The 47,079-nt window shown below is 57.9% G+C and carries 35 protein-coding genes and 7 pseudogenes (1 of these 42 running past the window's edge); 19 read left to right on the top strand and 23 right to left on the bottom strand.

Features of this window, described 5'->3' with window-relative positions; all coding sequences use genetic code 11:
- Positions 1-868: 868 nt before the first annotated feature.
- The 5 genes and pseudogenes from virB11 to I8E17_RS34705 all read right to left on the bottom strand — a co-directional run bounded on the left by virB11 (position 869) and on the right by I8E17_RS34705 (position 5,556).
- Positions 869-1,921 carry a P-type DNA transfer ATPase VirB11 gene (gene virB11, locus I8E17_RS34725; RefSeq protein WP_113367309.1) on the bottom strand — a complete coding sequence of 351 codons (1,053 nt, stop codon included), beginning with the start codon at positions 1,919-1,921 and terminating at the stop codon, positions 869-871.
- 176 nt (positions 1,922-2,097) lie between these two features.
- Positions 2,098-2,757 (bottom strand): annotated as a pseudogene (gene istB, locus I8E17_RS34720) (IS21-like element helper ATPase IstB); the annotation flags it as partial.
- Between the two features lie 338 nt (positions 2,758-3,095).
- Positions 3,096-4,694 carry an IS66 family transposase gene (locus I8E17_RS34715; RefSeq protein WP_113367574.1) on the bottom strand — a complete coding sequence of 533 codons (1,599 nt, stop codon included), beginning with the start codon at positions 4,692-4,694 and terminating at the stop codon, positions 3,096-3,098.
- Between the two features lie 69 nt (positions 4,695-4,763).
- A complete protein-coding gene (gene tnpB, locus I8E17_RS34710; protein ID WP_113367575.1) occupies positions 4,764-5,117 on the bottom strand; it encodes an IS66 family insertion sequence element accessory protein TnpB in 354 nt (117 codons plus the stop codon).
- Complete coding sequence (locus I8E17_RS34705; protein ID WP_162750996.1) at positions 5,110-5,556, bottom strand: transposase; 447 nt, start codon at positions 5,554-5,556, stop codon at positions 5,110-5,112. Before I8E17_RS34705 ends, tnpB begins: the two co-directional genes overlap by 8 nt.
- Before the next feature lie 117 nt (positions 5,557-5,673).
- Here I8E17_RS34705 and istA point away from each other — a divergent pair.
- Positions 5,674-6,846: pseudogene (gene istA, locus I8E17_RS34700) on the top strand (IS21 family transposase); the annotation flags it as partial.
- Entirely contained in the window at positions 6,843-7,724 is an 882-nt protein-coding gene (istB, locus tag I8E17_RS34695; protein ID WP_113396553.1) for an IS21-like element ISRel3 family helper ATPase IstB, read from the top strand. The pseudogene istA and the gene istB (I8E17_RS34695), both read left to right, overlap by 4 nt.
- Positions 7,725-7,802: 78 nt before the next feature.
- Here the strand turns inward: istB (I8E17_RS34695) and I8E17_RS34690 are convergent.
- Together I8E17_RS34690 and I8E17_RS34685 are read right to left on the bottom strand one after the other, a co-directional pair.
- Positions 7,803-8,477, bottom strand: a pseudogene (locus I8E17_RS34690) (type IV secretion system protein VirB1); the annotation flags it as partial.
- A 2-nt stretch (positions 8,478-8,479) separates the two neighbouring features.
- Positions 8,480-8,995 (bottom strand): hypothetical protein, encoded by a 516-nt coding sequence (locus tag I8E17_RS34685; protein WP_229002344.1) that lies wholly within the window; start codon positions 8,993-8,995, stop codon positions 8,480-8,482.
- Between the two features lie 114 nt (positions 8,996-9,109).
- On the opposite strand from I8E17_RS34685, the gene I8E17_RS34680 reads away from it, so the two are divergent.
- From I8E17_RS34680 to repC, 4 genes are all read left to right on the top strand, one after another.
- The gene (locus tag I8E17_RS34680) at positions 9,110-9,463 is read left to right on the top strand and encodes a transcriptional regulator (protein WP_113367311.1); all 354 of its coding nucleotides are present in this window, start codon (positions 9,110-9,112) and stop codon (positions 9,461-9,463) included.
- Between the two features lie 2,079 nt (positions 9,464-11,542).
- Positions 11,543-12,760, top strand: a complete 1,218-nt coding sequence (repA, locus tag I8E17_RS34675) for a plasmid partitioning protein RepA (RefSeq protein WP_113367312.1) — start codon at positions 11,543-11,545, stop codon at positions 12,758-12,760.
- Positions 12,757-13,782, top strand: coding sequence for a plasmid partitioning protein RepB (gene repB, locus I8E17_RS34670; RefSeq protein WP_113367313.1), 1,026 nt, complete (start codon positions 12,757-12,759; stop codon positions 13,780-13,782). Before repA ends, repB begins: the two co-directional genes overlap by 4 nt.
- Before the next feature lie 156 nt (positions 13,783-13,938).
- Positions 13,939-15,153: a plasmid replication protein RepC gene (gene repC / locus I8E17_RS34665; protein ID WP_113367314.1), complete on the top strand. Its 1,215-nt coding sequence runs from the start codon at positions 13,939-13,941 to the stop codon at positions 15,151-15,153.
- A gap of 318 nt (positions 15,154-15,471) precedes the next feature.
- Here the strand turns inward: repC and I8E17_RS34660 are convergent.
- The 3 genes and pseudogenes from I8E17_RS34660 to I8E17_RS34650 all read right to left on the bottom strand — a co-directional run.
- Positions 15,472-15,759, bottom strand: a pseudogene (locus I8E17_RS34660) (recombinase family protein); the annotation flags it as partial.
- A 106-nt stretch (positions 15,760-15,865) separates the two neighbouring features.
- Complete coding sequence (locus I8E17_RS34655) at positions 15,866-16,258, bottom strand: hypothetical protein (protein ID WP_113367315.1); 393 nt, start codon at positions 16,256-16,258, stop codon at positions 15,866-15,868.
- 227 nt (positions 16,259-16,485) lie between these two features.
- Entirely contained in the window at positions 16,486-17,415 is a 930-nt protein-coding gene (locus I8E17_RS34650; RefSeq protein WP_162750972.1) for a recombinase family protein, read from the bottom strand.
- A 257-nt stretch (positions 17,416-17,672) separates the two neighbouring features.
- Between I8E17_RS34650 and I8E17_RS34645 the strand changes: the two genes are divergently transcribed.
- Together I8E17_RS34645 and I8E17_RS34640 are read left to right on the top strand one after the other, a co-directional pair.
- The gene (locus tag I8E17_RS34645) at positions 17,673-18,038 is read left to right on the top strand and encodes a type II toxin-antitoxin system RelE/ParE family toxin (RefSeq protein WP_160787929.1); all 366 of its coding nucleotides are present in this window, start codon (positions 17,673-17,675) and stop codon (positions 18,036-18,038) included.
- Positions 18,031-18,357, top strand: a complete 327-nt coding sequence (locus tag I8E17_RS34640; protein WP_160787904.1) for a helix-turn-helix transcriptional regulator — start codon at positions 18,031-18,033, stop codon at positions 18,355-18,357. Before I8E17_RS34645 ends, I8E17_RS34640 begins: the two co-directional genes overlap by 8 nt.
- Before the next feature lie 27 nt (positions 18,358-18,384).
- Here I8E17_RS34640 and I8E17_RS34635 read toward each other — a convergent pair.
- A pseudogene (locus tag I8E17_RS34635) lies at positions 18,385-18,906 on the bottom strand (tyrosine-type recombinase/integrase); the annotation flags it as partial.
- 88 nt (positions 18,907-18,994) lie between these two features.
- Here I8E17_RS34635 and I8E17_RS34630 point away from each other — a divergent pair.
- A complete protein-coding gene (locus I8E17_RS34630; protein ID WP_160872167.1) occupies positions 18,995-20,548 on the top strand; it encodes an ISL3 family transposase in 1,554 nt (517 codons plus the stop codon).
- Positions 20,549-20,594: 46 nt separating this feature from the next.
- Here the strand turns inward: I8E17_RS34630 and I8E17_RS34625 are convergent.
- A pseudogene (locus I8E17_RS34625) lies at positions 20,595-21,212 on the bottom strand (integrase); the annotation flags it as partial.
- Positions 21,213-21,336: 124 nt separating this feature from the next.
- Here I8E17_RS34625 and I8E17_RS34620 point away from each other — a divergent pair.
- From I8E17_RS34620 to I8E17_RS34595, 6 genes are all read left to right on the top strand, one after another.
- Positions 21,337-22,290 carry a DUF1403 family protein gene (locus tag I8E17_RS34620; RefSeq protein WP_219511880.1) on the top strand — a complete coding sequence of 318 codons (954 nt, stop codon included), beginning with the start codon at positions 21,337-21,339 and terminating at the stop codon, positions 22,288-22,290.
- A 2-nt stretch (positions 22,291-22,292) separates the two neighbouring features.
- Positions 22,293-22,979, top strand: coding sequence for an SMC-Scp complex subunit ScpB (locus tag I8E17_RS34615; protein ID WP_219511878.1), 687 nt, complete (start codon positions 22,293-22,295; stop codon positions 22,977-22,979).
- Between the two features lie 251 nt (positions 22,980-23,230).
- Positions 23,231-24,450 (top strand): IS3 family transposase gene (locus I8E17_RS34610; protein ID WP_219510925.1). Its coding sequence is split into 2 segments (ribosomal slippage): positions 23,231-23,567 and positions 23,567-24,450, totalling 1,221 coding nucleotides; the frame shifts between segments, so codons are not numbered across the junction.
- A 254-nt stretch (positions 24,451-24,704) separates the two neighbouring features.
- A complete protein-coding gene (locus I8E17_RS34605; protein WP_083265178.1) occupies positions 24,705-25,280 on the top strand; it encodes an ATP-binding protein in 576 nt (191 codons plus the stop codon).
- Positions 25,281-25,292: 12 nt separating this feature from the next.
- On the top strand, positions 25,293-26,129 hold the full coding sequence (locus I8E17_RS34600) for a bis-aminopropyl spermidine synthase family protein (protein WP_069456589.1): 837 nt from the start codon (positions 25,293-25,295) through the stop codon (positions 26,127-26,129).
- Entirely contained in the window at positions 26,122-26,706 is a 585-nt protein-coding gene (locus tag I8E17_RS34595) for a hypothetical protein (RefSeq protein WP_069456590.1), read from the top strand. Before I8E17_RS34600 ends, I8E17_RS34595 begins: the two co-directional genes overlap by 8 nt.
- On the opposite strand, the gene I8E17_RS34590 is transcribed toward I8E17_RS34595, so the two are convergent.
- The 3 genes from I8E17_RS34590 to I8E17_RS34580 are packed head-to-tail and all read right to left on the bottom strand — an operon-like array spanning position 26,689 to position 29,120.
- Entirely contained in the window at positions 26,689-27,357 is a 669-nt protein-coding gene (locus I8E17_RS34590) for a hypothetical protein (protein WP_219511876.1), read from the bottom strand. The genes I8E17_RS34595 and I8E17_RS34590 overlap by 18 nt on opposite strands.
- Positions 27,332-28,342, bottom strand: coding sequence for an ImmA/IrrE family metallo-endopeptidase (locus I8E17_RS34585; protein WP_229002332.1), 1,011 nt, complete (start codon positions 28,340-28,342; stop codon positions 27,332-27,334). Before I8E17_RS34585 ends, I8E17_RS34590 begins: the two co-directional genes overlap by 26 nt.
- Positions 28,343-28,388: 46 nt before the next feature.
- Positions 28,389-29,120, bottom strand: coding sequence for a hypothetical protein (locus I8E17_RS34580; RefSeq protein ID WP_219511874.1), 732 nt, complete (start codon positions 29,118-29,120; stop codon positions 28,389-28,391).
- Between the two features lie 402 nt (positions 29,121-29,522).
- Here I8E17_RS34580 and I8E17_RS34575 point away from each other — a divergent pair, with 402 nt between their 5' ends.
- Both I8E17_RS34575 and I8E17_RS34570 read left to right on the top strand, forming a co-directional pair.
- A complete protein-coding gene (locus I8E17_RS34575; RefSeq protein WP_069456593.1) occupies positions 29,523-29,732 on the top strand; it encodes a hypothetical protein in 210 nt (69 codons plus the stop codon).
- Positions 29,729-32,185, top strand: coding sequence for an AAA family ATPase (locus I8E17_RS34570; protein WP_219511872.1), 2,457 nt, complete (start codon positions 29,729-29,731; stop codon positions 32,183-32,185). The genes I8E17_RS34575 and I8E17_RS34570 overlap by 4 nt, the downstream gene beginning before the upstream one ends.
- A gap of 59 nt (positions 32,186-32,244) precedes the next feature.
- Here the strand turns inward: I8E17_RS34570 and I8E17_RS34565 are convergent, their stop codons facing one another.
- The 5 genes and pseudogenes from I8E17_RS34565 to I8E17_RS34545 form a co-directional block, all read right to left on the bottom strand.
- Positions 32,245-33,336: a hypothetical protein gene (locus I8E17_RS34565; protein ID WP_219511870.1), complete on the bottom strand. Its 1,092-nt coding sequence runs from the start codon at positions 33,334-33,336 to the stop codon at positions 32,245-32,247.
- 45 nt (positions 33,337-33,381) lie between these two features.
- On the bottom strand, positions 33,382-34,182 hold the full coding sequence (locus I8E17_RS34560; protein ID WP_207544006.1) for an abortive infection family protein: 801 nt from the start codon (positions 34,180-34,182) through the stop codon (positions 33,382-33,384).
- Positions 34,183-34,207: 25 nt separating this feature from the next.
- A complete protein-coding gene (locus tag I8E17_RS34555) occupies positions 34,208-35,125 on the bottom strand; it encodes a nucleotidyl transferase AbiEii/AbiGii toxin family protein (protein WP_219511868.1) in 918 nt (305 codons plus the stop codon).
- Complete coding sequence (locus I8E17_RS34550) at positions 35,115-35,960, bottom strand: type IV toxin-antitoxin system AbiEi family antitoxin domain-containing protein (RefSeq protein ID WP_219511866.1); 846 nt, start codon at positions 35,958-35,960, stop codon at positions 35,115-35,117. Before I8E17_RS34550 ends, I8E17_RS34555 begins: the two co-directional genes overlap by 11 nt.
- 338 nt (positions 35,961-36,298) lie before the next feature.
- Positions 36,299-38,637, bottom strand: a pseudogene (locus tag I8E17_RS34545) (hypothetical protein).
- A 193-nt stretch (positions 38,638-38,830) separates the two neighbouring features.
- Here I8E17_RS34545 and I8E17_RS34540 point away from each other — a divergent pair.
- Entirely contained in the window at positions 38,831-39,742 is a 912-nt protein-coding gene (locus tag I8E17_RS34540; RefSeq protein WP_085421475.1) for an HNH endonuclease, read from the top strand.
- A gap of 510 nt (positions 39,743-40,252) precedes the next feature.
- On the opposite strand, the gene I8E17_RS34535 is transcribed toward I8E17_RS34540, so the two are convergent.
- The 3 genes from I8E17_RS34535 to I8E17_RS34525 form a co-directional block, all read right to left on the bottom strand.
- The gene (locus I8E17_RS34535; protein WP_085421376.1) at positions 40,253-41,410 is read right to left on the bottom strand and encodes a restriction endonuclease subunit S; all 1,158 of its coding nucleotides are present in this window, start codon (positions 41,408-41,410) and stop codon (positions 40,253-40,255) included.
- The gene (locus tag I8E17_RS34530) at positions 41,410-42,885 is read right to left on the bottom strand and encodes a class I SAM-dependent DNA methyltransferase (protein WP_229002343.1); all 1,476 of its coding nucleotides are present in this window, start codon (positions 42,883-42,885) and stop codon (positions 41,410-41,412) included. Before I8E17_RS34530 ends, I8E17_RS34535 begins: the two co-directional genes overlap by 1 nt.
- Positions 42,886-42,992: 107 nt before the next feature.
- A complete protein-coding gene (locus tag I8E17_RS34525) occupies positions 42,993-45,371 on the bottom strand; it encodes a DEAD/DEAH box helicase family protein (protein WP_219511864.1) in 2,379 nt (792 codons plus the stop codon).
- Positions 45,372-45,550: 179 nt separating this feature from the next.
- Here I8E17_RS34525 and I8E17_RS34520 point away from each other — a divergent pair, with 179 nt between their 5' ends.
- Positions 45,551-47,079, top strand: the 5' portion of a protein-coding gene (locus I8E17_RS34520) for a TIGR04141 family sporadically distributed protein (protein WP_085421374.1). The gene runs 454 nt beyond the window's last position; the window shows 1,529 of its 1,983 coding nt (coding positions 1-1,529); the start codon lies at positions 45,551-45,553; its stop codon lies beyond the right edge, outside the window.

Genomic DNA, 47,079 nt, shown 5'->3' with positions numbered 1-47,079 from the left:
TTCGAAACGGGCCACATCGCACACAACGGACTAAAGAGTGAGACAGGGAGGGCACGGCGGAGCTTTGCGTCCTTCACAACTTCCGGCCTGACCGGGTAAGCGTGAGCGTGGCCTTTTTCTAGCGAACTTCGCGGGGCCGCAGTTGTCGAGAGGTGCACAGCGAATGGCTCGGTGTCCATTTCGCCCATTTTGGTTGATATCATACCGCCTCGCCGTCGGTGCCAAACGCGCTTTCTATAAAGCAAATCAACCTTGGAAAATAGCTTTCCTTCACTACGAGGCATATCTGCCTGTTGACTCTTTCTTCGACGGAGCTCCCCACAGAATGGCGTCACAACGTCGGGATTGCTTGTCGGCATTCAAGAGGATGTTCGGGAGATTTTGCCCTCTTCATCCTTGAAATGAACAGCGAAAGCTACCGTCTTGCCCACAGCCGAGCCCGAAAAGCCGGCTGAAATCCAACAAAAAAATCGCCGTGGCCTACTTTTACTCCGCTGATGACGAAAGCACTGCTCGCAGATGGCGTAAAGATCTTCTTTGTCACCCATATGTTCGAGCTTGCGCAGAGCCTTCGGAAAAAGTCTGATGAACCGTAAATCTTCCTACGGGCAGAGCGTGATGATCAGGGTAAACGCAGCTTCAGGCTGGTTGAAGGCGACCCGCTTGCCACGAGTTTGGTGAAGATCTCTATCAGAGAATTTTCGTCGCGCAGAGTAATCGGGACTCCCCTAAACGAAGCCTTTTGAACGTGATTACGGTCGCTAACGGTTCTGATCGAGGCGTCGAACAATCAGGTTAGAGAGCGTTCGGAATACGTGGTGGACGCAGAACGACCTCCAATCAGAGCGCGAGAGTTCCGAGATTAGTCCTATCGTAACGGCTTTCTGGTTGGCACTGTGCCGGGGGGCGCCGGTCCTCGCGCCTTGGGGGCCGATTCAGCAAAGTAGACTTCTGATAGGCGGAACAGTCCATTGTCGCGGCTGCATTGAGCGACCACATCGATGCCGGTGCGAAGCATGGTAAGAATATCTGTTCGATCAAGACCTTTGCCCCCATCAGATTCCTTGACGAGGATCGCCAACTGCTCGAAAGCGAGTTCGGCCGAGTTCGCGTGGACGGTCGTGATTGAGCCAGGATGGCCCGAGTTGACATTTCGGATATAGTAAAACGCGGTTCCGTCGCGAAGCTCCTGAAGCAAGATCCGATCTGGCCGCATACGAAGGCAGGACTCCAACAGTTCCTTTGGGCCTGCCTTGGAAAGCCCCTGTTCTCCCTTTGAATAAAACAAACGCACATGATTTGGTTGGGGGATGACAAGTTCCGGCGTGTCTTCGATCGAGATGACTCTCTCGTGATCTGAAATGTGTTTGATCAGTGCTTTGGAAAGGGTCGTTTTTGCCGAGCCTGTGGCGCCAGAGATGATGATGTTCTTGCGGGCGATAACAGCCTGTCGAAGGAAGTCCTTAAAACGCCCGGCACGGTAAATTTCGCTGAGTTCCTCATCCTGCGATGACAAGGCATTAGTTGAAGCACGCGCTTTTGCGAAAAATCCCTTCTCCTCAAGGTCATCGAGGCTGAAATCTACCGAGGACGGCTTTCGGATCGTAATGCTGACAGTATCTTTCAACGTGGCTGGAGGGATGACGATCTGGATTCTTTCATCATTGGGAAGGGTCGCTGATAAGATAGGGCGCGTCTCATCGATCGACTGATGAGAGAAGCTGGCTACAGCCCGAGCAAGCCGCATAAGTTTTTCAAAGGTGAGCTCCGGCGCTTCATAGGTCCGCCAACCACCGGGACCTTCCGTAAGCACCTGCCCGGGCCGATTGACAATCACCTCGTATAGACTCGCATCTTGGAGATACACGATAAACGGCTTCAAGAGCTCGCTGACAACGGCTGCATCCTGCCTCTCTGTCATGCTGTTGCCCCTACTTCGTCACCAAAGTGTGCGTATTCCAATGAAACCGGACAGGAATTCCGATCTTTAACCGGACGCTTATTCCAGCGTTATACCGGACGCGGTTCCGAGGCTAAGCCGGACGGCCGCAATGTCTCTGGGTCGTGGTTTATCAATGTCGGCGTATATCGGCTCGGTCAAGCCTGAGTTGCATCCTCGGCTGACAGGATTCGATGTTTGCGCAGGCTCTCGCCGGAAAGTTCGATGCGATAGGCGTTGTGAACAAGGCGATCCAACACGGCATCAGCGATCGTGGGATTGCCGATCATATCGTACCAGTGGTCCACGGGGATCTGGCTGGTAACGATGGTCGAGCGCTGCTCGTAGCGATCTTCGACAATCTCCAGGAGATCGCGTCGTTGCTCGTCGCTGAGCTTCTCCGGTCCCCAATCGTCCAGGATCAGAAGGTCGGTCTTGGCCAGGCTCTTGAGCAGCTTCGCATAGCGGCCGTCGCCTCGTGCCAGGGCGAGTGAGGCGAATAGCCGGGGGACGCGGTGGTAGGCGACGGAAAGGTCCTCGCGGCATGCCTTATGGCCAAGGGCGCAGGCCAGCCAACTTTTGCCGACGCCGGCCGGCCCGATCAATAGCAAGGAGTGCCGCTGCCTGATCCAGTCGCAGGTGGAAAGCTTGAGGAAGAGGTTGCGATCGAGACCGCGCGCTGCTCGGAAATCGGTATTCTCGATTTGGGCGTCATGGCGCAGCCTGGCGGCACGGGCTCTAGCTTCGAAGCGCTTCTGGCGACGTGAGGTCTGTTCCCGTTCGAGCAGGATCGCGAGCCATTCGCCGTGCTGGAGGCTTCTGTCATTACCGGAGCAATACTCCCCAATAGTGCCGTTTGAATCTTCCCCAGGTGCTGCGGCCGCCGGTCTTCCGGGGCGCGCCCCGGAAGACCGGCGGCGCGTCATCACCGATACTCCTTCCGATGGTCGGAAGGGGAATGTTGGTGATCAAGCTGAGGGAGACAATCATGATCCTGGATCTGCATCAGCAGGGGCTGACGGTGTCGGCTATTTCCAGAGAAACTGGCATCGATCGCAAGTAAGCGCTAATTTCGGGGGTTATTAAGAGGCGATTTTGCGGTCTTCGGCCTGGGGATTGCCGATTACTTTATGATTTGAGGTTGGATCGTCGCGAATCAGACGGCGGCTTCAACACTCGAGCGCTTGGGGAAGTTGAAGGGGAGCAGGTCGTCAATATTGTCGTCGGGACGCCGCTGGGGCAGTTCCGCGAGGACGTGTCGCAGCCACGCAAGGGGTTCGATGCGGCATGCGCGGCAGGTCAACATCAGACTATAGATGACGGCACTGGCCTTTGCTCCGTCTACGGTATCGCTAAAGAGCCAGGATTTTCTTCCCGTTGCAAAGATTCTGATGTCTCGTTCCAAAAGGTTGTTGTCGATCGGCATGTTGCCATCTTGGGTGTAGCGGATCAGGTATTCCCACTGGTTCCGCGTATACGAGACCGCATCCTCAAGCTTGCTTTCCGGCAAAACCTTCGGGGCAATCTTGTCGAGCCATTCCTTGAGGGCATTCAGGACGGGAATGCTGTGCTGTTGACGAAAGCGACGAATACAGTCAGCCTGCGTTTCACCATCATTTGGCTTTTCCTCGCGAGCCTGTTTTTCAATCCGGTAAAGTTGCTCGAAGAATTTCAGCGCCTGTTCCGGTGGTCCCCCGCCTTTCTTTCTGGCTCGCAGCGCCTCGACAAAGCGCCGCCGTGAATGAGCCATGCACCCGATATGGGTGGCACCTTTCAAGGTGCGCCAGGCCGCATAACCGTCGCTCACCAATATACCGCGATAATCTCCAAGGAAGGCTTGCGGATATTGCTGCCCTCGACCGGGCTGATAATCGAGCAGCACGATCGGTTCGTCACTATCCTGGCTGCTGCGATACGCCCACATGTAGGATATGCTGGTGGGAGTCTTGTCCTTTTCCTTCAGCACCTGAACCGTGGTCTCGTCGCCGTGGATGAGGGAATGGGATCTGAGCCGCAGTTTTAGCGCGTCATAGATCCGATGCAGATGCTTCTCGCTGGAACCGATCACCCAATGTCCGAGAGCCCCACGACTAACGGGAACGCCAGCCCGTTCGAAGGCCTTGCTCAACCGATAGAGCGGTGTGCCGTCAACAAACTTGTGAACGAGCGCGAAGGCCAGCGTCGAAGCCGTGGCGATGCTGCCCGGCAAAGGTTGCGCAGGCATCGGGGCAATAACGATCGGTGTTTTGATGCCGGTACGGTCGCAGTTTCGGCACGCATATTTGGCACGCGCATTCTGCAAGACCTTGGCCTTCACCTCGATGTGAAGCTGCTCGGTGACCAGTTCACCCATGCGATGCAGCCGGCGACTGCAACATGGACAAATCTTCTGATCGTCGGGGAGGTCGTATTCGACACGTTCGCGTGGCAGGTTTGAAGGAAGCGGTTTACGTCCGCGCTTTTTGCCTTGCCCCGCCTCGGTGTCCGGCAATCCCGTCTCTGGCAATTCAGCGGTGTCCACATCATCGGTATCGGCGAGGTCTTCGTCCGCATCTGCCTCAAGGGCAGCCTGTTCGGCTTCGTTGAAGACGCGATCAACACCCTTCTCACTACGCGGAGCAAAACGGTGCAGTCGCGCCAGGGCCAATTCTTCCTCAAGTTTGAAGACACGTTCGGAGAGCTTCTGGTTCTCCGCTTGCAGCGCAGCTATCTGCGCCATCAGTTCTTCAACAGTGGGGTTGTCGGTTCGATTCATCCCAATGCTTGAATCGAACGCGACCAACGGCGTCAATAAATGAATTCAGATTTTGTTACGATATTCGCATCAACCAGCAATTCTATATTGCCGTACCGGATGGCGAACCATCGCATCGATATCGATACCGTCAAGTAACCAGTGTAATTGTTCCGTCGTAAGCTGCACTATTGTTTCCTGACGCTGTGGCCAGCGGAATTTGTCGTCGGTCAATCGCTTCAATATGAGCACAAAGCCGGATCGATCGAAGAACAAAATCTTCATTCGGTCCCGACGCCGGTTGCAAAATGCAAAGATCGCTGGCGTGAACGGGTCGAGTTCCATCTCCTCCTGGACAAGGACTGCAAGGCTGTTGATCCCGCCCCGGAAGTCGATGGGATCACGGTGCAGATAGACCTGAACGTCAGAGGCAAACTTAAACATCCCTAACCGCTCCGATGACGGCTGTTAATGTCCGTACATCATCGCATTCCAGCGATAACGTCACACCGTTGGGCAAAGTCACATTCAGCTTGGTGACAGAAGAGAGTGACGCCACCTTCGCAGATGCCAGCTGCATCGCGCCAGGATTGCTCGCAGCCAAATCCAGCGCGTGAGCACTATTATGTCCAGGTATGACGCCACTTGTAGCAGGCTCGATGCGAACCGGAATAAAAGCCGACGCCAAAGGTGGCGATGGTGACAAGGCTTCCATTTCCGCTGCCTTGTGCTTACGCACCCATTTGCGCACAAGGTTCGTATTTATCCCGTGATCAATGGCAACGCGCGACAGCGATGCGCCGGGCTCAAGGGCGCAAGCAACAACCTGCTTCTTCCATGCACGATCGTAGTGATGGTTGCCTTGCCGGTCGACAAACAGCACGTGCGGTTTGTCTCCATTCGCTCCCATAGTTCCCATCGGTGTCCACCCTTTCAGTCGGTGGACACCCTTTGCACCACTCCATTCAACCAATGAAGGTGCTTAGAAATGAGCGTTTACGATCGCAAGACGGTGCGCAAATACATAGAGCGAGGCCTCGAGGCTCCGGCCTATGGTCCAAGAAAGCCTCGGGCGACGGTCATCGACCCGTTCACTTCTTACCTGCGGGAGCGGGTCAAATCCTACCCCGGTCTGACCGGCAGCCGATTGTTTCGAGAACTGCGTGAGCGAGGCTATACCGGCGGCTATACGGCTGTGACGGATTTTCTTCGTGATGTTCGCCCCGCTGCAAGTCAGGGCTTTGAAGTTCGTTTCGAGACGCCGCCCGGTGAACAGGCTCAGGTGGATTTCGCCCAGTTTCATGTCGTCTTCACTGACGAACCGATGACGCCGAGGATCGTCTGGCTGTTCTCGATGGTGCTGGGTCACAGCCGTCTCATCTGGGCACGCTTCGTCATGCATCAGAACCTGCCGACCGTCCTGCGTTGCCATATAGCGGCCTTCGAGGCTCTCGGCGGCGCTCCGCGGGAAGTGCTTTACGACCGGATGAAGACTGCCGTCATCGGCGAAGGCCAGACAGAAGGCATCGTCTATAACCGCGCCCTCATAGACCTGGCTCGTCACTATGGCTTCCATCCCAAGGCATGCAAACCCTATCGTGCCAAAACGAAGGGCAAGGTCGAGCGGCCGTTTCGCTATATCCGCGAAGACTTCTTCCTGGCCCGCTCGTTCCGCAATCTTGACGACCTGAATGTTCAGCTTCGGCACTGGCTGGATACCGTCGCCAATCCAAGGAAGCACGCCACGACCCTGCGCATCGTCAATGAGGCCTTTGCCGAGGAGCGCAAGCACCTGCGACCGTTGCCGCTGGCCCCGTTCAAATCCGTTCTGAAGCTGGAGCGCCGGGTGTCGCGGGAAGGCATGGTCAGCGTCGGCGGCAACACCTATAGCGTTCCGGATGCTACGCGAAGCCGAATGGTGGAAGTCCATTCTCTCGCCGACGAGGTCCGCATCTTCGAGAACGGCATGCTGATCGCAGCCCATCCCGTCCTGGAGGGCCGTAAACAGCGCCGGGTTCATCCTGACCATCGACGAGCATTCTCGTCGCAACATCGGCCCAGGACACGCGAGGACGCCATTGTCGTCAAACCCGCTGGTGACACCGTGCTGCAGCGATCTCTCGCCTTCTACGACGCCGTCGGCAAAGTCCTGGCACAGGAGAACCGCCCATGAGCGCGGCCCTCGATGCCATTCCGTCCATGATCGATCGTATCCGTCATGATCTCGTCGGCCTGAAGATGCCACGTGCACTCGAAGCTCTCGACCATGTCGTACGCCGCCTTGAGCACGGTGAGCTTTCCGCGCTGGAAGCCATTGATATCCTACTCTCCGAGGAGCTCACATTACGCGAGAACAGCCGGATCAAGACCGCGCTGCGAATGGGCAGGCTTGCGACGATCAAGACGCTCGCCGGCTTCGACTTCACCTTCCAGCCTTCGCTCGATCGGGACCGCATCCTCACTCTGGCGCAACTCGGCTTCGTCGATCGTCACGAGGCCGTTCATTTCCTTGGTCCGCCGGGAACAGGCAAAAGCCATCTCGCCACAGCGCTCGGTGTCGAAGCTGTGAAGGCCGGAAAGAGTGTATATTTTACGACGCTCGCCGACCTCATTGGTTCGCTTGCCCGTTCCGAACGAGAAGGCAGGCTTCAGGAGCGCATTCGCTTCTTCTGCAGGCCAAGCCTGCTGATTGTCGACGAGATCGGCTACCTGCCGGTTGTCCAGGGCGGCGGCAATCTTTTCTTCCAGCTCGTCAATGCGCGATATGAACGTGGCGCGATGATCCTGACGTCAAACCGCGGCTTTGCAGAATGGGGCGACGTCTTCGGAGATCCCGTCGTCGCAACGGCGCTGCTCGACAGATTGCTTCATCATGCCGTCGTCGTGCAGATCGAAGGATCAAGCTATCGGTTGCGGCAGCATGCCGAGCTTATGCCGGAGCATGTCCGATCCAAGGCCCTCATCGCACCCCCGGCGTTCACTCCACCTCAAAAGCCACGCGGTCGGCCACCGAAAAATCCTCAAATCTCCTTGGCGTCCACGTCGGCATAATTGGGGAATTTTACTTCGGCACTTCTGGGGAAAATTCACGCGGCATTGACAGCTTCTCGCTTCCGGTTGCATCTCCAGTTCTCCTTGAGAGCTTTGAAAGACCAAAACGGATGAACGGCGCCGGGTTTGGAAAACATCCCACGTCGGGGCCACCGAAACCGTGGCGGGTTCTTTCGATGAGTTTTCCGCCACCACTTCAGCGACGACATCGGCTGGAGGAAGTCCGGTTGGACTGTCGTCCCCCCTCCCCTCCCCGTCGTCGCTGATCGTCAGCCGGGCTATGGTCGGTCCCAGTCGTTTGATCTCGCGGCGCACCTGTTCATCGTAGTTGACCATCGCCCCGACGGAGGGATCATCTCGGCCGTAGTAGGATTGCAACATGATCTGCTCCGCTCTCGCTGGCGCGGCTCCCTCTTTCGTCGCGAGGCGGTAGTAACCATCGAGCAACGTCGCTGTAGCCTTCAGATTGAGACAGGGGTCGAAAGCGTCTGAAATGGATAGGTTCAATCGCCGCAACTCGTCCAATCCGATCCCCCCAAGCCCCAACTGGACGTCCTGGCGCTCGGCCGCCAACGCGGTGGCGAGCTCGATCGCCTCGGCCTTCGTAGCAAGCTGGCTCTTGGGAGAAGCGCCGCTGTTGATCCGGATATTGAAGGGGGCGAACCGGCTCTCGAGGCTGACAACGCCTGCAAGGGTTTCGGACGCAACGAAGGGTGCGCAGGTCTGCGCAAGATCGATAAAACTTATAGGCATGACTAGAACCACACCCTCTGCTTGCCGACACCGTCGATGGTCACATCTATGTATCGTGGTTTATCGCGCACCAAAGGACGTTCAACGGTATACGCCATGCACTGTGTGCGGCCATTGTCGCGTTGCCATCGAGGTGACATCACAGAAACGTTTGAGCCACCGCTGTCCCGATCCCAGGAGCAGAAGGTGGCACTAACCACCTGCAGCGACGTTGAAATGCATGTGGCCTCACTTCCTCGCGGGCCGTAGCCGGTTGAAAGACGGTGGTCGGCGTTGCAGAAGTATGGTTCATACTTGGGCCGAGAGCTTTGGAATCCGACGCCGCTGCAAGTGGGGAAAGAATGCCCCTTGGCGAGGGACTGCCAAAGTTTCTCGATGGGGGGCCTGCACTCGGCGTATTGCGTTGGGCCACCCGGGTTCGATAGGCACAGGATAACTTGGCATCCCCAGTCATCCGCGCGAGCGCTTCGGTCCGAAATAGTGTAGAGTGAAGCGAACCCCAACGCGGCGATGATCATTCGAAAGAAAAGGCCCTTCATGCCCCCTACCCTCCGGTTTCTCCAATGTCAGCTAGGCTTGAAAAGCGACTCGCTTCAACGCCTTTACCATGCAAATAATAGATAGTTAAACCGATGGCAAGCAATTTGAGCGAGCGATGGCAAAGCCAAGCATTATCAGTCTTTGCAGTGCGTGAAATTCTGGAGAAGCCGATCGAGGATGAATCGGCGCAGTCCCGTATCAAGCAGATCGGGATGGTGAATATTCTTTACCTAATGCACCAGTCTCATGAGAAGCTAACCCTATCAAATATAATAGAAATTACCGGAATGACCCGCGGGGGTGTGATCGAGACCATGGACCTCCTTGTGCAGCGTGGGATTCTTCTTGAGACCCTCGGACGGAACTCTATGGGCCGTGGGACAGCCCGACAATTCCAATTCGCTCCTGGGGTGTTCGAGAGCTTGCGCGCCGTAATCGGAGATTGACGAACTTTTAAGTTAACAAACAATTGTAAGTCATTTTCCCTGTTGCGCGAGATGGGAGTTCCGTCGGCGGGTCTTGATCTTTGACTGAAGGCCTTACATTCGGGTCGTTAATCTCGGGCCTGGCGGTTGGAAGCGGGATATCGAGCGTCCGCGCTTTCTTCGAAGGAGCTGTATGCCGAAGCAAGGTAGCCCTTTTATAAAAACTGCTTTCCGTATACCTGAATGCCGGTATCACCTGGAGCAAGAGCCACGTAGTGGCTTGCAAACATCAGCTCGCAAATAACGATCTCTTTCATGAAAGAGGTCCTTAACCGAAACGGGCGGTTTCAGAACTCGCAGGGTACCCTGGCTTTCAACGCGGCCACTGTATGGAAGACCAGAGCGGTACGAAGAATGTCTCTAAGGCGCCAACGGTTGCCGAATCCCTCGCCACTAAGGCTCGTGTGAGATCTCAGCTTCCAACCGGCCGTAACCCTTGTATGCGTAGGAACTTCTCGTCGCCGCTCCCGCGTTTTGCCGCCGTGTCTTCGAGGTAGCTCTTTCGTCCCCAGTCCTACCGACCGTATCGGGGCTGCCAGGCTCGAAGGAACAAGACGAGCGGGCCGCCTGGTCAGCGTCGCCTCGCGATCTTCTTCTCGACTCCGGTTCCCCTCCCCCTGACAGCGTATCGTTCTGACGCGGTAACGGAATGAGCGGTATACGGGTTTCCACAGAAAGGCCCTGCATCAGCCTCTCATCCGCACCAGCATCGCCTCTCGATTTTTCTGCAGGAATGTGAAGTTCTCAGCTGAGAACTTCTCCTCTACAGGATACCCAGCCACCACGCGAGCAGAGGTGATCTTTACATTCAGATTAAATGTCGGTGCTTGGTGTTCAAAGTGAGCGGGGAGACAGCGAGGGGATGCATTGTTGTTCACTGCCGAAATGCCGGCGGCCTACATCTCAAACTCCCAAGCACCTATGTTTAAAGGCGTTCTCGCAGGGGGGGATCCCTAGCTTACGATCGCGGACCGGTATCGTTCCTCGTGCAGCAACATACGTTAGCAACGCGGCGAGCTAAATCCATCTTCGTAGAGTTGACAACCCACATTCGTAGTTCTATTCCGCCTCGGCGGACTAAGCTACCTGCGTGGGTCGTGGACTTTTTCGCTAGTCATGTTCGGCGCCTTAGGTAGGATTCAGCCTCCCCAAGAGCGCCGCTTTCGCGAATTCGCCATCACTTCGTCGAGTTTGAGTCCGTTGAGACGCCACCTTAACGATGGGCGGTTCGGCGTGCGGGACCAGTCCCCTTCGAACGAACAATAGAGGCAAGTTCGCTTCGTCCGAGGTGCCAACGGAATTTGTAATATCGCAACTGCGGGGCAAGTGGCGCCCTGATATCAAAGTTCTCAGCTGAGAACCTTGAATCGGCGCCAGCGAACGAGCTCAGCGGCAATCATTTCTTCTAAGATCTACCGCATGCCGCCCAATCGACGGCCAATGCGCGCCGCGCCGCCGGGTCGGCGTATTCTGCGGCCTTTACCCATTCATACTTTCGACGCCAATTAGCGAAAGCCAAGAGAGCAGCGGGTTAGGGCCGATCCATAGAAGGTTTTCTTTCCTTTTCCACGGGGGCTAAGTCAGATGGGATTTTGATTGTCCGCATAAGCGAGTCTGTCGCGAGCCGATTGGCTGGGAGTTGAACGTCTGTCGACTCGACCGAGTGAGCTCGGATCCAAAGCATTTGTGTAATTAAAGATAGGGCAGCAGTTATACGAGAGCGCCACGAGCCAACATTTGCGCTAATAATCCTGTCCCGAACGCGCTACCGATCGTCTTCGACGAATACCGTGCTAATGGTTGCCAAGGCCCTCGAAATTCAGCGATGATATGATCGAACTGATGAAGGCGAGGGCCAGGCCAACTCGCCCACATCCGTGAAGTACAGGCATGGCGATACGCCAAATTTGTTGTGTGGACTAATCTGCCCCGACAGATACATTGCATTAACTGCTCGTTAACTCAATTTCCCTTGACCGCTTCACCGACTCGGATCATTTTTACGCTCAATTGCCGATTTCACCGGATTGAGCGTTTAAAATGAATTCTCTCGCTACTCACTCTCTAGCGCGCACATCAGCGGTCCCGTCGCTAACGCGCCTCATTGAGGCCGATGCCGATCTCCTCAGCGCCCAACTGCAGCAGCTACGGTCGCGCGCTTTTCCGCCGACCGCTGAAAAGAAACTGCGCAAGTTTATGGCTGGAGAAGCCGCCAAGCTGATTGGAATCAGCGACGCGTACCTCCGACTGCTGGCGTCAGAAGGTAACATTCCCGATGCTGAAAAAAATGGCGCTGGACGGCGCCTTTACTCGCTTGAGCAGATTCATGAGATTCGCCGCTATCTGAGCGTCAATAAGAAGGGCTATTCCCCGCAACGGGCAGAGGGCGAGGCCCTGCAGGTTATCGCGGTGACTAACTTCAAGGGTGGGTCTGGAAAGACTACTACAGCTGCCCATCTTGCGCAGTATTTCGCACTGCGTGGCTATCGCACGCTTGCCGTTGATCTGGACCCGCAGGCCTCGCTTTCCGCGCTCTTCGGCATTCAACCGGAATTCGATCTCGGCGCGAACGAAACCATTTACGGATCAATTCGATACGATGAGCAGCAGCGACCGCTCGGCGACATTATACGCAAAACCTATTTTACTGGTCTTGACATCGTGCCGGGCAATCTCGAACTGCAGGAGTTCGAACATGAAACGCCGCGTGCTCTCAGCGAAAAGTCCCGCAATCGCGAACAAATGTTCTTTACACGCATCGCGACCGCGCTTTCCTCCGTCAGCGAGGATTACGACGTTGTCATCCTGGATTGTCCACCCTCGCTCGGCTATTTGACCCTCTCAGCTCTGTGTGCCGCGCGCAGCGTCGTCGTTACAATCCACCCCCAAATGCTCGATGTCGCATCAATGTCGCAGTTCCTGCACATGACAGCCGGACTTTTCGACGTTGTCGAGAAAGCTGGAGGCAATGCCGAGTACGACTTCTTCCGCTACGCGGTTACGCGCTACGAGCCAAGCGACGGCCCGCAGGGTCAGATTGTCGGCCTCCTCAAGAGCCTCTTCGGCGACCGTGTGCTGACGAACGCGATGCTGAAATCGGCCGCGATTTCGGACGCGGGTATCACCAAGCAGACGCTTTATGAGGTCGGCCGTGAGAACTTTACCCGCGCGACCTATGATCGGGCGATTGAGTCGCTCGACAGCATGAACAGCGAAATCGAAATGCTCGTCAAACAGGCTTGGGGACGCAAGACATGAGTAGACGAAGCGATCAACTCAAGAGTTTTCTCGAACCGATCCAGTCCGCAGCGGAATCGATGGAGCCTGCGCTACGCGCCAAGCCGGCCGTGCAATCCGGTGCGCTCAACTCTATGAATCAAGCGATTGCGAATCTCGCGACCGAGGCGGGAGAAGCCGAGCGTCTCCGCGCTCAGCTCGAGACGGGCGAGACGATCGTGGAGCTGGACCCCAGCGTCATCCACCGTTCCTTCGTCAAAGACCGCCTGGACGACTTTGTCGGATCGAGCTTCATAGAACTACGCGAAAGCATGCGCAACAGTGGCCAGATCGTACCAGTACTCGTGCGGCCGCACCCGGACAAGCCCGGCGAGTATCAGCTTGCTTTTGGCCACCGCCGCGTCGAGGCGCTTCGTCAGATAGGCAACAAAGTCAAGGCGATTGTTAGGCCGCTATCGGATGAAGAGCTTATCCGTGCCCAAGGCAAGGAGAACACCGAACGTCTGGACCTGTCATTCATAGAGAAAGCCCTCTTTGCCCTTCGTCTGGAGGGAATGGGAATTCGTCGTCAGATTATCATGGACGCGCTCACGACCACATCGAAGGGCGTCCTCTCCGGGATGATTTCGCTTGCGAGCTCCATTCCCGCCGAACTCATCGAGGCGATCGGCCCCGCGCCCACAATCGGCCGACCGCGTTGGGAGAGCTTCGCGGCATTGTTAGCAGAAGCAAAGAGCGAACGAGGATGGCGGGATGTAATCGATGATAGTGCATTCCGCGCTCAACCGAGTGATCTGCGTTTTGAGACAGCGATGCGCGCGCTTAGCCCCCGCAAGAGCGTTGCTCAAAATGAGCGCGTCATCCAAACAGGGGAGGGGCGCCCCATCGCGACCGCACAGTTCGCCAAGCGAGCTGTGAAAGTGACAATCCCGACAAAGGATACGACAGACTTCGCAGAGTTTCTTTTGCGGAAGCTGCCAGATATTTACGCCGCGTACGTCTCGGAAGGGACAGGCACCGTTGAGACCGAAAAACAGGAGTAGGGTTCAAAAGAAAAAGGCCCCCAAACGGTAAACCGTGGAAGCCTCTCTCGTATTCCGTGACAAGAACGAGAATCGCATTTCCAGGAATCGTAGTCAAGAGTCTTTGGCGCCGTTTTGGCGAGCGGATTTCTTTTGCCTTCTGAAAGGTGAAAGAGAATGCAGATTGGAAACGTAACGACGCCCTTCGGGCGGCGGTCGATATCGCTTGCTTTGGTGAAAGGGCAGTTGGCCGCGACGGACGCCAAGGCAGGTAAGTCCGCCGAAAAATGGAAGGTGTTTCGCGATGTCAGCGAAGCGCGTAGCGTACTCGGTCTCCAAGATCGTGCGCTCGCTGTTCTGGATGCCCTTTTGAGCTTCTATCCGGAGAGCCACTTGTCCGAAGAATTCGGCTTGGTGGTTTTTCCGTCCAATGCACAGCTCTCGATCCGGGCGCACGGCATCACCGGTACGACACTGCGCCGGCAGCTTGCCGCGCTTGTGGATGCCGGTCTGATTCATCGCCGGGACAGTCCGAACGGAAAGCGTTATGCGCATCGCGGTAGGGATGGCGAGATCGAGCAGGCCTTCGGCTTCAGCCTGGCGCCTCTTTTGGCTCGTGTTGAAGAACTGGCTCAGCTGGCGCAGCAGGTCGCTGAGGAGCGTCGGCTGTTCAAGCGGGCAAAGGAAGCGCTGACGATTTGCCGACGTGACGTGCGCAAGCTCATCACGGCTGCGATGGAGGAGGGCGCAGACGGCGATTGGGAGGCGATCGAGGGCATGTATGTCGCTGCCCTCTCACGACTTCCGCGCAATCCGAACCACAAAGAGGTGCTTTCCACCTTGGATGAAATGACGCTTCTACGCGATGAAGTTGTCAACCTGTTGGAAATCCAGCAAAAAGAACAAAATAAGGATGGCAATGGTAGTCAGAATGGTTGCCACATACAGAATTCAAAACCCGAATCCATCAATGAATTTGAACCTAGCTCCGAAAAAGAGCTGGGCGAAAAGTGGGTGGAAGAACCGAGACGGATTGCTGAGCCGAAGAAGCCGTTCCCGCTGAGCATGGTGCTGCGGGCCTGCCCCGAAATCGTCATGTACGGGCAGGGCGGCATGATCGGCAGTTGGCGGGAGCTGATGACCGCGGCGGTGGTCGTGCGGTCAAGCCTCGGGGTCAGTCCGTCAGCCTACCAGGACGCTTGCGATGTGATGGGGCCGGAAAACGCGGCGACGGCGATTGCCTGCATTCTGGAAAGGGCAGGGCACATCAACTCGGCCGGTGGCTATCTCCGCGACCTCACGCGCAAAGCGGCGCGCGATGAATTCGGGCTGGGGCCGATGCTGATGCCGTTGCTGAAGGCCAATACCGGTGGCAACAGGAAATCGGCATAGCGGGTGAGGGGTGTCAGATGCGGAAGGTCGGGAGCCTGCGCGAGGTTCAGTCCTCCGGCACGAGGACATCGAATACCTCGAGCAGCGCGTCGACGATGGCCTGGCCCAGTGCGTTGGCTCTTTCGGCAATCATGGTGCCGTCTTCATTGCGCGCAGCAAGAGCAAGATTGGAGCCCTTGTCAGCGATGATGGCGGCGGCCCGCTCGATCGCTCATTGTGCGAAGTCCGCGCGGTTTTCGATCGTGGCGGTATCCATGGCCTGTCCCTCTTGCTGCCTGTTCCGGAAGGGCAGGTCATACCGTGCGGCGGATCAATGTGCTATTCCTCATCCACTTCAACGAGCCCTGTTTTCTTTACCCGGTCGAGCAGGTTCTTGACTGAGGAGGGCGACCATTTCGTGCCGCCGCGGGGTGTCCGCTCATGGAGGCGTTCGAGCTGGCTGGCGATCTCCCGAAGCGTCAGCTCGGGGTTGGACGAATAATTCGCTTTCGCGGCACTGATCCCGGCCTTCGGGCATTCGGAGATCAGCGCCCGTTCGAGCTGGGCGACGGCGCCGAGGACCTGCGGGGAAAATATGCCCTGTGGCGTCGACGTATCGATCGGATCGCAGCGACAGGAAAGGCGCGCAGGCGCAGTCGAGCAAACCCCAGCGGATGACCTGATTGGCTGCCGAGTCCCCAAAAGAGTGGGTGTGCCGCGAAGCGGGATACATTCACGCTGAACGAGGCGCGAGCCTCATCATGTAGGACGGCGTTGCCCTTTTGCGATGACCGCCCACCGACATCATCACGCGGGTTAAGTAGGGCGCGCAAATCTCCTGCTCGTCGAAGTGAACGTCGAGGCCGGGATAGAGCAGCGCCTTATGCGCTTCGAGATACTCGACCTCGCGAGCAGTGACGAAGTGCGGAGCAGCCGACACGAAAATGGAAAGAAAGATGACGAGCACGATGATGGTCCAGATAACGTAGACGACGGTCAGATATGTGTCAGCCGGGACCATCAACGCGAAGCCGTCAACAAGAATAAAGAAAAGAAGGGGAAGGCCGAGCGTCCAAAGAAACATAGGTGATTTGAGTATGAACTTGATCTGTTCAAGAAGGTCCATCCGTAGCACCGCCTTTCGCCGAGATGACGTGGTGAATACTATTTTTAATCGCTGCGCTTGAAAATAGAGGTCAGGACAAAAACAGCCTAAAATCCTGCGCTAAGATCGAGGGAACTGTGAGCGTTATGCGGCCATCGCAGCCGAGCGCCTGGAGGCGGTTTCCATCGTCTATCCCTGTTCAGACCCGTTCCGGTGCGGGAGGTAGTATCCTGCCTTGAAACAAGGCGCTATTCCTCGCCGGCCTCGATGAGTCCAATTTTCTTTGCCCGATCGAGCAGGTTCTTGACGGAGGATGGCGACCATTTCGTGCCACCGCGAGGCGTCCGCTCATGGAGGCGTTCGAGCTGGCCGGCCATCTCCCGAAGCGTCAATTCGGAGTTGGACGCGTACATGCCCGCAACAAGCGTCATCAAGCGATCTTCGGGTGCCCGCGGGGATGACTTCTTCAGCAGGTCCGGATCGGCAAGGTGTTCGGCAACGAGCCATTTCACGGCGCGTCGGAGCCGTTCTGGCGTCCAGTTCATACCGCGCTGCTGCAGAACGCGAGCCACCTCGTCCCAGGTGTGATCCGGGCGCATGCGCCGAACGGTCGGAAGCCATTTGCTCGCGTCGATCTGGATGCGCTCACCATAAGCTGCTTTCTGCGCCGCCGTCATCTTGGTGAGCATCTCCGGCCGGCGTTCTCGAATGCCTGGATTGCCGGGCAACCTCCCCTTCGACTTGGCCGCATTGATACCGGCTTTAGTTCGCTCGGAAATCAGTGCCCGTTCGAGCTGGGCGACGGCGCCGAGTACCTGCAGCGAGAACATGCCCTGCGGTGTCGTGGTGTCTATCGGATCTCGCAGCGATCGGAAATGTACGCCCTTCGCCGTCAGATCCTCGATCACGGCAAGCAGATGGCTGACGGAGCGCGCCAGGCGATCGAGGCGAACCACGACTAGCGTCTCGCCGACGGCGATGTCCCGTAGAAGCTTTGCGAGCGCTGGCCTGGTGCGAGACGCACCGGAGCCATGCTCTTGAATGATGACATCGCAGCCGGCAGATCGGAGTTCGATCTCCTGGGCTTCGGTTGCCTGTTCGTCGGTGGAGACCCGGGCATAGCCGATAAGTCGGCCCTGTGGTCGACGAGAAGTGCGATTGAGCGTGTCAGCGGCCATTTGGAGCACCCGAGATGTCGGAAAGCCATGGTTTTTGAGACTGCCTTTCATGTGATTTCAATGACTTGCCTGTGTCGTTAAAATGAGACTGATTCAGGGTATATGAGACTGAGAGGTCGTTGCGAAGCGGTTTTCCAAACCCAGAAGATAAGGATAAACGATCGGTTGTCGGCGTTTCTGGAGGAAGTGCTACCTATTGCCTTGAGGGGGGATGTGGATTATATATCCCAAAGTATCTATATCATTCAGGATATGAAATGACGGAATGGAAGGTCGAGTTTCATGACCGCTTCAAAAGCGAGATCACAGACCTTCCAGCCGATGTTCGGGTCGAGTTGCTCGCGCATTTGGTGCTGCTTCGCGAGAAAGGCTTTCGACTGGGACGACCTGAAGTCGACACCCTCGAAGGCTCCAGACATGCGAACATGAAAGAGCTGCGCGTCAAGGTGTTGAAGGTGCAATGGCGGTTCGCCTTTGCCTTCGATCCGGAGCGAAAGGCTGTGGTTCTCTGTGGTGGTGCGAAGAGCGGTATGAGCCAGAAGCTCTTCTACAAACGGCTGATCGATCTGGCGGACAAACGGTACGACGAGCATTTGAGCGAGTTGGAGAAGAAACATGGATGATCTCGACAAGCTGATACAGACGCTTCCTGAGGACGAACAGCGCGCCATTGCAAAGCGTGCCGACGAGCTTGTCACGGCGCACAATTTGCGTGAATTGCGGGCACTCGCTGGACGGACGCAGGAAGACGTGTCCGCCGCGACCGGTTTCAAGCAGACCAACGTCTCGAGACTGGAGAAGCGCGCCGACATGAAGCTGTCGACGCTTCGCGACTATGTCGAATCCCTCGGCGGCACGTTGAAGATCGTCGCGGATGTGGCGGGCAAGAAAGTCGATCTTTCCAGCATCGCAGAGCGCTCCCGACACGGTTCAAAGATCTGAGCGGACCGCCGGTAGGGGAGGGGTGTTTTAGAGCCCGGCCGCTTTAGTGAGATTCACCCTGAAACGGTCGCGCCGGCGTTGATATTTTCGGGTCATTTCGGCGCTGGCGTGGCCGAGCTGCTTCTGGACATAGCGCTCGTCGACCTCGGCCGACGAGGCGAGGCCGGCGCGCAGTGAGTGGCCAGAAAACTTCAGCCCCCGTTCGATCTCCGAAAGATCGCCGCGCACGCCGGCCGCCAGTGCCGTCTTCTTGACGAGGCGCGCCACCTCCTGGTCGTTGAGACGGTCCGGTCCGACATCCTTACCTTGGCCGCGGACACGGCGAAAAACGGGACCCTTTGCGATCCGAGCGAACCTGATCCAGGTTTCGACGGCGGCGACGGGGCAGGTGGCGTCGGCCGAGCCGCGTCCAATCTCCGCTTCGCGCCAGCCGGTCTTGCCGCGCAGCGTCACCAGCAGACCCTTGTCGAGGATCTCGATCCAGCCGCGTCCGTCCTCCGTCTGGTCGCGGCCGAGATCGAGCCCGGTGATTTCGGATCGGCGCAGGCCTGTGTTTCGGCATGGAATAGGGGCTCTGACTCAATCTCGATGATGTTTAGGATTTAATTGGCGTGGTTTTCTCTGGAGAATCAGCGCCATGCAGACCCGAATTCGACTTTCCGATCTGATCCCCGCCGAATTCAACGTTGAAGCAGTGCACGATGCGGCTGGCGCGATCGTTGTCGTGGCGTCGGGCCGTGCACTAGAATGCAGATGCCCCCACTGTGGAACCCTTTCTCGGCGTGTTCATAGTCGCTATCCTCGGATGCTTGCCGATCTGCCGTGTGCGGGCCGGCGGCTCGAACTGAACCTAACCGTCAGACGCTTTGTCTGTAATGCCGGCAATTGCCGCCGAAAGATTTTCGCCGAGCGCTTCGGCGACGATGTAATTCGCCCCATGGCTCGCCGGACAGCACGCCTGGACTGTCTGGTTCGCCATCTCGCTCTCGCATTGGGTGGTCGCCCGGCGGCCCGGTTTGCAGATCGTCTCGGATTCCCGGTGAGTAATGATACGCTGCTGCGAACCGTTCGCCGATACGATCGCCCCGCGCCGATACCTCCGAACGTCATCGGCATTGATGACTGGGCCTGGCGACGCAATCATCGATATGGCACCATCATTTGCGATCTTGAACGTCGAAGGGCAATCGCATTATTGCCCGACAGGGAACAGGCGACCGCCGAGGCCTGGCTGATTCAGCAACACCAGATCGAGATCGTCGCACGAGACCGTGGTGGTGGATATGCGCAGGCCGTCTCACGAGCCCTGCCACACGCCAACCAGGTTGCCGACCGTTGGCATCTGATGGAAAACGCCAGCCACGCCTTTCTTGACGCCGTTCGTAAATCGATGCGGCAGGTCCGGGTGGCAATCGGCACTGCAACCGTAAATCCGAAGCTTCTGACTGCCGCTGAGCGGCTGCAATACGAGGGATATCTGCGACGTGAAGAGGCAAATGCCGTTATCCGCGGGTTCGTCGCCGATGGTGTCTCCATCAAGGAAATCGTGCGCCGAACTGGGCATAGCCGAAAGCTGGTCCGCAGTGTCGTTCGTGGTCAGCGGACAGACATCTTCCGGGTCCGGCAAACCTCTCTCGAACCCCATCTGCCTTGGCTTGAAGCTCAATGGGATGCTGGATTGCGTAATGGCGCCGAACTGTGGCGGCAGCTTCGACTGGCTGGTTTTGGCGGAAGCCTGCGTGTTGTCACCGAATGGGCAACGAGACGAAGGCGGGCAGAAAAGGCTGAAAGCGGACTTGGTCATTCTCCCGCCGCGCGCACCGTCGTTCGCCTGATGACCCTCGAGCGCAACAACCTGACCAAGGCTCAAACGATGACGGTTGCCGCCATCGAAGAGAGGCTGCCAGACCTTGTCGAGGCCAGGGATGTCGTTGAGAGCTTCCATGACATGTTGCGCCGCAAATCCTCCGGTGATCTGGAGGCCTGGATCGAACGCGCGGCGAAAAGCCTGGTCGCATCATTCGCGAATGGCGTTATCCGAGACCGAGCCGCAATCCAGAATGCCATAACCTCCAAGTGGTCGAACGGCCAGACGGAAGGCCAGATCACAAAGCTCAAGCTCATCAAAAGGCAAATGTACGGGCGCGGAAAGCTCGATCTGCTTGAAGCACGCATCGTTGGAGTGCCGTGATGTCATCGAGATTGCGTCAGAGCCCCGTTTCGATGCCGATTGACAGCAGGCCGCCGGCAAAGCCGATCAGCAGCATCGCCCGGTCTCTTAGGCCGCGCAGTGAACCGCGGTCGAGCGTTTCCAGCATGGCGATCAGATCTTCGGGCAGGATGGCTTCCTTCTGTCGGGGCGGGGACGCGTGGGTGTTGCGAATGCCGGCCATCACCGTGGCGATCGCTCTGTTCTTCCGATCCAGCGGAATCCCACGCTGCGCACAGTTCCAGCCGATGGCGGCGAGGCGCCGCTCGATGGTTGAGACGGTGTTCGGCTTCATGCCGCGCTCTGCGGTTCCAGAGGCGCAGGCGGTGATGTAGAGGCCGACAACCTGCGGGTCCGGGGGGAGGGCGGAGAGGTTCTGCCGCCGGCACCAGGCGGTAAAGTGCTTCCAGTCGGACGCATAGGCGCGGCGGGTGTTAGCGGACGAGGCCGCCTCGACATAGGTGCGGGCACGGTCGGTCAGGTCCTGCAGATGCGCCGGCAGGCGTGCGCTGGCGTCCGGAAGAGGGGAGGGGACCCCGGCCGGCACCTCGGTCGCGGAAACATCAGCGGAAACGACCGTGCTGTCAGACGGCGCTGAGTGTTCCGGAGCGTGATTTTCGCTGTTTTCGTCGACGATTCGGATCATTTCTCTATATTGAGCAAAACGTCCGATAATGCAACATTATCAGTCATTATGTGACCAAGACAGGCCGTGCGGTTTTTTGCAATTGTTGTGGTCTAAAGCGCACACATGATGTAGCTTCACATCCTTGGATTCGCTCGCCGTCGCTCCTGCTCGGACCACCATACCGCGGGCCAATTTGCCGGACTGGGCCTTGCCGCGCGGCCGTGAGCCGAACGAGACCGATGCCGCCTTCGCCGCCGGTATCGCGCTGAAATCACTCGACGATCTCGTCAAAACCGAACCACGCTGGGCCGGCTGTTGGCGCGCCCGCCAGGCCCTCAAATGTGCCGCCGTGGCGGTGCGACTGATGGGCCGCAACGAGGACGAAGCAGCGCTGCGCGATGCCGTGTTACTCACCGCGTCCGGCGACGATCCCGGCCCTGCCGGCAAGGTGTTTCTGGCCTACACAAGGATCGTCAGCCGAAAATCCGGCTTTTCCTCGAAGGGCGTGGCCGAGCTGGCCGATTTGTTGGGGCTGGCCTGGGACGACCGGTTGGCGGCGGCCGTCGACCATGCCGACGCCGCGCTCCAGTCCGGGCGGCCGGCGCCGTTTGCCGCGGCCGACCTGGTGACGGCGATTGTTGGCGACCGTCCGGATGCCGAGCCGCTCGCCTGGGCGCTTGCCGACATGCTCATCGCGACGATGCTGAAATGGAACCACCCCCTGCCGCTGCTGATGGCCGAGCGCTACGGCCCGGCTTTCCGCACGCTAGGGGGCAGGGGACGCGTCCGTCCCGGCGAGGCTGGTTTCCCGCGCGCTGTCTGCCTGGCTCTGGTCGAAGGAGCAGGCAGCGCCCTGCGCTTGGCCAGCGAGATCGCCCGCCGCGCCGAAAACCTTCTCGCCGCTGCGCCAAAAGTCCGCACCAAAGGCGCCGGCGCCGTCATCCACAAACTCCTCGAGGAAGACGCCGTGCCGGCTTCGGCGCCCGGCAGTGATCTGTCCCGCTGGGCCGCCACCCGGCTGTTCGAACGGCTCGAAGGATTTGGCGCCGTGCGCGAGCTCTCCGGCCGATCGTCGTTTCGGATTTATGGGTTGTAACGATGGCCGGAACGAGCGCAACCAAGAGACATCGTGGAAGCAAATCGCGGTCGGAGGATGAAATCCTCTATGATCGCGAACTCGAGGACCTGCCGCCGGAGCTGCGCTGGCGCGAATGGATGCTCAGGGTCGAGGCGGTGATTTTTGCCTCGGCTGAGCCAGTGACCCGCGAGATGCTGGCGCGGGTGGTCGGCAAGGACTGCAACGTCGATTTGCTCATTGATGATTTGCGCGAGGAACTGAGTTCCCGGCCATATGAGCTGGTATCGGTCGCCGGCGGCTGGCAGCACCGCACACGGGTGCGGTTCGGCGAGACCATTCGCGCCTCGTCGGCGCCGACAAGGGGAGGGGCGGCAGCGCTCTCCGAGTTCGAGGCGATGGTGCTGATGTCGGTGGGATATTTCCAGCCGGTCACGCGTGGCGAACTCAGCAAGATATTCGGCAAGGAGGTCAGTCGCGATACGATCGGGGCGCTGCGTGCCGCCGGGTTTATTTCCTCTGGGCCGCGCAGCCCGACGCCCGGCGCGCCGTACACCTATGTGACGACGAAGCACTTCCTCTCCTCCTTCAGCATGGAGACATTGCGTGACCTACCCGACATCGAGGCGCTCGAGGATGCAGGGCTGCTCAGCCGCGAAGTGGTGCAAGCGGAACTGCTGTCAGCCGCGCCGGACGGTGATGAGGAGTAAGGTTGTCGCCTGGCCTAGCATTGGATGATCGTGCCTAGCTGTCGCAAGTGGAGTAGCCACACGCCTGCTGACACTGGGTGGCGTTCATGACCAAGGGATCACCACCGTGTTGGCTGAGGCTACAGGACGCAGGTCACCCGAAATTTGCGGCCGAAGTCCGCTCCATTTTCCAGGTCTGCGGTGAATTAGCCCCCGAAAGGCCCGGACATGCTCCCCCACTTAGCTAAGTGGGTAGGAGTAATGTTGGTAATATGACTGGTAGCAATTTTAAGATGGAAGTTCTCTCCGGGCCGGAACGTCGGCGGCGCTGGAGCACGGCAGAGAAGCTGGCGATCATTCAAGAGACCTACGAGGCGGACGCAACGGTGAGCATCGTCGCGCGTCGGCACGGCATCCAGCCGAACCAGTTGTTCGCCTGGCGCAAGCTGGCATCCCAGGGAGCACTGACGGCGACGGCCGCCGAAGAGGAGGTCGTTCCGGCATCCGAATACCGGGCGCTTCAGGCCCAGGTTAAGGAGTTGCAACGCCTGCTGGGCAAGAAGACGATGGAGAGCGAAATCCTCAAGGAAGCCCTCGAAATCGCCGGTGGCCCAAAAAAACGGATGTTGCGCTCGATCTCTCTGCCGAGAGGGATTTTGGAATGAAGACCATCTGCGAAACCTTGGGTGTCGCCCGCTCGAATATCGCTGCGCGTGCCACGGGTTCCCCTTCCAGAGCCAGAGGACGGCCGCCACTCCCGGATCGGGAGCTGGTGGAAGAAATCAGGGCCGTCATCGCCGACATGCCCACCTACGGCTATCGGCGGGTCCATGCCATCCTGCGCCGGAATGCCCGCGAACAGGGGCGTTCGTGGCCCAACGCCAAGCGCGTCTATCGGGTCATGAAGCTGCACAACCTGCTTCTGGTGCGCCACACCGGAGCGGTCGATGATCGCCGCCACGATGGTCAGGTCGCTGTCGAACGCTCCAACATCCGATGGTGCTCGGACGGCTTCGAGATCGGCTGCGACAACAAGGAGAAGGTCCGTGTCGCCTTCGCCCTCGACTGCTGCGACCGTGAGGCAATCGCCCATGTCGCCACCACGGAGGGCATCAAGAGCCAGGACGTGCAGGACCTCGTGATCACCGCCGTCGAGAACCGCTTCGGTCGCATCAACATGTTGTCCGAGCCCATCGAATGGCTCACCGACAACGGTTCGTGCTTCGTCGCCAGGGATACCGCATCCTTGCTCCGCGACATCGGCATGGAGCCGTGCACGACGCCCGTGCGCAGCCCGCAATCGAACGGCATGGCCGAGGCCTTCGTCAAAACCTTCAAGCGCGACTACGTCGCGGTGAACCCCACCCCGGATGCCGAAACCGTCATCGCGCAACTGCCGCTCTGGTTCGAGCACTACAACAATCTTCACCCGCACAGTGCTTTAGGATATCAATCACCGCGCGAGTTCATCAGCTCGCAATCTCAAACCTGAGCATGTCCGGTCTTTTGGGGGCAACTCCATGCGGGCCTATAAAGCTCGATACCTTGTGGCATCGACGTCGATGCCACAAGGTATCGCGATAGGCTGGCCGCAGTTGTACGATACGATGGCGGGGGAAAGCTTCGTATGTGTATCTTATGAACGGGACAGCGCCATGTAAAGGCGAGAAGGCAGCAGTTTTAAAACCTGTTGTAGTCTTCTAAGAATATATTACCTTACCTGGGGTGGTAGTTGGGGCGAACCTCATGAAAGTGATTTATATGACCGGGGCGCCCGCCTCGGGAAAGAGCACAACTGCGCGTTTGCTGAAAGAGAAACTTGAAGGGCTGAAGGTCTGGGAATACGGGGCTGAGCTGACACGCTACGTCCAGGAACGGCCGCAAGTTACTACGCAGGAAGATCTTAGGCGTCTGTCGGGAAATGTGGTGACACCGGACGATGTAGCTGCGGTAGATCAGAAGCTCCTAGGTTTTGTGAAGGCAAACCGTGGGCTCTTTCCCGTCGTGATCGACAGCCACCCAGTTACCAAGGAAGACTACGGCTACCGGATCACCGCGTTTTCAGCAGATCAAGTGAGAGCTCTCGCGCCTGATGAGATCTGGGTACTGTTTACGTCTCCGGATATGGCTGTCGAGCGCATCAATGCAAACGCCGCAGGGCGTCCTCAGATTGATTTGGAACAGGCGCGAATGCACACCGACCTTCAGGCTTCGGTAGCGGCGACCTACGGCATCGTAACTGGCCGACCCGTTTATCTTTTCGATTCGGGTGGCGACCAGCAAACGCTCATCGGTCGGCTTGCCGAGCGTTTAAAGAAGTAGCTGGGAGGGAATATGCGGGAGCAAGTCGATCTCCATCGGGCCATAAATGCAGTATCTGACGTAGTTCAGAACCGTCCCAGGCCGCTGAGAGACTTTGATCAGATCCATATGAAGACGGGAGATATGGTTGTTCAAAGTGAACTTGTCGCTGATTGGGCGGACAAAAAGAGGGTCGCTTTCATCGGCGACGGTGACGCGATCAGCGTGTGCGTCGCATATCTTATGGCGCGGGAAGTACTATCTTTCGGTCCGTCCAAAATAACGGTGTTTGATTTCGATGAGCGCACAGTGAACGCGGTCAAACGATTCGCTGACAAAGAGAGGCTCGAGCATCTTGATGCCGAATTATACAATTGTTTGGACCCGTTTCCCGACCGAAGCAAATATGATCTTTTTTACACGAACCCACCATGGGGAGCATCGAATAACGGCGAGAGCGTAAATGTCTTCGTGGAGCGCGGCATTGAAGCCGTAAGGTATGAGGGCGAGGGTATGATCGTCATCGCAGACGACGATGAACTGGATTGGCCAAAGCAAGTTCTCGCCAATGTGCAAGCCTTTTCGCTTGAGCGAGGGTTTTACGTGTCAAGGATGCAGCGCAAACTTCACGAGTATCACCTCGATGACGCGCCTGAACTTCGATCTTGCAACTTATTTGTGAGTTCACTTCCAAAAAATGGTGTTCGACAAAAGCCAAGCTTGGCAACTTCTCCGGAGCGATTGGAGAACTTCTACGGAAAACTTCAGGCTCCGAAAGTGAAGTTTGTTCGAGAACGGAAACGCCCAGATTATGGGAAAGCGTCGGATGACGAATACGAGCTGGAACTGTTGGAGAAGCAAAATGGCTAATCTTATAACTCCTGGAAACGGTATTCTCTACATGAAGGTGGGTACCCACGCCCAAGAGACTCTCGAAGATATCATTAAGCGAAAGTCCCAGGAGATTAAGGACACTGGATATGGCTTATGGGGCTACGGTGGAAATACGTGCCATCCGGCGTCGATGGTTCAGCCATTTGCGAAAGCATTCCGCGAAGCAGGAAAGCCCATCCATCTTTGCATGGAATCAATGGACTCTAAACATTTTGCCGAGCCGCTTTGCGCGGCTGAGTTCTCGGTCGACGGTATAAGGTGGGAAAAAATACCGGACGCGATTGAGGTTAGGGGGTCGCGCTATGCCTTGGTTATCGATGAAATTCTTGAGGACGATTTCAGGTTACCCCTGAACATGACGCGCGTACCTGTTGGGCCAAGCGCCGGGCGTCTCGGTAGTCGCTACATCAACGGTCGGGTTGACAAAGCCTGCCTTGAAGTCCTCGGGCAGCCGGAGCTTGCCAACATTGAAGAGCCGGCCCTTGAGCGGCAGATTAGCTTAGTTGCAGAGTTGAAAGCTCCATACGCGGTGTTTCTACGGAACTACCGCTGAGAGATCGGTGGTCCTTATCAGGATCGTGGGCGCGGATTTCTGCACAGAAACCACGTAGCTCGTCAAACCCTCTTTGATCGTTTGTTCGGTGGCTGGGTTTGAGGCGCTATTGCATGCGAAAGCAATCGACAGAGAACGGTCTACGCCTGGTTCGCCGCAGATACGTTTTCGAAGAATCTCGGTGCCCAAGATTTGCAGGAGTGTGAAGACAATCTGCTCAAGACAGGCCACTCGTTCCGAGGGCAGGCAATGTGCGATACGTTCGAGCGCGTTGATGGCTCGCTTGTCGCCCGTGATTAGCAACGGCGACATCCGGTGCACAAGAATTGCAAAGAGCTGGCTTTCGCCAGCGTCGAGTTCCAGGCTCAGCATCATCGCTTGCTCTTCGAGCTCGGCAGCGAACATAATCTCTTCTTCGGTAGGTTCGACCCACAGGACAGCTGCTGCGAGTACGCCCCATTGGGTCTGAAGGCTGGCGCCGTCTTGTATGCCCCGAGCTCGGTGGACTCGACGACCGACGGTATACTGCGCGAGGCGAAGCATAGCCAGCGTGCGATTTCTGCCTGATCCGAACCACATAAGCTCTTGGGCGCATGAATACGCGCAGAGTTTCAATGCGATATCGTTATCGACCAATATCAGATCGCGCATCGGGCCCAAGCATTACGTTTTCAAGGAAGCTAGCGGATTCGTCACTTAGATCAGCCCATCTGAGTTGCGAGTTCGCTATGCCATTTACCTCCTGCCAAACAGGTTTCCCTTCGGTATAGACGTATTTAAGTGCTGCCATTGCAGCCGGCCATTTCTTCCTTCGATGTGCGAGACATAGTGCAAGTGTTCCGGGTTCAATCCCGTGCAAAGGGCCGGCCAATAGAACTGCGTGCGCAAGGGCTCTAGCCCCGAAACTGTCTACGCTAGTTGTAATCTCCGGATTAGGCGTGCCTGTGAGAAGGGAGATTGCGAATGAGTCTGCTTCGTCTTCCTGAGGATCGCCTGGCGCATCGTATTCACCTTCTTCGAGGTCTACGATCGCGGAAGTACCTTGGAGATGGCCCAGCATGATGTGTCCGAGTTCATGAGCCAAGGTGAAGGCTATCGGAGCGGGATATTGGGCGTCCCGACCGAGCAAAATCGCATACCTTCCTTGATCTTCAACGACCATGGCATGCATCGCCTTTTGATCGAGCGGGAACACGCGTAAATGAATGACCGGTATGCCCACGCCCCAGCATATTGTGATCAGGGAGAGGAGATCAACAAACGGTGATGCTGATAGCACAACGTTTCGAAGTTCTTCGGCCGTAACTGATGGCAACTGTACCGCCGGTGTTGCCCTGATCAAAAGCTTTCCGATGGAGACGCCGAAGGACGTAATCGCGTCCTGCCGGATGTCATCGCCTGCAGACAGATGCTTGAAGCGGGCGCGGTCGCGCCAGATGAATTCGACTCGTTCCCCTAAGAGAGGCTTAGGGCTGAGTCCGAGCTTCCTTGCAAGCGCAAACCGCAACTCAGCACGGCTTGAGGGGCTCGCGTCTAGGTCATCGGACCACCAAGCTGGCCAAGCGGCATCGATAGCCCTGTCGCTTAGGCCGGACTTTTTCAGCTGTTGGCGGAGCTTCTGAACCTCGGTGGTCAATGAGCCTCTTATTTGGTTCCGGCGTCGTGGTTTCAGCGTTGCGTTTTTAGATGAGCCCGAGCTGAAGACTGCTATCGACCCGCGTTGGCGCCCGTTGCCGAAGCTCTGATACGAATTCGATCCAGTCTATGGAAGACGTGACGTTCGCACAATTATAGAGCGCGATCTGAGAGTCCGACAGGGGTATCGGATCTGTTAGTCGGACCCAATAGCCTCCCGTCAATCTGGCTTCGAGGTTGACCTCGTATTGAGCGGCGGCGCCATTAATCGACCTGTCGCGTGTGAGCAGCGCCGTGACTTGGGAAGCGCCGATTTGACCGCCATTCGGACCGGCATTCCGATACATATGATGGTCGAAGGGTCTTCCGTATTTCAGTTCCAGTTTTTCATCCCACGTGCACACCAAGGCAAAGTGCCTAGTCTTTTGGGTTCCACTTCCGCTATTGCCGCGGCTCGTAATCAGGGCGGATGGCGGTAGGGGCCGTTCCATCCCATGAAGGTCGATGTAACGACGCCAGACAACGACACTCGATGGAGCGGAGTCGGCCAACTTCGGCTTGCTCTTCATGATCGAAAAATAGATAGGGACTTCGCGCTTGAGACGCGCCAGGGCGGGGATTGCTTTCGAAGGTGCGTTACCTACGCCCCAAAAAAACAAACCGCCCCCCGCTCTGCGTTCGTTTTCTTTCCGCTGGACAATCTTGTCGAGCTCCTGCCCGGCCTCGCTTTGCATCCGAGACCAACACACGAAGTCATCAGCGATGGATGTGCTTGGCATCTGGTCCTCGGTTGGTCATCTCATGGTCGATAGTCGCATTCCGAACTTGCATGAGGCTGCTTTTCGTTCAACCCTGATTCGCAGTGGCCGCCGTTACAACAGTGGAAAATGGCACGTCGGGCTGTGGAAGAGTTGATTGATGCTGGACAATTCACTTATAGAACAAATAGTGAACAAATGCAACTGGAAGCGGGCTTTAGGGAATTTTGCACCGCTGGCGGATCGGAGCGATACGTCGCTTGCCAGCTAATTGTGAGAATGCGGCTCTTTCGCCGATGGCGCGCTCGCCGAAGGCTAATAGTGTGCGTCGCGGACGTAGTTTACGCCAAATGTCCTGACGCGAACTGAGCCCCTGGCGCAAACAACCTGTCATGCTATCTTGCACGCAGCGGGGGTAGCAAGTTGGATTTGACAGCAGACAAAGATGAGGCGGTAGAACCGCCCGCAAAGGTGAAGTCCGTCGCCGCCACTATTATTGGCGAGTTCTTCGACGCCTTGGAAAAGGAAGAAGGTCTCGCCGACGTGGCGCCAAGGCTACGCAAAGTCGTGCTCGACGACGGCATTTTCGCCGAACCGTCAATTCGTGCCGCTCTCTTTCCGGACGCCTCATGATCCGGATCGATAAGATACACATCAAGGAATTTCGTGGCATCCGCGATCTGACCCTCGACCTCAAGGGCCAGAACTTCGCGGCGTGCGGCCCGAACGGCACTGGCAAGAGCGGCATCGTTGACGCTATCGAATTCGCCCTGACCGGCAACATCTCACGTTTGGCAGGCGCGGGTACAGGTGGCCTCTCGGTGAAGGCGCACGGTCCGCACGTCGATAGTCGCAACAAGCCAGAAGCTGCTTCGGTCACGCTGGACGTCACCATTCCGGCCCTCCGTAACAAGATGGCACAGATCCGCCGTACCGTGAAATCGGCGGGCGCACCAGAGATCAAGCCCCCCGACAAGGACGTCGTCACGGCCTTCGAGAGCGTCAATCTCCATCCAGAGTTCGTGCTCTCGCGTCGTGAACTGATCCGTTACGTCCTTTCCGAACCAAGCCAGAGGTCCAAGGAGGTTCAGTCCCTTCTACGTCTCGACGACATCGAGAAGCTGCGCGGGGTGCTGCAGAAGATTGCGAATGCCTGCACCAAAGAGCTTCCTGGGCTTGAACGAGCCGAGACGGACGCGATCAAGAATCTCCTGGCCGTTCTCGATACCGCGCAACTCAACAAGAAGTCGGTCCTCGACGCGATCAATCCGCGGCGGGAGCTGCTTAGCCTCGCACCGTTGACAGACCTCGATGCCAACACCTCCGTCAAGGACGGGCTGACGACAACCACCGCCAGCACGCCTGGCCGGGTTCCTAAAATCCAGGCAACGACTGACTTGGCTACGCTCAGGGAAGCGCTCGACGCGCTCCAGGCTGACACGTTCAAACAGGCATGCGACGCCGCCGATGCTAATGCCGTCGAACTCGGTAAAGATGCTGACAGCCTCAATGGCTTGTCGCGCGAGGCGCTGCTGAAGTCGGCGCTAGAGCTTTACGACGGTACCGCTTGCCCGGTCTGCGACACGCCGTTCGAGCCCGACGCCTTTCAGGGACATCTGGCCGGAAAGCTCGCGCACCTCGACGATGTGACCAAGCGGCGCGCAGCGCTCGAGGCCGAACTCAAACCAATCCTCGACAGCTTGCACGCCGTCGGCACCGCGCTGAACATCATGATCGACCACGCTGGTCTGTTCTCGCCGAAGATCGACGCCACAGCCCTGATCGACTTCCGGGCCATTCTGCGCGGGCGCTATCAGCAGCTTCAGAAGCTGCTGCCGCTCGACGACACCCGGGCCATCCTGGGAGCAGCGCATACCGTCTCGGACTTGGGGCCGCCGCTGACAGCGCTCGAGATCGCGATCGCCGCCATCCCGGAACCGAGCAAGCAAGACGCCGCCCGCGATTTCCTTGTGTTGGCCCAGGAGCGACTTGAGCATTATCGCAGCGCGCGCCTGAAGGTGGTCGCGGGGAGGCTTCGCGCCGAACGCGCCACAACGGTCTTCAACACCTATGGCACCGTGACGACCGCCGCGCTCGAAAAGATCTACAAGGATGTCGAGACCACCTTCGCGAGCTACTATCGAAAGATCAATGAGGACGACGAGAACACCTTCACCGCGAAGCTCATGCCCTCGATCGGCAAGCTCGGCTTCGATGTGGATTTCTACGGCCGCGGGCATTTCCCGCCAGGCGCCTACCATAGCGAGGGCCATCAAGACGGCATGGGCCTATGCCTCTACCTCGCTCTTATGAACCATCTGCTGGGGACAAATTTCACCTTCGCCGTCCTCGACGACGTATTGATGTCCGTGGACGCCGGCCACCGGCGTCAGGTCTGCACACTCCTCAAGGAGATGTTCCCCAACACACAATTCATCTTCACAACGCACGATGAGATCTGGCTGCGGCACATGAAGTCGGAAGGCCTGATCAAGGGCCGGAACTTTGCGCATTTCCGGACATGGACTGTCGACTTCGGTCCGACCGAATGGGACGACCGCGACGTCTGGGCAGAGCTGGAAGCCCATCTCGCGAAGAACGATGTGCGCGCTGCTGCTGCGCTGCTCCGCCACTATCTCGAACACTTCGCAAAGGAAGCGTGCGATCGCCTGCGCGCGAATGTCGAATTCCGCGGCGATGCTCAATTTATGCTCGGTGATCTCCTGCCTAACGCGACCAGCACGCTCGGCGACCTCCTCAAGAAAGCGAAGGTCGCGGCCAACTCCTGGAACCAGAAGGAGGTGGTAGAACGCATCACGGCAATCGAAACCGCCTTCGTCGAGGCGAAGGTCAAGACCGGCTTCGAAAACTGGCAAATCAACACGGCTGTCCATTTCAACGAATGGGCCGACCTCAAGAAGGAAGACTTCGCGCCCGTTGTGGCCGCATTCCGGGGCTTCACCGGATCATTTGGCTGCGACGCCTGCGGCGAAATGTATTTCGTCGTACCTGACCGCGGGAAGAAGGAAGCTCTGCGCTGTGGCTGCGGTTCTTTGAACCTCAATTTGCTGCAGAAAGGCTCTTAGCCGCCGTATTTGAGCGCGTTTAGCCACCGCGCCAGATGAGGAGGAAGGTGTTCCTTCGGTCACAGGAACTCGGCCATAAGCTGAAATTCAAGCTGGCGCGTTTCCGGTTTCAGCGTCAGGTATTTTTCAACTTCGCCAAAGAGCGTCGGGATATCTGCCAGAGGCTTGTCGGTATAAATGAGAGTCGAGATGGCATGTTTCTGGAAATAGGAGCGATGCTTCTCGGCTTCTTTCTCGAAATTCGCTTGGGCCTCGTCGTTGATCTGCTGTTGGGTTTTGCCCTTGGTCCCAGCAAGTTTGCCGTGGGTCGACCAAGGTGACAGCTCTATTCCGACCTTATTGAGCGTGATTGGATTGATGATGCAAAAGTCGAGGCGGAACTTGTGCTTCTTGTCCTTGCCATTGTATCGCAGCTCCGGGATGAGCAGCGGAACCTCTTCCGGCTTTTCCTGTGCCTTGACATATTCTGCATAAAGTTTGGCGATCTGTCGTTCATAGGCGGATCCGGAGGGGCGGACGAGGACTTTCTGAAAAAAGTTCAAGTATTCGTCAATATTGGCAAATGGCATCGGGTCTGGATCGCCATCGACGACAAGCCCGGTTGCGAGGATATGTCCGATCGTCCAATAAAGGTGCTTGAAGTGGCGGATCTCGCTCTTGTCATTCTCCCAGGTGCCATTTTTATAGCGCGGCGTAATCAGCAGGCCGTAATCGCTATTGTTCTGACCGATCCACACCTCGGCGTCCTGGATCGCCGGACGGTTGCGGACCAATTCCTCGTAGTGCCGGAGATAGGACCGCTTCAGAAACAGCGTGAAATATTCCTTGGTCGCCGCCGATTTTAAAAACAGCTTCTTATTGTGCTTCAGTGTTTCCGATCCGAAAGACGCACCGCCGGCTGTCCAGCCATCTTCGGCGATCGCACGTGCAAATCCCTTTAAATAGTGCGAAAGATACTCCTCGTGCGAAGAGATGACCTCGTTCTTCAGATCGATGAAGGTTGCAGCTTTGCCGCCGATCAAGGCGTTGAAGGAATGGAGGTTCTGGACGCCGGTGTCCTTGGCGACCGTGGGCCAGAGCTCGTTGAGCCGCTCGGAGATCTCTTTGTCGAGCTTGTTGCGGGCAGTCTTGTTGGGGTCTCGTTTAGCCATTGTAGAACCGGACTTTCTGGGGCGGGAGGGATTGTGACAAGCGGTTCAATCTTCGAAGGCGCGGCCGTCGATCGCCTTGATAAAGCGAAGGATTGCGGCAACGCTGTCGAAGATAAAGCGGGCTTCGTCTTGGTCTATAAGCGTGGGGTTATCGTGCGCCAACGACTTGTCATTGCGGATATCATTCATGGATTCGAAGATGCTGATCGAGCTCTTGATGACGCGCTCGGTCATTTGCGTCAGGTTTCGGTCCTTGCTTAGATACTTGACGTACCTGCCGACCCTCGAATGAAGTGGGTCGTTTTCGCCGCATTCTCCTCCTCCGTGTTTGCGTACGAGGGCGGCAAAGCGCTTCATGCAATAGGTGTGTAGCCGATCAAGCCCGGCCTGTGGCCGGTTCGCATTGAGATCGCGACGGATCGCGGCGATTAGCTCCTCGAGTGTCTCGCCTGGCTCAAACGCATCGAAAGCCGCGGTGTCGATCTCTTGAGTCGAACCCTCGAAGCGAGAAACGATCGCGAAATAGCTCGTCTGGATCTCCTGTTCAGCGGAAGACGGCTTTGGAGCTTGGACGGCGGTCCGATAATCCCATAATTCGCGAAGCAGCTTAGCGACCATCGACGCCGGAGCGCGTTCGATGAAGGAGCGCAAGCGCTTTGCCTTCGAAGAGCCGCGGCCGTTGAAGTAGCGGCTCTCCGTCTGTGGATCTACTTTCAGGGTTTCGTAGAAGAAATCATCGAAGGTCCGGTCTGAGAAATCGAGAACATAGCCCGACCCCATATCCAGGGCTTTTTCCAGTAGCTCGCGCTCTCGACGCGGTATCATCTGTTCATATGTCTGGTTCATTATTCCCCTTTGTGCCACCACTCTATCACTCGAACAGGCTTTCGATCTCGGCTCGCTGCTGTTCGTGCTTTCTCGGATTTTGAGCCTTCAGTTTTTGCAGGTTGAGCAGCTTCCATTTCACCGCTGGAAGGCTCGCGGCTTGCGGAAGTCCGACAACGTTGAAATCAGGCTCACAATCGTGGAGCGATAGGAGAAACGTTCTCGCTTGAGGATCCAGCTTGTCACGAATGTCGGTGAGCAGCCGCTTTCGCACTTCCAACAGCTCGTCCAAATTTACAGGCTCGACGGTCATCCCTTCAAATTCTTGCCGAAAGGTGGATTCGATGTCCGTGATGCTCGGCGCCAGCAGTTCGTGCGGCGGCCGGCCCGAGCTCGCAACGTAGATCAAGAACGTTCTGAACAGAGCGTCCGTGAAGCCTTCATTTGCATACAAGAGCTTTACATCGAACAAATCCCGCGGATGCTGCCGGTCGACCGCCGCATGCAGTTTGCCTGCAAAGAGGTCCTCGAACGACAGAACCTGCATTTCGGCGAAACCGAACTCGTCTTCAACCTTTTCGCTGACGGTCCGGATCTCGACAGGATGCACGGTTCCTCTTGCGACCGGAGAGGTTTCGACTTTGATGACGGTGGCGCTTTGGCTGACTTCGAGACGGGTTTCGTTGCCGCCGCCGCCGGCAATTCTTCTCACTTTGGCGCCGCGCAGATGCTGCGAGATGTTACCGCCGATCCGATCAAGCGTCTCGTCGATATCCTTCAGGCTTTCCTCCCGCTGCTTCACGGGCAGATATGTCAGATCGATATCCACCGACAGGCGTGGCAGGTCCCGGTAGAAGAGGTTGATGGCGGTTCCGCCCTTTAGTGCAAAGGCCTTTTCCTCTCCGATATAGGGCAGCGAACGCACCAGAAGCTGAACTTGGGAGACGTATTGTTCACGGGCCATCGGCAGCCTCCGGTATTTGGGGCAAGAATTCAGGTGGCACCGTTATGCGATATATCGGGTGCAATTTCCCCCCTTTGTAGAAGGCGCGGTCGCCAGAGCCAAGGTCCACCTCCGATGGGTGGATGTGCTTTCGCCAGGCGTGAGCGTGCTTGTCCGCGAAGACAAAGAAGAGCCTTTTAACTTGGACCTTCCGGCAGCTTTTTAGCAAAGCGGTCAGGCGCCGCGGTCTCAGATTCGCAAGGCTCTCGAATATCGTATCGAGGGTATGAAAACTCTCATTGTCGGGCAATTCATCAAGCGCTTCGAGGATCGCGCGTTCAGCGCTGGAGGCTTTCAGAGGCCATTGCCAAGGGCTGAGCGCCAGATTGCTGTCCGCGCTGAGGTTGACGTCGGTATTATCGACGCCCAGACTGGCATCGTTGAAGAGCCGCGTGTTGCGTATGAAGAGCCGTGCCGTCAGCGGCAATTTGGTCAGCCAGCTTGGCGGTCTTTCCGAATAGAGGTAGACGGTTTCCCTGCTGCCCAAGGGCAAGTAGTGAACATGGCCGCCGAGAGCCAAGGCGGTCAACCCTCCGACGTGCAGATCATAGCCCATGATCTGCTGTGCGGACAGAACAGGTATCGTCCAGTCACGGGCGGCGTCCGGGTGCCCTGTGAGGGAGAGCGGTCGTCGGTATACGCCACGACTGAGAGGCTCGAGCCAATGCCGGCGAAGATAGTCGTGGGTAGAGCTCCGGCTGATGCCGTGCTTCGTCATCCACGCCGAGTCGACCAGAAACCCCGGTGGTATCCGTGCGAGCAGGAACTTTAATTTTTCTTCCTTTTGTCCGTTCATGGTTGACAAGATAGCCTAAACTCAAAGTCATTCCCATAGGTGTCTTTGAGAATCCGAACGAAAGTCCGTCTTGAGCGAACAAAACATGACGATTTCAAAGTCCCTGGCGCCCCGTATTCCTCAACTGAAATGGTCGAACGCACCACGCTTGCCGAAGCAAATGCGTGGGTCTGGAAGGACCGTGATCTCCGTAGCTCAGTCAGCACGACAAAACGCGACAGCCAACGAGCATGCGGAGCGGGACGAATGACTGACGTGAGGTCGTGCAAGCACGTGGCCGGCCAAGACGCAAGTTTCGATTTCCGACCAGGTTGGCTATCCGCGGCGCCGAGCCGCTGCTACGCTGCCTCCCAGACCTGATTGAGAATGCGGGCCGCGAGTGCTGCCTTATCCTGCGGCAGGAAACGCCCGTAGTGGTTGGCGACCATTTCCGCGTATCCTGGATGGCGTAGCTTGCCTGCTCGTAGGAACCCGTTTGTTTCAGGATGTGGGTGGCGAGCACGTCGCGGACATTGTGCGGCCCATGGGGCAGGAGGCCTTTGATCGCGCCGCGGCCAGTATAGGGATTGTAGATGGCATAGCGCTGGATTGTCAGACGCCATGCCTCGTAGAAGGTGGTCTGATTATAGGCAGCATCCTTGCTGGTCGTTTTCACCGTCTTCACAAACAGCGTGCCGGGATCGTCGGCTCCGGCGAGGAGCACCCCGCGATGGCGGTCGATGTAGGCGTTGAGGTATTTGTAGAGGTCCAGAAGATCCGGCAGGATCAGCCGGAAGGGTTTGGAGCCGAAGAAGGAGGAGTTGGCATTCTTGAAGGCGTTGGACGGGATCAAGACCTCCCAGCCGCGGTCGCGATCGCTCCAACGGATTTCGCCGCGCTTCATATCTTCAAGCCGGCGCTCCGATGTCGGGAAATGCCCGCGTGGGCAGACAAGCAATTGCCGAAGGTTCTTCTGACGAAGCCCGAGATGCAAGCCGAGCCGCAGCATCAGGAATGATCGGACCGTCTCGGCGGCGGCTCGGGGATAGCGATCCTCGTCCGGCATGCGCTTGAGGATTTCATCCGTGATCTTGCGATATTCGGCGAGCGGGCTATCCGCCTCGAGCACGCACATGATGGGCTCGAAGGGATCGCGATGAACCCGCATCACCCGCTGAATCTCCTTCGAGCGATGTGACGCGTGCTTGAAACAAGCTTCGCAGGCCGCATGCCAATTCCGCTCGGCTGCGGCGATTTCAGCCGCGGAGATCACTCCAGCGATGGGTTTCACGTTCCGGACGAGCTCCGGATGCTGCCAGAGCCAGCCTGTTTCGGCGCGCACCAGATTGAGAAGGACGTTCAGCATGTCCTCCTCCCACTGCGTGTAGAAGCCGCGCCGGCGTTCGCGCCATTGCAGGTACCAGTCCCAGACGCCGGGAAAGACAAGGAGACCGAAGGTCAACTGGCTGAGGGGAACGCCGTAGCCCTTGACGGCGCCATTCGGCGATGCCGCCAATGCACCGAACATCAATCCGAGATGCTCGATCTTTTGCGATGCCGTTTCTTCTCCCCAGACTCCGTTACGCTGAAAACCGAGGGCCGTCAGCGTCGCCGTCTTGAAGCGGATGAGATTGGCCATTTCCATGGCTAGCCGGGGTGGGGCGTCGACGACACCCGAAAGAAGGTCGGGGTCTTCAAGCGCCACATGATCGTCGCCATGCTCCGAATGCAGCGCATCCGCTGATGCTCGTGGTGACAGAGAGCCGCCGTAAGAAATCGCGGGGAAGCGGATGGCATAGCGCTGCTTCGTCGCCATAGCTTGGAAACGGCGGTAGTCGGTTGAACCCGAAATGATCACGCGACGTACCCATTCCAGGATTTCTTCGCGTTTGCTGAAGGGCAGACTGCTGAAGTTGTCCGGCAGATGCCAGGCCAACCGCCGCCGTTCCGCGGGACCGATGTCACTTCCGACGTCATGGCCGGATGCCGAGCGCGACTGGTGCGGCAGCTTGGCTTTGAAGTAGCCGTCGGGCAGTCTGTATCGTCGCTCGATGCGAGAGAGGATTTCGAAACTGTCGAGCGATCGCGGTACCTTGATGCCCTTGGTCCAGCTCAGCAGCGTCTTATGGTCGAAGGCATCATCGTTTCCGACGACGGCGCGATGCAGATGCCAGTAGCTGTCGCCGTGCCGACGCATATGGTAGATCAGCGCCTCTTGAAAGCCTTCAGGCTCCTCGGTCCGGTCGAATAGCGGGGTCGGAAACGTCTCGATGGGCTTTAGTTGAACTCCCGGCTTCGCTCTTGCCTGCTCTGCGTTGATAGAACGCGCCGTATGGGCCGTTGCCTCGGCTGGACCGGCCCCAGTCACTGGCTTTCGCTTTGGGCGTTCAGCGGTTGGACGGTCATCCTCCTCTGACCGTTCCTTATCTACCCATCGAGTGATTGCCTCCAGAGCCGGTAAGAGGTTCTTCTTCAGTTCCGGCGTCAGTTCAGCTTCGATGCTGCACGCCTCCGCGACTGCCTGCCAATCGATGCGACCGGTCCGCGTGGGCGGCAACTTCCGATAAATGATCAGGCTGATGAGATACGGCTTGATGTTCTCGAGACCCCGCTTTGAGGCGACCGGAGCAATGCGCACCTGGCAGAACTCGGAAATCTTGCGCTGAAAATGAATTGAAGAAGCAGATTGGTTTTTCATTGGCCTATGCAGTTCACACGACATGGACCGGCTCACATGCCGGGGCGTGGCCTGCTAAGGCGATGCGGTTAATGAAAGCTGAATCTGGATCGGAGTCGACTGTGTCCCGGGTCGATGTTTTCGACGGAACGTGCCAGCTCGGCGCATCTTACAACCCTGTCGAGCAGGCTCGAGAACATGCTATATGGGCATCATGGGATTCGGGGTTTTCATTCACCGCTCAGATTCGATCTACGACGATAGCCCGGCTGAACAATATCAGTTCCCGAGCCAGTACTTGGGCCGTGTCCAGGCCTGCATCGGCGACTGGATCATCTACTACGAACCGAGAAAAGTTGCCGAGACGCGCGGTTATTTTGCGATCGCCAAGGTCGGCCAGGTCATTCCGGACCCGAAAGCGCCCGGCATGTACCTCGCGCTCATTGAACCGGGGACTTATCTCGACTTCGTCGATCCGGTTCCGTTCAGCAATACCGAGGGGGTCATCGAACGTGGGGTGCTCAACGAAGAAGGACGCATCTCCGGACGAGCACAATCAGCAGTGCGGCCGATTTCTCCGGATGACTTCAACCGCATTGTCGCATTGGGCTTGGACGAGCATGAGCCTGAGCTGCCACGGGTGGATGAGCCCGGGACCGTTGTACCAGCGTCTGGCTTTGCCGAAGGAGGGCAGGCACCGTTTACCTTCGAACAGGAGCGTGATCGGGTCGCTCAGTTCACTTCCCGGATCGTCCGAAATCGACTTTTTCGCCGCTTGGTCTTGCAGGCCTACTGCAAGCGCTGTGCGGTCACGGGCTTGAAGCTCATCAACGGTGGCGGCCGAGCGGAAGTGGATGCCGCGCACATCCGGCCTGTGGAGGCGAACGGACCTGATATTTTGACCAACGGAATTGCGCTGTCGGGAACGGCTCACTGGATGTTCGACCGCGGCCTGATCAGCTTGTCGGATGACCTTGACATCATGATCTCACGGCAAGCCAACGATCCGGACAGCATTCGAGGTCTAGTTAACAAGACTGGCCGGGCCATCGTGCCATCGCGATCGTTCGAGAGGCCACACCCGCATTTTCTGCAGTGGCATCGCGAGAACTGCTTCAAGCAGTGAGATCTGTAAACCTGCAAGGGAAACCACGGATATGTGCAATGGCATTGGGGCAGGTCATCAACTTTAAGAATGGTTCGCATGACGTTCGCGCCACCTGGAGACGATCTATCCCAATTCTGCGCTCACGGTTGTGGAGGCTCGACGGTGGCTGGCTGGCGAGAGCGCCGAAACGCTTAAGGTCGGTAAGGTGATCCTGAACGATCTCAGAAAGCTCAACCTGATCGCCGCATAAAGCGCGCGGTCGACGGTCCAGGGCAACGCAAGCAACTGCAACAGCCGTGAGCGTTTGCGCGGTCGGCGCAAAGTCGGAGCGCGCGGGGACCCACGCGTGATAGACCATGGCCACCGAAGATCATCGTGCCGAATCGCTCCATCTGGCCGCGCAGATCGGTCAGCACGCGGAAACGGCCGACCTTCCCGGTCAGGTCGCCATGTCGGCCAGCAGAGGGCGGACGAGATCCATATCCGAAAGGTGTGAAAGCAGATCGGGCTGTTCGTCCTGGCTCTCAGTCATGCGGCTTTCGCCCGGCCATTGAAGATTTCATGCAGCATGGCCGGGATCAGCGCCGCGATATCCTGCGCAGTGCTGGCGCGGATCGCGCGGGCTTTGCGGGCCTTCGCCTGGAGGCGGTCAAACCAGTGTTGCCGCACGATTGGTGGTACGGGCACTTGCAGGCTCTCGAGCTTTTTCAATCCCAGCGTCCGGTTTCGTCCGGCGCCGCCGGGGGATGCTTCACCCAGCTTCTGCAGCCCTTCGGGCGTTGAGAAGTAAAACCGCAGGAACTCCACAGTCGCCGTCTCGGGCGTGGGCACGCATGACAGGAAGCGGTGCGATCCAACGCGGCCCTCATCTTCGGGCTGGGCGACTGCCACAGCGCCTTCCCAGGCGAAGACGATGTTGAACAGGAGGTCGCCAGCGCAGATGCGGAACAGCTTCTTGTTGCCGACCTCTGCGCCGGGCAGATCAGGTTTGTGGAACGTGCCTCGGCCGAACGAACGGACGCCGAGTTCAGGATAGGCGGCATCAAGATCGATCTCGACCGGCCTGCGCACCAAGGGGGCGACTTCGGACATCGGCCGCAGGGGGGCGCCATCGATGGCGCGTTGGAAGGCTTTAAGCAGCAGCGCCTGTGTTTCACGCTCTGCCGCCTCGATGGCCCGGCGACGTTCGTCCACCAATGCCGCGACCCTGTCGAGCTGCTGGACGATGCGGCGCTGTTCATCGAGGGACGGAAGGTCGATCCTGTAACTGAGAACCTGCTTGGGGTGAACTCGCTCACGACGTGCACCGATCCCCTTGCTGCCGATGGCGATCTCACGCCAAACGTCGGGCTGTCGAAATAGCCATTCTAGGTACCGATGGTCAGCGCGATCCGGATGAACATCAAATGTTGGGAACTCGTTGGAAGTGAAATAGCCATCTAACTCCGGCGGAACTACGGTATAGGCTCCCTCGAATGCTTTCAGCCTGCTGTAAACAAGCTGGCCCTTCTTCACTCTATAGAGGGTTGAGGCGCTGATTTCGGAGCCGCGTACTACTTGCCGGACAATCGGGCCTCGCGCGAAGCCGTAGACACCCATGATTGGATAAGATGCTTCCGGTTCCACCGGACAGGGGTCGACGGCAAGCACCAAGATTTCAGACAGAGGGACGGTCGGCGACTGCATCAAACTCGCTCCGCCAGCACGGCCTTGATCTCGTCCATGATGCCGAGGATACGGTGTTCCTGTGCGATGATTGCGTCCACGATCTCGGTCGGCGCGCGGTGATCGGCCACCTCGCTGGAATGCGGGTTCTTGATGTCCAGGTTGCAGGCGACAACGCGGTCCTGCGCGTCGCGCTGGATCAGGTCAACAGCAGAGACCTTCCAAGCGCGCTCGTTTGGCTCGCGCTTCTTCCACCAAGCCAGACAGTCCGCAAACTCCTCATAGGCCATCGGCGCGGTTTTCGAGTACTTCTTGCGGCCTTCCGGCATCGGCATCTCATAATACCAGATGTCCTTCGTCGGTCCCGTCGTGTCGAAGAAGATCAGGTTTGCCGGAATGTCCGTGTAGGGCGCGAACACACCTTCACGCAGCCGTACCACCGTGTGAAGGTTGAACTTCTCGAGCAGGTCCGCCTTGATCCGCGCCGAGATTCCATCACCGAAAAGCGTGCCGTGCGGAACGACAACCGCGGCCCGCCCGCGTCCGGCGCGCTTCAGCCGCCGCATGATAAGTTGCAGGAACAGCAACGCCGTCTCGGACGTGCGCCGGTCCTCGGGGAAATTGTTGAGGATGCCTGCCTCCTCCTCGCCGCCGAAGGGCGGGTTGGTCAGAATGACGTTGACCCGCTGATCTTCACCGATCTCAGCCAGACGGAAGCGAAGGGCATTGCCGGGGTCGATGTGGGGGGCGTGCAGGCCGTGCAGCAGAAGGTTGAGCTGGGACAGCAGAAACGGCAGCGATTTGGCCTCGCCGCCACGGAGGCTTTCCTCCTGGAGTACGCGGCGTTTCTCCACCGTATCGGCCTGGCGTTCGAGATGCAGAAACGACTCGGTCAGAAATCCCCCGGTGCCGCATGCCGGGTCGAGGATGGTCTCGCCCAGCTTGGGATCCGTCACTTCGACCATGAACCGGACAACCGGCCGGGGCGTGTAGAACTCGCCCGAGTCCCCCGCAGCGTCACGCATCTCGCGCAGCAGCGTCTCGTAAAGGCGGCCGAGGGTGTGAACTTCTTCCGATGAATCAAAATGGATGCCGTCGATCAGGTTGACGACGTCGCGCAGCAGGTAACCGCTCTCCATCCGGTTGGCGAAGCCCTGGAAGACGGTCGCGATCACGTCGCGCCGCTCACGCCGTCCATTGTCGCCGCGCAAGGCCCGAAGATAGGCGAAAAGACCTGGGCCGCGGGTGCCGTCCGGACGCTCTGTCATCTCGGAAACGAGAAACGACAGGAGGTCGGGACCGGTGATGCCATCGGCATCCGCCGCCCAATCGCGCCAGCGATAAGGGGCCTCGATGATCGAGCGATATTCCTTGCCTGCGAGTTCCGCCCTTTCCTCTTCGATCCGCTCCATGTCGTCGAGAAACTTCAAGAACATAATCCAGGTGAGCATCGGCAAGCGATCGAGATCGCCGTTTAACCCCTTGTCCTTCCGCATGATCTTGCGCGCGGACTTGATGATGCTGTCGAGACGCTGGGCAGTGGTCAGTTGCTTCGGCGCAGCCTTCTTGCGGGCGGTTGTTGCCAATCTAGAGCTCCTTCAATTCATGCGGTGTAGAGCAGGCGCTGCAGCTCGGTGACGGCGCTGCGCAGCTCCTTGCCCCCGCCGAAGCGGGCGGCGATTTCGATTACGTTTCCCCATTCGTTGAACGGGGGCACTTCGAGGATGTCGGGCAGCTTGAACTGGGCACTGCCATGTTCGGCATATTTCTCAAGCACGGCATCCAGGACTTCGCGGGCATCCTGCCCGAAGCGGGCCAAAAACTCGTCCTGTTCCCTCAGTAGACGGTCAGCGCGTTCGCGCCGAGTGCGCAGCGGCGCGTTGTAGGCGAGATGGCAAAGGAGATCGAACGGGTCAGCCTCCGGATTTCCGACCGCATCAGCAAGCGAGTCAAGCTCGATGCCCTTTTCCTCCAGCCGTTCGACGATTTCCGCCCGGCGCTCGGGGTCGAGCCAATCCATGCGCAGTTCGGACGCATTGGGATAGAGTGTGCGGACCTTGTCCCCGGTGTAGTCGGTGAGCTGGCGGCAGGCGAGCTGTCGTCCGTCGGCATCGAGCTCGTAGACGAGGTGCCGAACGATCGCGACCTCGCCGCCGTCGACATAGAATTTGCGGGGGCCGTTCTCGGCCTCGTCGCCCAGATCGATGGGGCCGTCCGGCATATCGGGCACATCAGGAAAATCGTCGGGATCCGGCGTCCCCTCCTCGATCTCGCGCTCATCGACGACATCGCCGTCCGCATTGATGACCTCTTCGTCCTCACGGACAGGATCGCCGTCAAAGGTAGGATCGGCGAACATGCGCGTTGCCGTTCCGGTATAGTCGATGATGTTGAAGGCGAGCTTGCCGTAGTCAGGCCTGAGGCGAGTGCCCCGTCCGACGATCTGCTTGAACTCCGGCATGGAACCTACGATCCGCGCGAGCACGACGTTCTTGCAAGTCGGGGCGTCCACACCAGTGGTGAGAAGCTGCGAAGTGGTGAGGATGACCGGCGTCTGGGTCTCGACATCCTGGAACTTCGCCCGATGTGCGCTCCCCACATCGCCCTCATCGGACGTCACACGGCAAACGTAGTCAGGATGATCCTTGACGAGATCGGTGTTCAGAGCAGCGAGCGCCTGCCGCATTTCGAGTGCGTGTTCCTGGTCGACGCAGAAGACGATGGTTTTGGCGAAACGGTCAGTCTCGGCCATGAACCCCGCGAGGTGTTTCGCAATGGCCTGCGTCCGTGCACGTAGCGCTACAACCCGCTCGAAGTCCCGCGTAGAGTATTCGGCGTCGGGGATCTCACGTCCGTAGCGATCAAGCTCACCTCGCGTGGGGCGCCAGCCGGCAGCGTCGTAGTCCGAGATGACGCGGTGAACGCGATAAGGCGCAAGAAAGCCGTCAGTGATGCCCTGCGCCAAGCTGTACTCGTAAAGCGGATCGCCGAAGTAGTTGTAGGTGTCGACGTTATCCTCTCGGCGCGGCGTCGCCGTCATCCCGATCTGGGTCGCAGGCTCGAACCACTCAAGGATTTCCCGCCAGTTGCTGTCATCCCGCGCACTACCACGATGGCATTCGTCAATGATGATGAGATCGAAGAAGTCGCGTGCATACTCGCGGTACAGTCCGGGACGGTTCTCGTCGCGCGCGATGGATTGGTAAGTCGCGAAATAGATGTCGCGGCTCTTGACCGCCATGCCCCCAGCGATCTTGTGACGGGCGTCGTCAAAGGGGCTGAAATCCTTGGCCATCGGATCGTCGACCAAGACGTTGCGATCAGCAAGAAACAGGATCTTCGGGTTTCTATTCACCCCTTTGGAGTTCCAGCGCGCCGACCAGAGCTTCCAGCAGATCTGGAAGGCAACGGCGGTCTTGCCCGCTCCGGTGCACAGGGTGAGAAGTGCTCGCTTCCTGCCCTGAAGAGCCGCCTGAACGGCGCGGTTCACGGCGATCTCCTGATAGTAGCGAAGCGGCTTGGCCCGATCTGGAAATGTTGGCGTCAGCAGCCGTTCGGCCACTTGGTCGTCGACGATACCCTCGGCGCGGCGGATCCGAGTCCAGAGGTCATCTGGCGCCGGGAAATCCCCAATAGTTTGCTCGACACCGGTCGTATAATCAAATTCGACAATCTCAACGCCATTGGTCGAATATGCGAACTGTAGCCCAAGGATCTCGGCATACTCCTTGGCTTGCTGAAGTCCCTCCGCAGCATGTCTGTACCGGGACTTCGCCTCAACGACTGCGATCGGGAAGTCTGGGTTGTACCGAAGCAGATAGTCAGAGCGCTTCTGCTTACCGCGACGAGCCTTTCCACCGATGAATACTACCCGGCCGTCAGTGAAGGTTCTCTGCTCGTTAATGGCGTGCGGGCGATTTTCCCAGCCTGCTGCCTGCAGCTTTGGGACCACGAACTTCCTGCAGGTATCGGCCTCGTTCATGCGCAAAATACTTCACCCGGTTTCGACATGCCATCGCGCAACAAAGGGCTTGTCAAAGAACTGGGCGCAGATCAACGCGCAATTCTTTGGTCTGGCAGCTTTTAGCCTGGCAACAGCTCGGAAAGGCTACAGCTTGGCCGAGTGCTGTCGCAAGCTTTATTGCGTCCCTGGCCGCAGGGATGCAAGCTGCCTCGACCATTTATCCGCAATTTGCCCCCGCAGAGACTGAATTGTCAGGTTCGGCGTATGCCGCCCGTCGACGTTCGCCTCGACGGGTTGAGGGCAAGCTGCGTTACCCGAAACCCCGCGTAAGGCAGGAGACTGCAAACCGCGACTCGCAGACCATCGCAGCGCTCGCCGCTTTTTATTTGCTTATTGTTGCCGTCGCGCCTGTGGCCGGAACACTATACCGGCGTATTTTGTTGACAATGCTATGCGACTTATCTCTGAATAAGCAAAAAATACTTACTTCGCGGATGCCGGGGGGCAGTATGGCGAAAAGCAGGGGATTTTCGATCTACCTTCTAAAGGAAGGCTACGACGCAACGAACGCGCTGCGGGAGGACCATGTGCTCGACGATGATGTCGGCGCGCAGGGGCTGCCGGAGAATGCGTCTCTTTTTATATTGGACAGCGCACCGCGTGCGCCCTGGTGGAAGGGGTACTTCAATATTGAGAAGGAGCTGACGCAGGTTACGAAAGGCGCACTCATTTTCATGCCGGTCGGCAACAGGTGTTTTGCGCTGTCCTTCGGACATGTCGCTCACAACCTGCTCGATTCCAGCTATGAATACGATTTCGGGCTGCGGGTCACGCTCAACAGTCTCGACCCGCGCAAGCTCAAAAGCACCGATACGCTCGATCCCGGCGCGGCCAAGCGCCAGAGGACGCAGCTCCCCATCGAATCCGAGCTGACGCTGTTCGATTTTGACCGCGACAGCACGATCCTGCGCAGCCTCACCGGCAAGGTGCGCGACGAGCACAAGGCCCTGTTCCGGCACGCCACGGGCGCGAGCAATTTGCGCATTAGCACGGATGTAGAGGCGGGTGAGCTGCCGGAGCTTTGCGAGAAACTGCTGGCTCTGTACCAAAGCGATGCCTACAGGGCGGCGTTCCCTGAAATCCAGAACATCGTGCCGGTGCGTGACCCGGCGCAGATCGAGGCGCTCGACAACCGCGTCCTTACCGCCTTCCGCGCGCGTGATCCCGACCTGAACATCACGGTCCCGGAAATGATCAATTACAGCGACAATCTCTACGTCACCTTTGCCGGCGCGGGGCGCGGCCTTGTCTATGACGATGTTTATATCGGGCGGTACTTCGCCTATCTCAATGCGCACGAGGTCGATCTCAACGCGATGGGCATCGAGGATTTGCGGCGGCACGTGCTTGTCCTGACGGACGAGGACGGAAACAGCCGCGACCGCTACAGCATTTACAAAAGCCTTGTCTTCGACACGGCGCTCGACGACGCCGAGGGCGAAACCTTTCATCTCTGCGAAGGCAACTGGTACCGCATCGAGAACGCCTACATCGCGCGCCTCAGCGCCTACCTCGACCCGCTGTTCGCCGCCAGCGACCTGCCGGCTTACGCTCATGCCAGCGAAGGCGAATACAATGCAGCGGTTGCTGCCGGCGATGCCGCCATCGCATGCCTTGATACGCAGAATATCAGCCCGGATGGGCAGAGCGCGGTGGAGCCGTGCGA

Source organism: Rhizobium sp. AB2/73 (assembly GCF_020871915.1).
GTDB lineage: Bacteria > Pseudomonadota > Alphaproteobacteria > Rhizobiales > Rhizobiaceae > Rhizobium > Rhizobium dioscoreae.
This window is presented reverse-complemented; position numbering and strand designations above follow the sequence as displayed.

Excerpts from the sequence above, each read along its gene's own strand:
- virB11 (WP_113367309.1), bottom strand. The coding sequence starts at position 1,921 with ATGACAGAGAGGCAGGATGCAGCCGTTGTCAGCGAGCTCTTGAAGCCG.
- I8E17_RS34715 (WP_113367574.1), bottom strand. The coding sequence starts at position 4,694 with ATGAATCGAACCGACAACCCCACTGTTGAAGAACTGATGGCGCAGATA.
- tnpB (WP_113367575.1), bottom strand. The coding sequence starts at position 5,117 with ATGTTTAAGTTTGCCTCTGACGTTCAGGTCTATCTGCACCGTGATCCC.
- istB (WP_113396553.1), top strand. The coding sequence starts at position 6,843 with ATGAGCGCGGCCCTCGATGCCATTCCGTCCATGATCGATCGTATCCGT.
- I8E17_RS34685 (WP_229002344.1), bottom strand. The coding sequence starts at position 8,995 with ATGATCATCGCCGCGTTGGGGTTCGCTTCACTCTACACTATTTCGGAC.
- I8E17_RS34680 (WP_113367311.1), top strand. The coding sequence starts at position 9,110 with ATGGCAAGCAATTTGAGCGAGCGATGGCAAAGCCAAGCATTATCAGTC.
- repA (WP_113367312.1), top strand. The coding sequence starts at position 11,543 with ATGAATTCTCTCGCTACTCACTCTCTAGCGCGCACATCAGCGGTCCCG.
- repB (WP_113367313.1), top strand. The coding sequence starts at position 12,757 with ATGAGTAGACGAAGCGATCAACTCAAGAGTTTTCTCGAACCGATCCAG.
- repC (WP_113367314.1), top strand. The coding sequence starts at position 13,939 with ATGCAGATTGGAAACGTAACGACGCCCTTCGGGCGGCGGTCGATATCG.
- I8E17_RS34655 (WP_113367315.1), bottom strand. The coding sequence starts at position 16,258 with ATGGACCTTCTTGAACAGATCAAGTTCATACTCAAATCACCTATGTTT.
- I8E17_RS34650 (WP_162750972.1), bottom strand. The coding sequence starts at position 17,415 with ATGGCCGCTGACACGCTCAATCGCACTTCTCGTCGACCACAGGGCCGA.
- I8E17_RS34645 (WP_160787929.1), top strand. The coding sequence starts at position 17,673 with ATGACGGAATGGAAGGTCGAGTTTCATGACCGCTTCAAAAGCGAGATC.
- I8E17_RS34640 (WP_160787904.1), top strand. The coding sequence starts at position 18,031 with ATGGATGATCTCGACAAGCTGATACAGACGCTTCCTGAGGACGAACAG.
- I8E17_RS34630 (WP_160872167.1), top strand. The coding sequence starts at position 18,995 with ATGCAGACCCGAATTCGACTTTCCGATCTGATCCCCGCCGAATTCAAC.
- I8E17_RS34615 (WP_219511878.1), top strand. The coding sequence starts at position 22,293 with ATGGCCGGAACGAGCGCAACCAAGAGACATCGTGGAAGCAAATCGCGG.
- I8E17_RS34605 (WP_083265178.1), top strand. The coding sequence starts at position 24,705 with ATGAAAGTGATTTATATGACCGGGGCGCCCGCCTCGGGAAAGAGCACA.
- I8E17_RS34600 (WP_069456589.1), top strand. The coding sequence starts at position 25,293 with ATGCGGGAGCAAGTCGATCTCCATCGGGCCATAAATGCAGTATCTGAC.
- I8E17_RS34595 (WP_069456590.1), top strand. The coding sequence starts at position 26,122 with ATGGCTAATCTTATAACTCCTGGAAACGGTATTCTCTACATGAAGGTG.
- I8E17_RS34590 (WP_219511876.1), bottom strand. The coding sequence starts at position 27,357 with ATGCGCGATCTGATATTGGTCGATAACGATATCGCATTGAAACTCTGC.
- I8E17_RS34580 (WP_219511874.1), bottom strand. The coding sequence starts at position 29,120 with ATGCCAAGCACATCCATCGCTGATGACTTCGTGTGTTGGTCTCGGATG.
- I8E17_RS34570 (WP_219511872.1), top strand. The coding sequence starts at position 29,729 with ATGATCCGGATCGATAAGATACACATCAAGGAATTTCGTGGCATCCGC.
- I8E17_RS34565 (WP_219511870.1), bottom strand. The coding sequence starts at position 33,336 with ATGGCTAAACGAGACCCCAACAAGACTGCCCGCAACAAGCTCGACAAA.
- I8E17_RS34560 (WP_207544006.1), bottom strand. The coding sequence starts at position 34,182 with ATGAACCAGACATATGAACAGATGATACCGCGTCGAGAGCGCGAGCTA.
- I8E17_RS34555 (WP_219511868.1), bottom strand. The coding sequence starts at position 35,125 with ATGGCCCGTGAACAATACGTCTCCCAAGTTCAGCTTCTGGTGCGTTCG.
- I8E17_RS34550 (WP_219511866.1), bottom strand. The coding sequence starts at position 35,960 with ATGAACGGACAAAAGGAAGAAAAATTAAAGTTCCTGCTCGCACGGATA.
- I8E17_RS34540 (WP_085421475.1), top strand. The coding sequence starts at position 38,831 with ATGGGATTCGGGGTTTTCATTCACCGCTCAGATTCGATCTACGACGAT.
- I8E17_RS34535 (WP_085421376.1), bottom strand. The coding sequence starts at position 41,410 with ATGCAGTCGCCGACCGTCCCTCTGTCTGAAATCTTGGTGCTTGCCGTC.
- I8E17_RS34530 (WP_229002343.1), bottom strand. The coding sequence starts at position 42,885 with ATGCGGAAGGACAAGGGGTTAAACGGCGATCTCGATCGCTTGCCGATG.
- I8E17_RS34525 (WP_219511864.1), bottom strand. The coding sequence starts at position 45,371 with ATGAACGAGGCCGATACCTGCAGGAAGTTCGTGGTCCCAAAGCTGCAG.